Genomic DNA, 57,671 nt, shown 5'->3' on the forward strand with positions numbered 1-57,671 from the left:
TGAAGATGTGCCGGGTGATGATCCGAACGCTGGACGCGCCCAGTACCATGGCCGACTCCACGAACGGCTCGGCCTTGAGCCTGATGGTTTCGGCCCGGATCACGCGGAAATACTGCGGAACGAACACCACGGTGATCGAGAAGGCGCAGGCGAGGATGCCGCCCCAGAAGCTCGACTGGCCACGGCTGATGACGATCGACATGACGATCGCCAGGAGCAGGGAAGGAAAGGCATAAATAGCATCGGCGATGACTACCAGCACCCGGTCCAGCCACCCACCGAAGTAACCACTGAGCAGGCCCAGCGCCACGCCGAGGAAGATGGACATCACCACGGCGACGACGATCACGGTCACGGCGGTCTGTGAACCCCACAGGACGCGGGAGAGAACGTCATAGCCGCCGACTGTGGTGCCGAGCAGGTGCTTGCTGCTGGGAGCCTCCTGGGTCGGGAACGATCCGGAAGCGTCACTCAGTTGGGAATATCCGTACGGTGCGATGAACGGCGCGAGCACCGTCGAGAGAAGGAAGATCCCGGTCAGCACAAGCCCGGTGATGAGCATGCCCCGCTGGAGGCCAACGCTCTTGTTGACGTGGGAAATGACAGGAAGTCCGGACAGGAAGGATTTCTTCCGTCCTGAAATTGTTGCAGTGCTCATGTCAGTACCTCACTCGCGGGTCGATCAGCGCGGCGACGACGTCCACGACGAAGTTGGTAAATGCGACGATGACGGCCAGCAGCACCACGATGCCCTGGACCGCGACGAAGTCCCGGGCGTTCAGGTACTGGACCAGCTGGTAGCCAAGTCCCTTCCATTCGAAGGTGGTCTCGGTGAGCACGGCTCCGCCGAGCATCAGGGCGATTTGCAAGCCCATGACGGTGATGATGGGGATGAGCGCCGGCTTGTAGGCGTGCTTCGTCACGAGTCGGAACTCGCTGACGCCGCGGGAACGGCCGGCCTCGACGTAATCCTTGCCCAGCGTTCCGATGACATTGGTCCGGACGAGGCGCAGGAAGACTCCGGCGGTTAGGAGACCCAGGGCAATAGCCGGAAGCACCGCGTGCGACACGACGTCGCCCAGAGCGGTGAGATTGCCGCTGCGCAGCGCGTCGAGCCAATAAATGCCGGTGGGAGCGGCCAGTTGGCCCATGGTCAGCTCAGTGCGGGTGGACACCCGCCCGGCCACTGGGAGCCATCCGAGCCAAACCGAGAACGTCAGCTTGAGCAGGAGTCCGGAGAAGAAGACCGGAGTGGCGTAGCAGAGGATGGCAAAGCAGCGCAGGAAGGCGTCTGTCGCCTTGTCGCGCCGTTGTGCGGCGATCATGCCCAGCGGGATGCCGACCGCGAGAGCCACGATCAGTGCGTTGATCGACAGCTCGAGGGTGGCTGCGCCGAAGGTCGACAGCATTTCGACGACGGGGCGCCGGTCCGTGATGGTGGTGCCGAAGTTACCCGTGACCAACTGGCCCAGGTATTCGAAGTACTGGATGATGATCGGCCGGTCGTAACCGGCGTCGTGGATTCGCTGCGCCAGGACATCCGGGGGAAGCCGGCCGCCCTGCGCTGCGGTGATGGGGTCTCCGATGACCCGCATGAGGAAGAAAACCAGAGTCACGAGGATGAAGATCGTGGGAATGATCAGGAAGAACCTGACCACGATGTACCTGCCGAGACCCCCGCCCGCTGATTTACTCTTGGGAGCGACCGCGTCCGGTTCGACGTCGGGCACCTCTATAAGTGTTGTCATTGCTACCTAAAGTTCATTGCCCGCGGATCGCGCGGGGTTTTGCTCAAATGAGAGGCAATCAGCAATAAGGGGAGGCAAAGCACCTGTTGGCACCCGCCTCCCCCTACCGGCTGCTTACTTTGAAATAGTTCCCAATCGGAACTTGAAGGAAGCGTCAAGCGTCTTGTCGACGCCGTTCACGCCCTTCGCCGAAATGGCAACCTGGGCACCCTGGAGCAGCGGCAAAGTGGAAATGTCCTTTGCCAGAGCGTTCTGGGCGTCCTTGATGGTGGATTCGCGAGCCGACTTGTCCGTAGTGGTCAGCTGCTTGTTGATCAGGTCGGTCACGGCCTGGTCGTTGAAGTGGTTCTTCAAGAAGCCACCGTTCGGGAAGAACGGGGTCAGGTAGTTGTCGGGGTCGCTGAAGTCAGGGAACCAACCGAACTGGAACAGCGGGTACTCGTCCGCACGGCTGGCCTTGCTGTAGGTCACCCACTCGGTGGACTGCAGGTTCACCTTGAAGAGGCCCGACTTCTCAAGCTGGTCCTTGATCATGGCGTACTCGTCGCCAGAGGACTTGCCGTAGTGGTCCGGGTTGTACTGGAGGTTCAACGTCACGACGTCCTTGACGCCGGCATCGGAAAGAACCTTCTTGGCTTTGTCCAAGCTCGGCTTTCCGTTGTCGCCATAGGCCTCCTTGAACGACTCGTTGGCGCCCAGGAATCCGCTGGGGACGTTGGAGTACAGCGGCAGGTACGTGCCCTTGTAGACCTGGTCCGCGATTGCCTGGCGGTCAACGAGGTTGGCGATCGCCTGGCGCACGGCAAGTGCCTTGGCGGGGTCGGCACCGGCTGCCTTGGCGCCGAACGGCATGGTGTTGAAGTTGAACGTGATGTAGCGGATCTCGCCGCCGGGACCAACGTTGACCTTGACCTTCGAGTCCTTCTTGAGGTCGTCGACGTCGGTGGCGCTGAGGCTTCGGTTCGCAACGTCGATGTTGCCCTGCTGGATGTCCAGCTTCATGTTGGTCGGCTCGGCGTAGTACTTGATCGTGGCGGCGTCGTTGGCCGGCTTGCCCAGGACACCCTGGTAGTCAGGGTAGGCCTTGAGGCTGATGAGCTCGTTCTTCTTGTAGCTGTCGATCGTGTACTGGCCATAGAACGCCTTGGCCTTGATGATGTCGTCATCCGAAAGCAGTTTGTCGGCTGGGAAGACCTGGTGGTCCACAATCGGCGCGGCCGGGCTGCTGAGGATCTGCGGGAACGTCTGGTCGTTGGCGAGCTTCAGCTTGAAAACGGCAGTGTTGGCGTCCGGGGTGGTGACGCTGTCCAGGTTTTCGAGCAGGCTTGCAGGACCAGCCGGGTCGTTGATCTTGAGCTGCCGGTCGAACGAAAACTTGACGTCGGTGGAGTCGAGCGCGTGGCCATTGGCCCACTTGAGTCCGGGCTTCAGCTTGACGGTGTACTCGGTAGGCGACGTGAACGACGCCGACGCGGCCAGGTCCGGAACGGGGTCGGCGCTTCCTGGCTTCGAGTTGAGGAGGAAGGAATAGACCTGGTTCATCACCATGAAGGAACCGTTGTCGTACGAACCTGCGGGATCGAGCGCAGTCACCTTATCGGTGGTGCCGTAAGCGATCGGACCGCTGGCAGCTGAGGAAGCTGAACCGCCGCCGCCCGCCGGGCCCGTGCAGGCCGTCAAAGCGAATACGGAGATGCCCGCGAACGCGATAGCGCTTCGCAAGGCTTTTTTGTTCAATGCCATCAGTGAACTTTCTGTTCGATGGATACGGCGAACCGCCGTGGGTAATTTGATCGGAGCACATACTCCTGACTCCACGATTCAACCAGAAGCTTTTTTGGTGAAACGTTTGATTTTGTGAGTTGAGACACAAAATTTACTTTTCTTTTGGCACGAAGTCGGCTACGAGGTCCGCCGCACGCTGCTCAGAACGTTGCTGAGAGGATTCAGTGAGCGCTCACAATTTACGCGCGCCTTCGCCACTTCGGCGCGTAGCCGGGTCTAGAGTTCTGCGCGCTGAAGGGACCGGGCGGCGTCGATGGTTGCCTGGCCCAGGACACGGGTGCCTTGGTACAGCACGATGGTCTGCCCGGGGGCCACGCCGCGGAGCGGATCGACAAGGGTCACCACGAGGCATTCTCGCCCGATGCCGGCGTCGTCGACGTGCCGCTCGACAAATGCCTTGGCAGGAACGGGATCGCCATGGGCGCGGACCTGGGCATAGCAGTCGAATTCGGCGCCGGTAGCCACCTCGGCGATAGGCAGGCCGGCCCAGGACACCTTGATTCCGCGGATCTCGTCGATGGCCAGCAGGGCTTCGGGCCCGACGACCACCTTGTTTTCCTTGGGCCGGATTTCCAGCACGAAGCGCGGCTTGCCGTCGGCGGCAGGGGTGCCCAGCTTGAGGCCGCGGCGCTGGCCGACGGTGAAGGCGTTGGCTCCCGGGTGCTCCCCTACCTTGGTTCCGGCCTCGTCCACGATGTCGCCCGTGGTCATGTCGATCTTCTCGGCGAGCCAGCCGGCGGTATCGCCGTCCGGGATGAAGCAGATGTCGTGGCTGTCCGGCTTGTTCGCGACGGACAGGCCGCGGCGCTCCGCCTCCGCGCGGACTTCGGCCTTGGAGGGAGTCTCTGCCAGCGGGAACATGGAGTGCTTGAGCTGTTCGTGGGTGAGAACACCGAGCACGTAGCTTTGGTCCTTGGCCCAATCGGCCGCGCGGTGGAGTTCGGGATTGCCGTCCGCGTCCTGGATGACCTTGGCGTAGTGGCCGGTGCAGACCGCGTCGAAACCCAGGGCGATGGCCTTCTCCAACAAAGCGGCGAACTTGATCCGCTCGTTGCAGCGCATGCAGGGATTGGGAGTGCGGCCCGCGGCGTACTCGTCGATGAAGTCCTGGACAACGTCTTCCTTGAAGCGCTCCGAGAAGTCCCAGACATAGTAGGGAATCCCCAGCACGTCGCAGGCGCGCCAGGCATCGCGGGAGTCTTCGATGGTGCAGCAGCCGCGGCTGCCCGTGCGCAGTGTTCCGGGCATGCGGGACAGCGCCAAGTGGACGCCAACGACGTCGTGCCCTGCCTCGACGGCGCGGGCGGCGGCAACGGCGGAGTCGACTCCGCCGCTCATGGCTGCAAGAACTCGCATGCTGGCTTTCTGTTGGTGTTGGGGAGAAGAATTGCGGCTGAAGAGAGTAAGCGCGCCCAACTATTCTAGCGCCCGCGGGAATCCGCCCCAAAAATGCCTTGACCATCGTCCCGGACGATTCTAAAGTCAAAACTAACAGTTTTAGATTGGGCTGCGCGCGTTCACGCACACGCAGGCTGCCCACGCGAACCGCCCACACCCCGCGAATCGAGTCACCATGGACACTGAACACATCCTGATTGCGGGCGGCGGACTGGCCGGCGCCACGGCAGCGAAGACCCTGCGCTCCGAAGGCTTCCAGGGCCGCATCACCGTGGTCTGCGCGGAGAATGAACAGCCCTATTTGCGACCTCCCCTCTCCAAGGAGTTCCTCCTGGGCAAGGCCGGCGAGGATACCGTCCCGGTGCTGGCGGCCGGCTGGTACCGGGAGAACGACGTCGAACTCCTTCTTGGCGAGGCGGTTGCGGCTGCCGATCCTGCCGCCCACACGGTACAGCTGAGGTCAGGAACCGAGCTGCAGTTCAGCAAGCTCCTGATCGCCACGGGGGCGCAGCCGCGCCGGATTCCGGTCCCCGGTTCCGATCTTGCCGGTGTCATGACATTCCGGACATTCGATGATTCGCGCAGGCTCAAGGAAGAGCTGTCCGGCGGAGGCCGAAAGGTGGTGATGATCGGCTCGGGTTGGATCGGCATGGAGCTTGCCGCGGCTGCGAGCAGCTACGGCAACACCGTGACCGTGCTGGGACTTGAAGACGTGCCGCTCAGCATGGCCATCGGCCCCGAACTGGGCGGCTTCTTCCGCAGTCTGCACGAAAAGCACGGCGTGCAGTTCCGGCTCCCCGCGAGCGCCGCGGAAATCAGCGGCACCAGTGGAAAGGCGAGCGCCGTTGTCACCAACTCCGGCGAGGTCCTTCCTGCCGACCTCGTGGTGGTGGCCGTCGGCGTGGTTCCGGATACGGCCCTGGCCGAAGCCTCCGGGTTGGAAATCCGCAACGGAATCGTGGTGGATTCTTCGCTCCGGACCAGCAGTCCGGACGTGTTCGCAGCCGGAGACGTTGCCAATGCCCTCCACCCCTTCACCGGCGACCGCCACCGCAGCGAGCACTGGTCCAACGCCCTCAACGGAGGCAAGGTCGCCGCGAAAGCGATGCTGGGACAAGACGCCATCCTGGACGTGGTCCCGTATTTCTATACGGACCAGTTCGACGTCTCGATGGAGTACTGGGGATATCCCACGCTCGCGGCAGGTTCCGCACCCGTCATCCGCGGCACGTTGGAGGAAAACAGCTTCATGGCCTTCTGGCTACGGGACGGCGCCGTCGTGGCGGGCATGAGCGTCAACCAGCAACGGGTCCAGAAGCCGGTCAAGGCACTCATTTCCGGGCGGATCCCGGTAGACGTGGTCCGCCTGGCTGATCCTGCCGTTCCGCTGGATCAGTTGTTGCCCGGGACCTGATCGCCGGCAGAGCCCCTGCCGTAACCCCGGGCCACCGTGGCTGCAGTCTGGATGCTGGACTCGTGACCGGCCATGCCGGCAAGCTTCGCCCGGGCATACGCGTCCGGGAGAGCCTTGAGCAGGGCGTCGACGTCGGCGTCGTTTGAAGAGTGCCCTAGGCTGAACCGCTGTGCCCCGCGGGCGGTGGCCTCATCCAACCCCATGGCAAGCAAGACGTGCGAGGGCCTGGGGACTCCCGCCGTGCAGGCGGATCCGGTGGATGATTCGATGCCCGCGAGGTCCAGGAGGAACAGCAAGGAATCGCCTTCACAGCCCGGGAAGGTGAAATGCGCGTTGCCGGGAAGCCGGGCGTCGCCGGTCGCCCCGCGCAGCACCACCTCGGGAATGGCAAGCTTGACGCCGTCGATGATCCGGTTCCTTAGGGCACTGATCCGCTCGCGCTCTGCCGGCAGGTTTTGAGCGACCGACTCCGCTGCGGCGGCGAATGCCGCGATCGACGCCGTGTCCAGGGTTCCCGAGCGAACATCACGCTCCTGCCCTCCCCCGTGCTGGACCGGAGTGACCTTGGTGGAGCGCCCGAGGAAGAGGGCGCCCACGCCCACGGGTCCGCCGATTTTGTGGCTTGAGACCGACATCGCGGCGAGTCCGGAGTCGCGGAAGCTGAGGGGAACCGAGCCAAACGCCTGGACTGCATCCGAGTGCACGGGGATGCCGTGGGCGGCGGCGATTTCCACGATCTCCTTGACGGGCTGGATACTGCCGACCTCGTTGTTTGCCCACATGACGGTGACCAGGGCCACCGATCCCGGATCACGCTCGATCTCCGCCCTCACAGCGTCCAGCCGCACGACGCCCTGGGAATCGACGGGGAGCCACACCGCTTCGGCCCCTTCGTGCCGTTCCAGCCATTCGACGGTGTCCTGCACAGCGTGGTGCTCGACGGCGGAGCAAAGGATCCGCTTGCGCCGGCCGTCTTCGTCGTGGCGGGCCCAGTACATCCCCTTGACGGCAAGGTTGTCTGCTTCGGTGCCTCCGGACGTGAAGATGAGCTCGGAAGGATGCGCCCCGGCTGCTGCCGCAATCGCTTCCCGCGCCTCTTCCACGGATCGCCGGGCACGCCGTCCGGAAGCGTGCAACGATGACGGATTGCCGGTGCGTGCCAGCTCGCGGGTCATGGCGGCGAGGGCGACGGCGGCAAGGGGCGTGGTGGCGGCATGGTCCAGGTAAACAGGCACTACCCAAGTCTATCGAGGCAGGCGGATCACGATGTAGGACGGATCCTGGCGCAGCAATGGCCTTCGCGGTTGTCGTCGGCGATCCGGTCCTCGGCAATTCCGCCCGCGGCCGCCGCTCCGCTCAGGAAGGCGCCGTTCATGGCGCAGACGACGTCCGTGTGACTTTCGGCCAGCCGGTGGAAAGGGCAATTGACGAGGGAGTACCCGCCATCGTCGTCAGCTTCCGGCCTGTAACCATAGCTCGCCAGGACATCCTCGAAATGCTGCTCCACGCTGCCGGCCTCGCGGCCCCGGGCGTAGGCGGTTTCGAGGAGCGCTTCGCGGGGGGAACCACCCTTCGCCATCAAGTCCTGGATGGCAGAGGCCATCACTTCCCCGGCGAGGTCGTAGTGGCGCTCCGGAACCGAGGCGCCGATCTCTTCAATGACGGGCGCATACAGCTTCGCAGGGCGCCCGGACCCCGGACCGACCTTGCCGCCGAGCTTGCGGAACTCAACACTCAGGAGTCCGTCACGGACCAACCGGTCCAGGTGGAAGGATGCTGTGCTGCGGGGAAGCCCGAGGGTCATCGCGGCGTCGTCGCGGCTGACCGCATCGCTTGCGCTGCAGACGTGCTCGTACAGGCGGCGGCGGTTGCCGTCGTCGAGGGATGCCAAGGCGGAGAGCCGACGCAGCCAGGGAAGTCCGGTCATGGATCCAGCTTAACTCTAAAATCAACACTCATTGCTTAATCCTGCCAGACTTTCTAAAATCAAGTTATCCATTTTTAGAAAGAAGGCATCATGAACGCCGCATCATCCCCAGCCCAAGCGAAAACCGGATCGCTGATGTCCATCGATCCCCAGCGGCAGGCATTCCTGCTCCTTCGGACCGTGTTCACCATGGCGCCGATCATTTTCGGCCTGGACAAGTTCACCAACCTGCTCACCCACTGGACGATGTACTTGGCCCCCGTGGCCACCACCGTGATTCCGGTCCCGGCCCAGACCTTCATGTACATCGTGGGCGTCGTGGAGATTGTGGCCGGCATTGCGGTGGCGGTCCGCCCGCGTTTTGGCTCGCTCCTGGTGGCCGTGTGGCTTTTGGGCATCATCGTGAACTTGCTGGTGCTCGGCAACTTCTTCGACGTGGCCCTCCGCGACTTCGGACTGCTCGTCGGCGCACTCGCGCTCAATCGCCTGGCCGTCGCCTCGCGTCGCTGACCGGCCTGGTCAGGCCAATACCCGCAGGGCGCCCGGAACCACGTCGATGTCCAAGGGAAGGAGGCCGATCCGCTCACCGTCGGCGTAGGCCACCACGTTCTCAGCGGCAAGCCGTACCGAGCGCACCCGGCGGATTTCCACCGCCGGGTGCGAGGTATGCCGGCCGGAGAAGACCTTCGGGAAGACCGCAAGGAGGGCCAGCCGGGACAGGGGCTTGACGATAAACAGATCCAGCAACCCGTCGTCGGGCGCGGCATCCGGGACGATGCGCATCCCACCGCCGATCGACTGGCAGTTGGCCACGGAAATCAGCATGGCGCCTTCCTTCGATGTCGCGCCATCGACAGTCACGGTGTAGTGGATGGCCCGGAACGATCCGAGCTCCCGGAGCATCGCGAGGGTGTAGCGGAGCGTACCGCGGGGCCACCTCCAGGAGTTGGCCCGTTCATTGACAGCGGCGTCGAATCCCGCGGATACGGCTCCGACAAACCAAGTGGTCCGTCCGCCGGTGGTGATGCGGCCTGCGTCGAGTACCCGCCCGCCGCCGGCGAGCGCCGAGATCACGCGGGCGCATGACCCCGCGACATCCTGCAACGGCAGTCCAAGCATTCGGGCTACGTCGTTTCCCGTACCCACAGGAACAATCCCGAGCGGCAACCCGGTCCCGCCAAGTGAGTTGACGCCCAAATGGACCATGCCGTCGCCGCCCACCACCACCAGGGCTTCGGCGCCTGCCCGAAGGGCTTCGTCTACCGCCTCCCGCAGGGCGTCCATGCTGTCGCGCCGAAGTACGACGACGTCAAGACCTGCGGCGCGGAGGCAGCGGGCGGCTTCGCCCCCGGCAACGGCGTGCCGGCCAAACGCTGCGGCCGGATTGACCGCCAGCACGATCCTTCGGCGGAGAGACCCGTTCAGCCTCTCAGGGCCGGGGCTTGCTGGGTCAAGGGGATGATCGGGGCCGGGCGGGGAGTTCACAGCATGAATCATCCCACTGGCAGGGGCTGGACCCTGGGAGCTAAAGCCCGGGGGAACTAAAGCCCGGGGGAACTAAAGCCCGGGCCGCCGTCGTTCTCATGGTGGGCTGGCTAGACTTGCCAAGATCGCCGCTCCGCACCGGGACGGCGGGAATCTTCAGAATCCAGAGAAAGGCCCGTGGTTGGCTCAGGGCAGCAGTTCCCACTATCAGATCCTCCGGGTCCCCGTCACCGCGACGGACAAGGAGATCAAAGTGGCCTACCGGAAGGCCGCAAGGAACGCCCACCCGGACCATGGCGGGGATCCTGAGGTCTTTCGACAGGTCACGCTCGCGTACGAGACCCTGATTGATCCCAAACGACGCGCGGAGTACGACCGCCGCTATGCGGGCCGTGCTCCGGGCGGGGCGAACCCCTTCGCAACGCAAAGACCGGACTACGGCCGGTCCGGCTCTCCCGGAGAGGAAACCCGCACCACCGCCGGGGTCCATCGGCCGAATGCCCCGCGCAACACGGCCGGCGACGCTCCCGTCTATGTGCCGCCCTTCGATGATCCGCGCGAGGTCCCCCTGCTCTCCAAAGGCGAAGCCGCGCTGCAGATCCACGGGATTCCCCGGAAGCGTGGAATCTTCGGCGCCGAAGCCCGCATTCAGCGCGAAATGCGGACAGTCCAGCTCATCAGCCGCCAGATCCTGCCTGCCATCCCCTCGGCGCGGCTCGTCAACGGGCTCCGCTCCCCTTCGGACGACAGCCACATCGATCACGCCCTGCTTGCCGGCTACCGCCTGGCGCTCATCGGCTCCATGCTGCTACCCAAGGGCGCCTATGCCTGGGACGGGGTGGCGCTCAAACACGGCGGGCGTTCGGTGCCACCGCCGCAGCTCGAGCTGATCGTTCGCCACATGCAGGAGATCTTTCCGGAGCTGAATGTGACAGGCTGGGTAGTTGTCCACAGCCCGGACGGCAACCCGCACGAGCCGGTCATCGACCACTACCGGCGCACGGACGGCGACTTCGGTTCGGTGCAAATCGTTAACGCCTCCGGGCTGTCCCGCGGCCTCAAGCAGTTCCTGAGTTCGGGTCCCGTGCCCAACACCGTGGTTGTCCCGGTCCTGGCCCGGCTGCTTCGCGGCATGCACTGAGCCTGCGGGAACAACCCTGTATTTTCGCTGGCTAGGATTGATACGTGTTCCGCATCCTCTTCCACACCCCTGAAATCCCGGGCAACACGGGAAACGCCATCCGGCTCGCCGCCATCACCGGCGCTGAGCTCCACCTCGTGGAGCCGTTGGGCTTCGACTTCTCCGACGCGAAGCTGCGCCGGGCGGGACTCGACTACCACGATCTCGCGGTGGTCACGGTGCACAAGGACATCGAGGCTGCGTGGGCGGCTTTGCAGCCCGAGCGCGTCTTCGCCTTCACGTCCGACGGCGAATCCTCCTATACGGACATTGCCTACGAGGAAGGCGACGTATTGCTGTTCGGTCCCGAGTCCGTCGGGCTTCCGGACTGGCTGAAACAGGACCCTCATGTCACGGCGCGCGTCCGGCTCCCCATGCTGCCGTCCCTCCGCTCGCTGAACCTTGCCAATGCCGCCTCCATTGCGGTGTACGAGGCCTGGCGCCAACACGGTTTTGCCGGGGCAAAGCTCTAGCGGGCCCAGGGCCGCCAGATATCCGCAAGGTCACCTCTGCGGCTCACCCATCCAAAACGCCCCCTGCGCCGAATACCCTTTGCAGGCACCAACAGCCTGGGCAGGCAGTTGGCCTGCGAAGCAAGGGGCCGGTGAAGCGACGGGCCTGTCGAGCGACGGCCGCGGAAGGGGAGCAGGTGACTACTCTCAAGACCCGCAGTACTTCCGGTACTGCCGGGGTCACCGACAACCTATGCTGGACGGTGATGGATACACCGAATGTGCGAGGCCCCGAGGCCCCCGGCCTGATAGCCGGCTCCAATGCGCAGCTTGCGGAATTGCTGGGATTGATGGCCGACGGCGACCGGGCCGCCTTCAGCGAGTTCTACCGGCTCACCGCTCGTCGCGTCTTCGGCATGGCCAAGCGCGTCTTGGTGGATGCGGGCCTGAGCGAAGATACAACCCAGGAAGTCTTCATCCAGGTCTGGCAGAACGCAACCAAATTCAACCCCGAGGCAGGCAGCCCGCTCGCGTGGCTCATGACCATCACCCACCGGCGCGCGATCGACCGTGTCCGCTCGGCCCAGTCCGCAACGGACCGCGAAGCGAAGTATGGTGCGGCGAGCCAACTCCTTGACCACGATTCAGTGGAAGAAGAAGCCAACAGCCGGCTTGAGGCCGAGGCCGTCACCCGTTGCCTCGGCACCCTGACGGAAACGCAATTGGAATCCGTGCGGCTCGCCTACTATGGCGGGCTCACCTACCGGGAGGTCGCCGAACAACTCGGTGCAGCGATTCCGACCATCAAATCCCGCATCCGCGATGGACTTCTCCGACTCAAGACTTGCCTGGGGGTGAGCTGACATGACCGAACACGATGACAACAAGCAGAATGCCGGAAAGGAAGGCCACCGCGGGATGTTCGCCAGCGATATAGCCACTGATCTTGCTGAAGGCCGCGTCCTGGAGCTTGCCGAGATCTATGCGCTCGACGCCTTGAGCGACGCCGAGAGAGCGGAAATCGACAACTACATTGCCACCGCGCCCGAACGCTCAGCGTTCCTCGAGCGGGTCAGGCAGTCACGCGAGACTCTCGCCACCTCTTTCGCCGACGAGGCGGAGCCGCGGCCTGGACTGTTGGAGGACATTCTGCGGCAGCTCCCGCAACAACCACGCATTGCACAAACCGGCACAGCGTCCGCACCTTCTTCCGTTCCCGAAGTGCCGGCCGGCCCCGCACTGCACGCAACCCCCGACGTCGTTGACCTCGCCGCGGCCCGGAACCGACGGGATCGCCGACGCTTCGGCGGCGTCCGTGGCTGGGTGGCAGCCGCTGCGGCGGCAGCGGTAATTGCGCTTGGCGGTGTTGGCGTGGGCGTCTACGTGGCCGGGCAGAACGATCCCGTGAACCAAGTGCTGCAGGCCGCCGATGTCCGGCAAGCCACCGTCAACGTCAACGGCGGCGGCACTGCCACCGTGTCCATCTCCAGCTCGAAGAACGCTGTGGTGGTCCGTATGAACGGAGTTCCCGCTCCCCCGGCCGGCAAGGTCTATCAGATGTGGCTCATTCCCAAGGACGGGTCCGACCCTGTATCCCAGGGACTCATGGACGCCCAGGCCTTGAGCCACCCGGCGGTTGTCTCCGGTATCACCAGCGCGGCGGCCATCGGCATCACGGTTGAACCCGTGGGCGGCTCCAAGAAGCCGACACTCCCGACGGTCGCTGCAGCGCCCCTCACGTAAAGCGAGGAGCGCTGCCCGGACGTAGGCTCTTGGTGACGGGGCTTGACCTTGACGTAACGTCAACTTCTACGCTGGATGCATGAAGCAGGACAAGGCAGATACCTGGACCATTTCCGAACTGGCCAAGGCCAGCAAGGTTTCCTCGCGAACCTTGCGCCACTATGACCAACTCGGACTATTGGAGCCTGTCCGCACGGGACACAACGGCTACCGGTACTACGGCCAGCCTGAGCTGCTGCGCCTTCAGCGGATCCTTCTGCTTCGTGAACTTGGCCTTGGGCTCGAGACCATCGGCGAAGTTCTGGATGGCCAGGCCGATCCTGTGGAGGCACTTGCCGTGCACAGGAACTGGCTGCTGGCCGAGCGCGACCGGCTGGACCGGATGTCCCGGACGGTCGACGCCACGATCGCAGCACTACGTCAAGGAGAAACCATGACCGCGGAGAACATCTTCAAGGATTTCGACAACAACCCCTACGAAGCCGAGGCGCGCGAGCGCTGGGGCGATCGGGCCGTCGACGAGAGCAAAGCACGACACTCGGCGATGACAACGGCCCAAAAACAGGCCTTCATGGAGGAGTACGCGGCGCTGAACGAGGATCTCGCCCGCTGCTTCGACGCCGCCCTTCCTGCAGACCACCCGGACGTCCAGGCAGCCGTCGGCCGGCATTACAAGTGGATCTGCGCCAGTTGGACGCCCAACGCTGAATCCTATGTAGGCCTGGGCCAGATGTATGTGGACGACCCGCGGTTCACCGCCAATTACGACAAGGTCCGGGTCGGCCTGGCGTCCTACCTGTTCGAAGGCATCAAGGTCTACGCGGCAGAAAAGCTCAGTTAGTTAGGGCATACCTCAAGAAAAGCACGACGGCGGCCCGTTCCCACTGGAAACAAAGGGGACGGGCCGCCGTCGTACTGACTGCCAAGCAGCCCCGCTAGATGATCAGCGAGAGCACCATGATAAAGCCGAAGCCGACCACCGAGATGAGCGTCTCCATCACCGACCACGTCTTGAATGTCTGCCCCACTGTGAGGCCGAAGAGTTCCTTCACGAGCCAGAATCCGGCGTCGTTGACGTGGGACAGGAAGAGCGAGCCGGCACCGATGGCCAAAGCAAGGAGTGCGGCGTGTGTCGGGCTCAGGCTGCTCGCCAACGGAGCCACAATGCCCGCAGCCGTCACAGTGGCAACTGTCGCCGAGCCCGTGGCCAGGCGAAGCGCCACAGCCACAATGAAGCCCAGGACCAGCACCGACATATTGGCGCCCTCGGCCCATTTCTTGACCGCATCACCGACGCCGGCGCCGATAAGGGTCTGCTTGAAGCCGCCGCCTGCACCCACGATCAACAGGATCGCGGCAATCGGTCCGAGGCTGTCGCCGAGCTTGGCCGTGATCTTGCTACCCGTGAAGCCGACGGCGTAGCCGAAGGTCACCATGGCGGCGAGCACGGCCAGGGTCATCGCCACGAGGGGCTGGCCCACGAAGTCCAGGACGGTGCGGATCATGGGGGCATGGGCCGCGTCGGGCCAGACAATGTCGGCCACGGCCTTCAGGAGCATGAGCACCACCGGGAAAATGATGGTCAACAAGGTGACGAGGAAGCTGGGCTGACGCTTGACTTCGCTGAGGTCGACGGCGTGCTTGGTGTCGACGCCGCCGGCCACCGCAGGAGCGTCAACTGGAACCCAGCGCGCAGCCAAACGGGAAAACAGCGGGCCACAAATGATGACCGTGGGGACGGCCACCAGGAGCCCCAATGCCAGAGTGGTGCCCAGTTCAGCCTTCACGGCGCTGATGGCGATGAGTGGCCCGGGGTGCGGCGGGACCAGGCCGTGCAGCACGGACAAACCCGCGAGCGCAGGAATGGCAATGCGCATGAGTTTCATCTGCGAGCGCTGGGTGACCAGGACGATCACCGGAAGCAGCAGGACGAGGCCGATCTCAAAGAACATCGGGAGGCCGATGATGACCGCAACCAAGGTGATCATCCAGACCACCTTGTTGCCGCTGGCTTTCTCCAGCAAAGTGTCCACCACGCGGTTTGCGCCGCCGGAATCCGCCAAGAGCTTGCCCAGCATGGCGCCGAGCGCAATCAGGATGCCGACCTCTTTAAGGACGCCTCCCACGCCGTCCTCGAAGTTGCTGACGACCTTGGCCAGTTCCACTCCGGAGGCCAGGCCAACGAAGGCCGATCCGAGTACCAGGGAAAGGAAGGGGTGGACCTTGAATTTGGCGATCAGCAGGACGATCAGCGCAATGCCGATAGCCGCGACCACAAGAAGTTGGGTATCGTGCCCGGTCCAGTTCACGCTGCGCCACCGACCGCGTGGGCGGTCTGCGCCTCAAGGCCGAGACGTTCGATGACTTCCTCTGCTTCTTCAGCCGGAGAAGCGGAGACACACAGCGAGATGTGGTTCTCCTCCTCCGTGGGCGCCTCCAGTGCATCGAACTGGGATTCCAGCAGCGAGGCAGGCATGAAGTGCCCGTGACGCGAAGCCAGCCGGTCGGAAATCTTGTCCTTGCTCCCCTGGAGGAAGACGAATACGACGCCCTCGCCGCGCAGGACATCCCGGTAGCGCTTCTTCAAGGCCGAGCACGTGATGATGCCCGGCTTTCCTGCTGCGGTACGCTCCTTGATCCAATCGGCAATGATGTCCAGCCAGGGCCAACGGTCCTCATCGCTGAGTGCGTGCCCTGCCTGCATCTTTGCCACGTTCGCTTCGGGGTGCAGGTCGTCGCCTTCGGCGAGATCCCAACCCAGCCGGCCGGCCAATACGCCAGCCACTGTCGATTTACCGGAACCGGAGACACCCATGATCACCAATACCGGCTGTTGTGCAGTCTTCGCCATCAAAGTCTGCCTTCCTCAATTAAATATGATTTAAACGAGACTAAGCATATGACACAGGTTACACATCAGCAATTTCAGAAACCGGCGATGGTTTGGGAACCGTTGACTTCCACCACATGGAACGCCTCGGCGCTGCGTCCTTCCGGCATGCCGGCGCGCGAGGCATTGTGCCGGAGCATGCCTCGGACAGCCCGTTCCATGCCCGACAGATCGGGGTGCTGGCTCGCGTGGATCCGGATGGCAGCCAGTTTCGCGTCGATGTGGTCGGTGACATCCACGAAATAGTTCTCACGGGTTTCGGGACCGGCGAAGAGCCACAGCCAGGGGAGTTTGAAGGCCTCCAGGCCGGCTCCCGCAAGTTCCGGGTAGGCGAAGGGGTTCTCCACGGCCGGGTACACCGCCCGGGTCACGATCTCCCCCACTGCGAGGTGGTCGGGATGGCTCTTCTGGATCCTGTCCCAATTGCGTTCCGGGTGCATGGCAAGGACGACGTCGGGGCGGATTTCGCGGATGAGTCTCACCACTTGCTTGATGACCCCGTGCGTCGGTTCCAGGTAGCCATCGCGCTCATGGAGGTAGTGCACATCCGTGACGCCGACGAGGGCAGCGGCTTGTCTCTGCTCCTCTGCGCGCATGGAAATGATCTCTTCGCGGTGGGCAGGATCGAAACCTCCGGCGTCGCCGTCGGTCATGACGCAGTAGCTGACCGCGACGCCGGCAGCGGTCCAAGCGGCGATGGCGCCGGCTGCGCCGAAGTCGATGTCGTCCGGGTGGGCGGTAAAACAAAGCACCCGCTCAACGCGCTCCCTGGAGGCGTTGAACGGGCTCTTTGCTGACGTAGCGTCAGAAGACAAAGGGATCAGCCTTTCCGCTTTTTGATCTCTTCGGTGGCCTGCGGAACAACCTTGAAGAGGTCACCGATGATGCCGAAGTCCGCGATTTCGAAGATCGGCGATTCAGCATCCTTGTTGATCGCGACGATGACCTTGGAGGTCTGCATCCCGGCCTTCTGCTGGATCGCTCCGGAGATGCCGGCCGAAATGTAGAGCTGCGGGGACACGGTCTTGCCCGTCTGGCCGACCTGGTAGTCATGGCCGATCCAGCCTGCATCCGTGGCGGCACGGGAAGCCCCGAGTGCACCGCCCAGCGCGTCGGCCAGTTCTTCCAAAGGACCGAAGTCGCCGTCGACGCCGCGTCCGCCGGCAACCACGATCCGGGCTTCAGTGAGCTCAGGACGGCCGCTGGCCGGCTTTTCCGCACGGCCGGTGACCCGTGCTGCATTCGCGGTGGCATCGGCCGGGATATCGATAGTGACAGCTTCGGGCGTACTTGCCGCGGCCGGGGCCTCGACGTCGACACTGTTCGGCTTGACCGTGAGCACGGCGACGGCGGTGCGCGCCTTGGCCGTGGTGGTGTATGAGCCCGCCAGGACCGATTTGTGGGCCGTGCCGTCGGCGTCTACGCCTACGACATCGGTGATGACGCCTGCGTTGAGCTTCACGCCAAGACGGGCCGCGATTTCCTTGCCGTCGGCTGTGTTCTCCAGCAGGACGGTCCGGGCTCCGGAGGCTGCAACTGCCGCGGCAAGATATGCCGCTTTCGGCGCAACCAGGTAGTCGTCCAGGTCCGTAGCGGACGGGCGGTAAAGAGCCGAGGCTCCTTGCGCACCCAGGGCGGCCGCGACGTCGTCGTGCAGTTCGCCGTTGAAGGCGACCACCGCCTCCCCGAGGGAACGTGCGATCGTCAGGAGTTCCAGGCTGCTCTTCTTGAGCGTCGCGCCCGGGTTGTCAATGAATACAAGTGCTTTTGCCATGTGTCGGAATCCTCTTAGAGCAGCTTCTGGGCGGCCAGGAACTCAACCAGCTTGATGCCGGCGTCGCCTTCGTCGGTGATGATGGTGCCGGCAGTGCGCGGCGGCCGCGCTTCAGCGGTCTCGACGGCGGTCAGCGAACCCGCGGCGCCAACGTGAGCGGCATCGACGCCGATGTCGGCCAGCGTGAGTGCCGTGATTTTCTTCTTCTTGGCTGCAAGGATGCCCTTGAAGTTGGGGTATCGCGGCTCGTTGATCTGGTCCGTCACGGATACCAGCGCCGGCAAGGTTGCCTCCACAGTGTCCGCGTGGGCGTCACCGTCACGGCGCGCGACGACGCGTTCGCCATTGACCTCCAGGGAGGAAGCAAAAGTGACCTGCGGGAGTCCGAGCCGCTCTGCGAGCTGGGCCGGAACCAAGGACGTTTCGCCGTCGGTCGAGGCCATGCCCGTCAGGACGAGGTCCACGGGCGAGTCGGCGCCGAGATACCGGATCGCCGCGGCGAGGGCCAGCGAGGTGGCGGCGGCGTCGGAACCGGCCAAGGCGTCGTCGCTCAAATGCGCTCCCGAGGAGGCACCGATCTGCAAGGACTTCTTGACGGCGTTCACGGCACCGGCGGGACCCATGCTCAAGGCGATGACCTCGTTGCCGGCCTTAGCACCCCCGCGGGCTTCGCTGAGCTGCAGCGCGGCTTCGAGCGCGTACTCGTCCAGTTCGGACAGAATGCTCTCGTCGCGGTCCGTGGTGTTGCCTGGGCCGGTGAGGTGTCGGTCGAACTGCGCGTCCGGGACGTGCTTGACCAGAACAACAATCTTCAATGTATCTCCCACTGTGTTCGAGGCAGCCTTCCATACTCGGGGATGGCCAGCAACTAGGCGCGTGGCCAAGAGTGCCCGGCGTACGGGCTCGTCCTAGCTAAGCATATTGCGGGACAAGTCGGACAACGCCGCGTACCCGCATTAACTCCTGTTTCGTGGATCGCTCCCGCGTACGGCCGCAAGAGCACACGACAACGGCGGGCCGCACCGCTTGTGGTGCCGCCCGCCGTCGTCGACTGCTAGCTGCTTGTCCGGCTGGAATCCGCTGCTACTGCAGCTGCTGCAGCGCAGCTGTTACGGTGCGGCATCCAAGGTCACGTCGAGCTCCTGCGACTGGCCGCTGCGCTGGATGGTCACCTTGACCGTTGCGCCTGCCGGCTGCTCACGGACCGCCGCGGTGAGCTGCTCGGGATCGGTGATGTCCATGCCGGCGAACTTGGTCACGACGTCGCCGACCTTGACTCCGGCCTTCTCAGCGGCCGAGCCCGCGGTCACGGCCGCAACCTGCGCGCCCACCGAGAACCCTGAACTGCTTCCCGTGGCCGACTTAGGCTGAACGCTGACGCCGAACTGCCCGTGCGTGGCCTTGCCGTTCTTGATGATTTCCTGGGCAATACGCTTCGCGTTGTTGATGGGGATGCTGAAGCCCACACCAATGTTGCCGCTGGACGACGACGAGGAACTGCTGCTCCCGGCGGAAGCGATCGCCACGTTGACGCCGATGATCTCGCCCTTGGTGTTGACAAGCGCTCCACCGGAGTTGCCTGGGTTGATCGGCGCGTCGGTCTGGATCACGTTGAGCGAAACAGTACCCTGGCCAGCACTGCTCTGGCTCTGGCCACCGCCTGGAGGGGCGAATTGGAATCCGCCCTGGCCGCCGTTTTGCGAATTGTCGGAGCCGCCATTGGGAACGGCCGAGGACGCCACGCTGATAGTGCGGTTGAGCGTGGACACGATGCCGTCGGTGACGGTGCCGGGCAGGCCGAGCGGAGCGCCGATGGCGATCGCGTTGTCCCCGACATTGATCTTGCTGGAGTCACCCAGGGTAGCCGGCACGAGGCCGGAGGCGTTGTCCACCTTGATGATGGCGAGGTCCGACAGCGGATCCGTACCCACTACCGTCGCCTTCAGGACGCGCCCATCGCTCAACCGCACTTCGATCGCGGCGTTGGCGCTCGCACCGTCAAGGGTCACCACGTGGGTGTTGGTCAGGATGTGGCCCTGGTCGTCGAGGATGATGCCCGAACCGGTGCCGCCCTGGCTTCCGCTCGAAGCCATGATGGTCACGACGCTCGGCGACGCCTTGGCCGCTGCTGCGGTGATGGCGTTGACGTTGTCCGTGTTGTTGACGATCACGGTTCCTGTCTGGCCGCTAGTGGCCGCGGCCGGGGCCCGGCTGCTTAACAATTGATCGCTGGCGGCTACCACACCGCCGCCCACGAGACCGGCTGCCAGGATGCAGGCCACCAAGGTCCCGACGCCGAAGACCGGCTTGCGCTTCGGGCTAGCCGCCGGACCGCCCGGGTGGGCCGGGAACTGCTGCGTGGGATAGTGCTGCGCAGGGTTCGGTCCGCCGTAGAAAGGCTGGTGTTGCGGGTAGGGGTGTTGCGGTCCCCCGCTGTGCTGGGGAGCGCTGTGCTGTGGCGCGCCGTTCTGGGGAGCGCCGTGCTGGGCCTGGATCTGCTCGGTGGCGTTTTCGGCCGGGGCCTGGGCCCAGGGTGCCGGAGCTACAGGAGTCTGTGCTGTGTATTCAGGCTGCGCAGGGTGTTCGGGCTGCGCAGGGTGTTCGGGCTGCGCAGGGTGTTCGGGCTTCGCAGTGAAATCCTGACCCGGCTGGTATGCCGGCAGCGGGGTCGTAGGCTGGGAATTGGCTTGCTTGTCCGCCTCCGCCTGGCCGGTGCCCTCAGGACCATGGTTCTCGGGGCCATTGTTCTCAGGCGCGGCGCCCTGTGCTGGGTTCTCCGTCATGGGACTTCCTTTCTTCCTCGTCCCCTTAACTATCGTCGCTCTTGCTGGATCAAGAGTCGACGTTCGCTGGGAGCTTGCTGAACGCGTCATCGGAACGGTCCTGTGCCCTCGAATGGCACCGACTAGCCCCCTCAACGCTGGAGAAGGGCAGATTTCTCCCCGTTTCGCTGGCGGCATATTTACCGCTGTGGACGCCCCAAAAGGTGCACCATAGTATCAAGTGGAATTGCCACAGCGACCTGCCGCTTGACAACCATGCGTGGGGGCGCTGATGCATTCTGTTTCGATTGTTCCGGCCTGGACCAATCGCAGACGTGCTGAAGGGTTGCACATGCGGTCAATGTTGAAACGTGTACTCGCCGTCATCGGCCTGGCTGGAATGCTGGTCCTCCCGGCCACCGCAGCCTGGGCCGAGGGTCCAGTGACAATCCCCTCCGGCCAGAACATCGTGGACAACGCGAATGTCCTGGGCAACCGCAAGGGCGAGGTCCAGGACGCCATCCAGAAGCTCCTGAAGGACCACAAATACAACTTGTACGTGGTCACTGTGAATTCCTTCGACAACCCCTCATCGCCCGCAGACTGGGCCACGGCAGTGGCCACCAAGAAGGGTATGGGCAAGGCTGACGTCATTCTGGCCATCTCCACGGCCGGTCAGTACTATTTCGCACCCAACTCTGCAAGTGCGATCTATTCCAAGAGGTCAACCATTTCGTCCAATGCCATCGCAGCCAACCTGGGCGCAGGCAAGCGTGACTTTGCCCAGGCAGCCATCGACACCGCGGCCGCCGTCGGCGACGCCGCCGGCGGGGGCAGCGGCACCGTTCCGAGCGGCAACTCGGGTGCGGTCGTTTTGATCGGCGCCGGCGTGGTTGCGGCCGGTGGTGTGGGCACATACCTGTACTTCCGCAACCGACGCAAGAAGAGCCAGGCATCCAGCGCCAGCTACGGTCCGCAGGGAGAACAGCTTGATCCCCTCGCCTCCTTGAGCATCGCGGACTTGCGGCGCAAAGCCGGCTCCCTGCTCATCGAAGCGGACGACACGATCAAGTCCAGCGAGCAGGAGCTAGGCTTCGCCCAGGCGCAATACGGCGATGCCGCCGTCGGGAACTTCACCAAGGCTCTGCTGGAAGCCAAGAACCACATGACCGAATCCTTCAAACTGCAGCAACAGCTCGATGACCACATCCCGGACACCGAAGAGCAGCAGCGCAGTTGGCTTGGCGAAATCATCCGACGCTCGGAGGCCGCCCTTCAGTCGCTGCGCGAACAGAAGGCCGATTTCGATTCCCTCCGCGAGCTTGAGAAGAACGCGCCGCAGGCTCTGGCCACAGTTGCCGCCGGCGCCAACGAAGCCGAGGCAAAGATCAGCAGCGCGGAGCAATCGCTCAACGGCCTGCGCGAGAAGTACGCAGACAGCGCACTTGGCCACGTGAGCGACAACATCACCCAGGCCAAGGACCGGCTCGCCTTCGTTCAAAACGCAACCACGACGGCACAGGAAAAACTCGCCGCAGGTGAGCGCAGCCTTGCCGCAGTGGCAGTCCGCGCCGCGGAAGAGGGCCTGCACCAGACCAACGTGCTGATCGATGCCATCTCCAAGGTAGCGGGCAGCCTCGACGAAGCCCGGAATTCGCTGGAGGGCGCCGTGGTGGAGACCAGCCAGGACCTGGCACAGGCCAAAGCGATGATCCAGTCCGGCGAACACCCGGAGCTGGCTGGCCCGGTGGCCGGAGTCGAAGCCGCACTGGCGCAAGTCAAGATTGAAATCCAGGGCGGGAAGATCGATCCCATTGCCACTTTGGACCGCGTGGAGAAGGCGCACCAAGCCTTGGACCAGTCCCTCTCGGGAATCCGTGACCAGCAGGAACAGGCAAGACGTGCACAGGCCGCGCTCCAGCAGACCATCATGGCTGCCCAGTCCCAGATCAGCGCCACCTCTGACTACATCGCGGCCCGACGCGGCGGCGTGGGCACCGAGGCGCGTACCCGCTTGGCCGAAGCCCAACGGAATCTCGACTACGCCCTGTCCATTTCCCGCAACGACCCGGTCACCGCACTGACGTACGCCCAGCAGGCCCAGGCGCTCGCTGCACAAGCCGCGCAACTGGCACAGTCCGACGTCGATCAGTTCGGCGGCTTCGCCAACCAAGGCTACGGCCGCGGCGGCATGTTCGGTGGTGGAGGGAACGGCGGCGGCCTCGGCGGAGCGATCCTCGGAGGCATCCTCATCAACTCCATCCTGCACGGCGGAGGCGGCGGCTGGGGCGGAGGAAACAACGACGGCGGAGGCGGAGGCTTCTTCGGTGGCGACGGCGGCGGGGGCGGAGGCTTCTTCGGTGGCGACGGCGGCGGCGGTGACTTCGGTGGCGGCGACTCCGGCAGCTTCTAGCACCAAAGACTAGGTGGGGGGCCGGTCCCCCACGTAGAGCGGTACAAAAACTGATCACTGGATTCAGTGGGCACCACTGAGCAGGACGAAAGGCAACACCATGGTTAAGCAGTCCATTTTCGGGCGGATCGCACAGCTCGCCAAGGCGAATATCAATGCCTTGCTCGACCAGGCTGAGGACCCGCAGAAGATGCTGGACCAGATGGTCCGCGACTACTCGAACAACATCGCCGAGGCCGAGTCCGCCGTGGCGCAGACCATCGGAAACCTCCGAATGCTGCAGGCCGACTACAACGAGGACATCAAGAACGCCCAGGACTGGGGCAACAAGGCCCTCGCAGCCTCCCGCAAGGCCGACGAGTACCGCGCGGCCGGCAACGCCTCAGACGCAGTGAAGTTCGACAACCTTGCCAAGGTGGCCATCCAGCGCCAGATGTCCGCCGAGAACGAGGCCAAGGCCGCCGAGCCCAACATCGCGTCCCAGTCGGAGGTCGTGGACAAGCTCAAGAGCGGTCTCGACCAGATGAAGGGCAAGCTCAACGAACTCACGAGCAAGCGCAATGAGCTGGTTGCCCGTTCCAAGACGGTTGCTGCCCAGACCCAGGTGCACGACGCCCTCAAGAGCATCGACATCATGGACCCCACCAGCGAGGTGGGCCGCTTCGAAGAGAAGATCCGCCGTGAAGAGGCCAAAGTCCTCGGCCAGCAGGAACTTGCAGCGTCCAGCCTGGACGCACAGTTCAACCAGCTTGAGGACCTCGGAGAGCAAACGGAAATCGAGGCCCGCCTGGCGGCGTTGAAGTCGGGCGGCTCGAAGGCTGCGATCGGCGCCGGCGCCACCGCACCGGCAGATGACACTGTGGACGAAGCCGACTTCGACAAGCTCTAGTCCCAGCAACGAAGGGCCGGCCCTCACCGTGGGGTCCGGCCCTTCGTGCTTCCTGCGTGCTTTATGCCCCTACTGCGAGCCGTCCAACAATGAGTCTCATGATTTCGTTGCTGCCTTCCAGGATCTGATGGACGCGCAGGTCCCTGGCAATCTTCTCGAGGCCGTATTCCGACAGGTATCCGTAGCCGCCATGCAGTTGGATGGCCTTGTTTGCCACGTTGAACCCGGCGTCTGTGGCGACGCGTTTCGCCATTGCGCACAACCTCACGGTGTCCGGGGCCCCACGATCCAAAGCGTCAGCGGCCCGGAGGATCAAAGTCCTGGCGGTTTCGAGTTCCGTATCCATGTCGGCAATATCAAACAGCAGGGACTGCTGGTTGATGAGCGGACCACCAAAAGCCGAGCGTGACTTGAGGTAGGCGATGGACTTCTCCAGGGCCGCCTGGCCGCCTCCCAGGGAACAAGCGCCCATATTGACCCGGCCCCCGTTGAGGCCCTTCATGGCGATACCGAATCCGCTGCCTTCCTCGCCAAGCCGGTTCGCCACAGGGACCCGTACGTCCTCGAAGATGACCTGACGGGTGGGCTGGGCATTCCATCCCATCTTCTTCTCATTCGGGCCGAAGGACAGGCCCGGCGCGTCCGCGGGCACAACGATTGCGGTGATGCCTTGGCTGCCCGTGTCCGCAGTCCGCGCCATGACCACATAGACGCTGGAAACTCCTGCACCCGAAATGAACTGTTTGGTGCCGTTAAGAACGTAACTGTCGCCGTCGAGCACGGCTTTGGTGCTCAGTGCGGCGGCGTCCGAGCCGGCTCCCGGCTCCGTGAGGCAATAGCTGCCCAGCGCCTCCATGGATGCAAGCTGCGGCACCCATTGGGCCCGCTGCTCGTCGTTGCCGAAAGCGTCGATCATCCACACAACCATGTTGTGGATCGAGATGTAGGCCGCGATGGTGGGGTCTGCCTTGGACAGCTCTTCAAAGATCAGCGCCGCATCCGTGCGGGAAAGCCCCGAGCCGCCGAACTCTTCCCGGACATAGATGCCTCCCATGCCGAGGGTGCCCGCTTCACGCAGGACATCCACAGGGAAATGCTTGGTCTCGTCCCATTCCGCGGCGTGCGGCGCAATGGCCGTAGTGGCGAAGTCGCGCACCATCTCCACCACCGCTTGCTGGTCCTCTGTGAGCTCAAACATTGGCACTCCTTTGCAGTTCGTCCCAGTTCTCCGGGTTGTCCGGTGTTTCTGGCCTTTTCCAGCTATCCGCTGGGGTTTACTTGCTGACTTTGCCCATCAGCGAAGCGACAGGGCGAAGGAACAGCGGCCTCGCAAGGAACCAGGCGCCCACAATCACCAGGAGGGATACGGCGAAAATGCCGAAACCAACCCAATTGATATCGTCGCTGCCGCCATACATATGGTTGAGGTTGCGCAGCGCCCCGGTAGCGAGGACCAAGGTGACGTGCACGATGGTGAAGAGCACGAAGTACACCATCACCGGGAAATGCACTGCCCGGGCCAGTTCGATGGGATAGATCTTGTTCACCGTGCCGGCTTTCTTCGGCCATGCAGAGGACGTACGCAGGCCAGTGATGATGGCAAGCGGGGCGGCGATGAAGACCGTGACGAAGTAGGTCAGCAGTTGCAGGGCGTTGTAGTTCACCCAGCCGTCCTCAGTGGGCCAGTTCAACGAGACGTACTGGAGGGCGGCGGAAATGGCGTTCGGGAAGACATCCCAGCTGGTGGGGATGATCCGCATCCATTGCCCGGTGGCAAAGATCACGATGATGAAGACGATGCCGTTCAACACCCACAGGGCATCCAGGGTCAGATGGAACCACAGGTCCAGGCTGATCTTGGTCGGCGCATTCTTGGTCCGGATGAATCCTTTGTTGTTGCGGGTCCATTGGGCCGGCGGCCTCTTGGCCGTGCGGACCTGCCAACCGGATCGGACGATCAGCACCATGAAGAAGACGTTCAGGAAGTGCTGCCATCCGAGCCATGCCGGGAAACCTACAGGAGCGTTCTCCGGGAGGCTGGATGCGCCTGGGAAGTCGTGCAAGAACGACTGCACACCCGACAGGCCCGTCAACCATTTGGCGAACAAGACGATGAGCAAAAGTACGAGCAGCACGCCTGGAACCACCCAGAGGGGTTGGGACCATTTGCTCTTGGCTGCTGTCGACTTTTTGGCGGGGGTGGACATCTTCTCAGACACCTCTCGGAAGAACTTTGCAATCAGGGACGCATCAAGCTAACAGGCTTTGGACCGAAGCGGCCAAAGCCTGTTACGCCGTCAGTTTGAACGGGCTTTGACGGCCTCGATGAGTTTCGGAACCACAGTGAAGATATCGCCAACAATTCCGAAGTCGGCCACCTCAAAAATGGGCGCGTCCTCGTCTTTGTTGATGGCCACAATGGTCTTGGCAGTCTGCATGCCTGCGCGGTGCTGGATGGCTCCGGATATTCCCAATGCGATGTACAGCTGCGGGGAGACGCTCACACCGGTCTGGCCTACCTGGGCCGTCTGGGCGATGTATCCGGCGTCGACGGCGGCGCGTGACGCACCGATCGCCGCGCCCAAGGTGTCGGCGAGCTGTTCGACCAGCACAAAGTTCCCGGACGAGCCCAAACCCCGTCCGCCGGACACCACTGTCGCGGCAGTCCGAAGCTCTGGCCGGACGGAGACGGCGGCATCGTCGTTGAACTGGTCAATGACTGCTGCACCTTCTGTTCTGGCTTCCAGGGACACCGTCTGCAGGTTTGCCGTGGCTGCCGGAGCCTGGCCTTCGATCGCTCCCTGCCGGATGGTCAGGATGGGCAGCCCGCCTTTCACCACGGACTCGACAGTGTAGGCCCCGCCAAACACCGAATGCTGGGCAACAACGGTTCCGTTGTCGCTGCGCACCTGCACGACGTCGGCGAGCACGCTCCCGCCGACCCGCACAGCAAGCCGGGCGGCGGCTTCGCGGCCGTCCACCGAGTTCGCGGCGAGGACGGCAGCCGGCCCATATGCGTCGACGGCCCCGCTCAGGGCATCCACGGCGGGTGACACCAAAACAGTGCCGGCGGCAGCTGTCACAGCCAAGTAGATCCTTGCTGCGCCCAGCTCACCCAGGCGCGCGACGTCGTCGTCCGACAGGGGCGCAGGCGACACGACGACGGCGACCGGCGAGCCCAGAGTGGCTGCGGCAGCCAGCAGCCCGCGGGCGGAAGCGGCAATCTCGCCGCGGTGGGAAACTTCAATGAGCGCCAAGACGTTCGACATTTCTTTTCCTTCCTCAGACCAGGCGATTCGCAACGAGGAACTCGGCTAGCTCTTCGGCCGCGGTCCCATCATCGATGAGTTTCCGGCCAGCCGCGCGCGGCGGACGTTCAACGGTGGAGACCACCACGGTGCGGCTCGCGCCTGTCGGGATTCCGAGCTCGGCGACGGACAACGTGGTGACGGGTTTGCGCTTGGCCGTCAGGATGCCCTTGAAGTTGGGAAACCGGGCCTCCGGGAAACGTTCGGTCACGGTGATGATGGCGGGAAGTCCGGCACGGACATTGAGGGTTCCACCCTCGCCCTGGCGAACGCCCCGTACGCCTTCGTCGGCGATTTCCGCGGAGATCAATGAACCCAACAGTGGCAGCTGGAGATGTTCGGCAACCATTGCGGGCACGACGCCGGCGCGGCCATCCGTCGATTCGTTGCCGGCCATCACCACGTCAAACCCGGTTGACCTCAACGCCGCCGCCAGCGTTGCGGCAGTTCGGCCGGTGTCGGCGCCGTCCAGGGAATCATCCACAATATGAACCCCTGAATCGGCACCCATGGAAAGCGCCTTGCGCAAGGACTGGGTGGCGTCATCAGGACCCATGGTCATTGCCACTACTTCGGTGCCTTTGTTGGCATCCTTGATGCGCAACGCGGCTTCGAGGGCGCGCTCGTTGATTTCATCGACCACGGAGTCGGCGGCCTCACGGTCGAGCTGGCCCGTTGCCAGGTCGAGCTTCCGTTCCTCGGCCGTATCCGGCACTTGTTTGACGAGCACGACGATCTTCATTCAACAGCTCCCTCGATGCAAATGGCTGACGCTTGGAATCGAGAATACTAGGAACTCCTAGTATTTACCATGGAGCGAAGGAAGGAATGCTTGGAACTCCTAGTGATTCCTCCGGGAGGCGGGACTTTCTGCGCCGGGCATGGCGATCCGGCCCAGCGGCAGTCAGGCTTTCGAACCGATCGATCTAGCCCTGGCGGATGCCGAGGGTGTTCCCATCGGGATCACGGAACCAAGCGCCGCGGGCGGGGCCGAGCTGGGCAATGTGCCCTGTCGTGGCGAGGGGACCCTCCGTGTAGTCGAGGAACTCCACGCCCTTGGCGGCCAAGTCGCCGACCACAGCCTCGATGTCGCCCACTTCGAAGTGGGCAAGGGTGTGCTCAGTAGCAGTAGGCGGACGCTTGAAGACTGAGACCTCACTGACCGATCCGCACCGGTACCGGACGCCTACCGGAGTTTCCCAGAGGAAGGTCAGCCCCAAGATGCCGCCGTAGAATTCCTTCGCCCGCTCCAAATCCGTGACCGGAATTGTGGCCACGACCATCGTTGCATTAATCAAAGGGACCTCCTCAGGCCGGCCCATTACGTCAGGATGAACGGGCCATTCGGCCCAAGTGTCGTCCTCCAAGAGCCGGACTGTCAACGCTCGAAGCGTTCGAATCGGTGCGGGTCACACCGCCGGACTTTGCCTCAGAGCCGCGCGGAGCGCACCCCCATCGCCGTCATCGCGCTGCAGCGCCCACTAGTTGTGTCCTGAGGGTCCCGGGGATGGGCTGCTGCTTCGCACGGCCATCACCACGCTGACAAGCACCGACAACGCTATGACCACGACGATTCCGGCGAAGTTCGGCTGGAATTCCAAGGCCAGTGCCCCGTTTTCGGTTCCGGCAGTCGCCGTGAAAAGACCCGGCAGGGTCGCCAGGGAAGCCGTCGAAATGGCAATCACGCTTGTGGCCGCGCACAGAATGAACGCCAGGGCCAATCCAACGGCCACGCCGCCTAGGGCCGCACCAGTAATTTTCGAGGCCTTCTTCATCGAAGCTCCTCCCCAAGTCGGTCGGCGCCGAGCACAGCAGTGCTCGTCAAGGACAAAGGCAACAGCAAGTCAGCAGGCGAGAACCCGATCCGTGGCCGGCCAGGCGCATGCTGCCTGACAGTCCCAGAACCAGCATCGATTGACTCCTACTTTCTTGAACTGGCTTAGGGGAAATCCAGTGATGAAACTTTGTTCCCCCACCCAAGAAAATAGCGCGATATTTCGCCTCTCAGTGGTCGAGGTGGCCAAACTCCGTGCAGATTTGCCAAAAATCAGTGTGTTTTTGGGCAATCTCAGTGTGGATCTCGACAGTTCTACGTGTGGAAGGGCGTTTTACACTGACCCCGGAACAGCCAAGTAAGACCGTGTCCAAGACTCCCTAGGCAAGAAGGAGCCGATGTCTCCACTGCGCCTACTTCAGGGTGGAGAAACTTGGGTTATATGACAAAACGTGTGTATGGGATGGGGTTGCTTCCCAGTGTTGGCGGGCGAATTCCGGGATAGCTAAGCTTTGGGAGCTTAGGGTGGCTGGGGTGCTTGCATATCTCTGGAATGTTTGGTCTGCGGTCAGGCGCTGGTACGGAACGGGAAAACGGCGGCCGGCAGGCAGCGCTACCGGTGCTTGGGATGCGGTGCGAGCCGTTCGCGTGAACGCCCTGATGTAAGCCGGCTCTCCGAGCTGGAGGCGTTCCTTGGCTGGTTGATGGGCACCTCGAGCCAGGCACGGACTGCTCCGTTCGGCACGGCCAGGTCATTCCGTCGGCGCACGTCGTGGTGCTGGAACGTCGTCCCGCGGATCCCGGTCACCGGAGAGATCCATGACCAGATCCAGGTCGATGGGATCTACGTCGGCTCGTGGTGCTGCCTGATCGCTGTCTCCGGTGACTACGTGCTGGGCTGGCAGTGGTGTGACACCGAGAAAAAGGCTGCGTGGGCTGCGTTGCTGGAACGCTTCCCGGCCCCGCGGGTCGTGATCACTGACGGTGGCTCCGGGATCGCCGCGGCCTTATCCGAGTGCTGGTCCGGAACCGCTGTGCAGCGCTGCCTGGTCCACGTCCAGCGCAACGTGCGCACCTACCTGACCTGCCGGCCCAGAACCGACGCGGGCAAGGCATTGCTGCGGCTGGGGCGGGCCCTGACGAGGATCAAGGCCCCGGCGGAGGCCGCAGCCTGGCTTGCGGGACTCAATGACTGGCATCAACAGCACGGGCATCTGGTCAAAGCCCGCACCTACCGCTCAACGACCGCCATGGTCCCGGGATGGGTCCGGGCAAACCAGGCCTGGTGGTACACGCACGACAGGCTCCGCAAGGCCTACCGGCTCTTGGAACGCCTCGGACAGGCTGGCACGCTCTTCACGTATCTGGGAGGGGAATACGCCGGGCTGGACATCGCCTCGACAACCAACCGGATCGAAGGCGGAACGAACGCCCAGCTCCGGCTCCTGCTACGCGCCCACCGGGGCATGAGCGAGGAACATCAGAAGCGTGCGATCGAGTGGTACCTCTACCTGCACAGCGAACGGCCCCTGCCGCCAGCCAAGCTCATCAAAGCCCGCCACCACAATCCGCCCAAGCCCAAAGCCACCCCGGCGGAGCAGCAACCCGGCCCCGAGCTCTACAGCACCGGCCTCAGCGCCGACGAAGGACTCTGGCACCGCACAGGCTGGGCAGGACGATCATGACGCGCCCGGGATTTACACACGTTTTGTCCTATAACCCAGAAACTTCGAAAATAGTGTTAAACGAAAGAGTCCGCCCAGCTGGGCGGACTCTTTCGTTTATGTCGTTGCGGGGACAGGATTTGAACCTGTGACCTCTGGGTTATGAGCCCAGCGAGCTACCGAACTGCTCCACCCCGCGTCGCAAAATCAACTCTACCGCACATTAAGGGACGCCTCTGACCACTTGGGTGTGCGCTGCGGCACGTTGCGATCTGAAGGAGCCTTCGGCAGGAGTAACAGCCCTTGGGAGGGGCTATTCTCGCGGGGACTTGGCGCCGTCCCGACCTTGTTTGCTTTGGGAAAGCGCTTGCGACACGGCGAGTCGCGTCATTTTGGCGCCGAGGCGGCTCAAAGAAGGTCAGGACGGAGCTAACGCGTCCGTACCGAGCACACGCTCTACCCATCACCCGCTCCCCCACCAGCGGCATCGGTGGAAAACAAAAAGATCCGGCACAGTGTTTCCACTGTGCCGGATCTTTTCTCCAGTTGCGGGGACAGGATTTGAACCTGTGACCTCTGGGTTATGAGCCCAGCGAGCTACCGAACTGCTCCACCCCGCGTCGCAAGAACTACTTTACCTGCAGGTGAATGTCAGGCCAAATCGAAACGACGTGACCTCCGTCTCCCCGGCCTCATCGGCGGGCGACCTGCTCAGACCGCCCGGCCCAGGCGCCCCTCAGGGCACCCAGCACAGGCCGCCAGATCAAAAGGAAGACCGGGCCAGCCCTGGTCTGGGTTGGCCCGGTCTTGCAAAACCACCAGCTAAGCCGAATTCAGCCAGCTGGAGTTACCTACTTGCTCGGCGAAGGTGACGACGAGGGCGTCGGCAACGGGCTCGCTGACGGGCTGGGACTTGCCGACGGGGCCGGGGTGACACCAAGCCGGGACTCGGCGTCGAGCGCCTTCTGTATTGCCGCGGACAGGATGCTCTGCTGGGCACCGTATCCGGCGAAGTCGCCCTTGGCCAGTGCAGCCTGGCCATCCTGGATGGCCTTGTTGGCCTGATCCAGCGCAGCCTTCAGCTGGGCCTGCGCATCCGCTGCGGCGGGTGGCGTAGTAGTCCCCGGCGGAGTGGGGGTCTGCCCGTTGTTGGCCGAGTCTCCGGCCGAGGCCCCTGAGTCGCCCCCGAAGAGGATCTTCAGCGCACCGTCAAGCGTGGGGGCAAAGCCAACCTTGTCGCCAAAGGCCACGAGTACGCGCTGAAGCGTCGGATAAGACGTCTCACCCGTGGACTTCAGATAGACCGGTTGGACATAAAGCAGGCCCCCGCCCACCGGCAATGTCAAAAGGTTGCCGTTGAGCACATCGGATGCTCCCTGCCTGAGCAGGTTGAGTTCCCGCGACACTTCAGGATCGGAGTTGAACTTGTTCTGGGCTTGGCCGGGACCCGGAACCTGGGTATCCGTTGGCAATTGGAGTAATCGCAACTGGCCATACGTGTCAGCCTTCACCCCCTTCTGGCTACCGGCGTCGGAATCGGCGGCGAGGAAGCCGTACAGGATGTTCCGGGCGGCGCCGTTGACAACCTGTGGAATGAAGGACGACGTCAGCTGGAAGGCCGGCTTGGTCTGGTCGGGCATCTGCAGGGACATGTAGAACGGAGGCTGCCGGACGGGATCCGTGACCGTGGGGTCGTTCGGAACGCTCCACGCGTCGTTGTTCTGGTAGAAGCTGTCCGCATTGGTCACGTGGTAACGCCCAAGCAACTCACGCTGGACCTTGAACAGGTCCTCCGGGTAGCGGACGTGGCTCATCAGCTGTCCGGACATCTCCGAGTACGGCTTGACGGTAGTCGGGAAAATCTTCTCCCACGATTTCAGGATCGGGTCCTGGTCATCCCAGGCGTACAGCGTGACCGAGCCGTCGTAGGCGTCAACAGTGGCCTTGACCGAGTTCCTGATGTAGTTGACGGTGCTGTTCGGCAGGGCCGCCGTGCGCCCGGAGGTCGTCTGCGAATCGGCCGTAGCGTTTCCCAGTTGCTGCTGCTGGGAGTAGGGGAAGTACTGGCTGGTGGTGTAGCCGTCCACGATCCACTTCACACGGCCGTCGACCACTGCGGGATAGGCGCTTCCGTCCACCGTCAGGTAGGGAGCAACCTTTTCCACGCGCTCACGCGGAGTGCGGTCATAGAGGATCTGGGACTTCTCGTTGACGCCGTCAGACAGCAGCAGGTCCGAGGACTGGAACTTGATGGAGTACAGGAGGCGGTTGAACCAGTTGCCCACGTTGGGGCCACCGTTGCCGGTAAAGGTGTACTGCGTTTCAGTAGAAGTGTCCTTGCCGGCCGGTCGGTCCTGTTCCCGGTGCGGAGCGCCATCCGGAGCGCCGACCACCGAGTAGTCCGGCGAATCTTCACCGAAGTAAATGCGGGGTTGGTAGCTCGCATCGCTGCCAAGGGTACCCATTGATGGAATTCCGGACAGCAGGAAATCCGGCTTGCCATCAACGGTGAAGGTATTGCCCTTGGCGGCCACGACGCCGTAACCGTGGGTGTAGACGATATGCCGGTTGACCCAGGTCTGCTGGCTGGCGTTCAGCCCGTCCTGATTCAATTCGCGGACAGCGATCACGGTGTCCTGGGTCTTGCCGTCCACCGTGTAGCGGTCGACGTTAAGGGCTTTGGGGAACTGGTAGTACGGACGGTACTGCTCCAGCTGGGAGAACGCCGAGGAAACCAGGTTCGGGTCCAACAGCCGGATGTTGGCCGCCGTCTGGGCATCCTTGGCAAGGGCCCCGGTCTTGGCGTCCGTGGTGGCGTTGTAGGGAGAAACCTTGATCTTGTCCAAACCGTAGGCGGACCGGGTCATGGCAATGTTGCGGTCAATGTACTTGTTTTCCAGCGTCTGCTCCGAGGGCCGGACTTGGAACTGCTGGATGACCCAGGGATAGACCCCGCCCGCGAGGATGGACGTGATGATCAGCATGGCGGTGCCGATCACGGGCAAGCGCCAACGGCCAATCACGGCGGCCACAATGAAGAGGATAGCCACCAGACCCGCCGCTACGGCCAGGATGGTCTTCGTCGGGATCACGGCGTTGACGTCCGTATAGAGGGCGCCTGCCCAGTGTCCGCCGTTGTTCTGGACGGTGCTGTAGACGTCAAGCCAGAAGTTGACTCCGAGCAGGAGCAGGAAAACGGCCCCGGTCACGGCCAGATGGATTTGGGCGGCACGGCTGGTGAAGATGCCGCGTTCCATGAGCCGGATACTGCCATAGAGGTAGTGGGTAAGGATTCCCGCGATTCCGGCGATCACCACAACGCTCATAAGGAAACCCGTGATAAAGCCAAGGAACGGCAAGGTCATGAGATAGAAGCTGATGTCCAGGCCAAACTGGGGATCGGTCTGGCCGAACGGCACCTGGTTGAAGAACAAAAGCACCGCTTGCCACTGGCTCGCGGCCGCGCTGCCGGCGAAGAGGCCGAACAACACGGGGATGCCGATCATGACCACGCGTCTTACGGGTTCAAGTTGGGCCTGGTAACGGTTCAGGTTGTCCCTGGCCTCGGAGTCCGGAGCGTAGACGGGCCGTGCATGGTAGGCAACGCGGATTGCGTAGAAGACCGGCGCGAACATCAGGACGAAGCCCGCGAGGAAGATCAGTATCCGGGCAAGGTTCTCCTTGAAATAGACTTCAAAGAAGCCCAGTTGCTGATACCAGAGGACGTCTGTCCACACATTGGCGAAGAAAATAAATCCCACCACGGCGACGGCGACGATGATCAAAGTTGGAGTGAGTGCACCCCGTCTCCGCTGCGGTCTTCCGGGCGGGCTGGTGCTGGCTGGACGGGACAAACTCGATACCTCATCGCTGGTCGTCAGTTAACGGTCATCAGTGCGTGTGTTCGTCGGCCCCGGTGCCGGGTGCTAATGGCGGAGGCCGTCATTAGTGCCACGAGTGGCACTGGAGCTAAGTTCCATCATCAGTCTAGTTGTTGGAGCATGTCGGGAGGCGGGACATGTCCTGGCCCGAGGCGAGTCGCTCGACGGCTGATTTTGCGTCCGCCAGAGTGTCCACTTTGACTACCCGCAGCCCGTCCGGAACGTGCCCTACGACCTCGTCGCAATTGGCGGCAGGCGCGAGGAAAAGCGTGGCGCCGCCGCTGCGGGCTCCGCGCATTTTCTGGGCGATTCCACCAATGGGTCCCACGGTGCCGTCCGGCGAAATGGTGCCGGTACCGGCCACATGCTTGCCCCCCGTGAGGTCACCGGGGGTGATGCTATCGATGATGCCCAGTGCGAACATCATGCCGGCGCTCGGTCCGCCCACGTGGTCCAGGGAGATCTTGACGTCGAACGGGAACGTGAACTTGTACTGCAGCAGTACGCCCAGGATGTACTTGCCGTTTGAGCCCTTGCCGGGGGTAATGCTCACTGTCACGGGCTTGCCGTTCCGATCGACGACGACGGCGGCAGGCGCGCCCGCGCCGTCGGCCAGTGCGGTTTGGACGACGTTAAGGGACGTGACCGCCTTGCCGTTGATCGACGTAAAGACATCCCCTGTCTGGAGTTTGCCTGCGGAGGCCGAGCCGTCGGACAACCCTGCGACTGCAAGCTTCTGACCGTACGGAATGTTCTCTTCCTGGAGGGCCGAGGCAACAGCGTTCTCCTGGGAGGTAGTCATGGCAAGCGCGCTTTCCTGTTCGGATTGCTGCTTGGTGACGCCCTTGGGATAGAGAAGTTCTTCGGGGTATACGGCCTTGGAACCGTCCAGCCAGGCTTGGAAGGCCTCGAAAATGTTGACTGGTCCGTTCGGGCCGCCGTTGATGTAGACGGTGGTCAGATCCAGATTTCCTTTGGCGGGATACGTCGCGTGCCCAGTGATGCTAATGACCGGTTTGTTGTGGTCCGTGCCCAGGGTGTTGAACGTCGGTCCGGGGGATTCCACGACGTAGGGAACAGGGAGCACAGCCGCGGTGATACCCAACACAATGGTCAGAGCGCCGGAGACCAGCATCGCGACGTACCGTCCGTCGCGGCGCTGTGCCGGTTGGGGCGCGTCGGCCGGTTCCTGCCCTGGTTCCTGCGTTTGTGCGGAGTCCAGCACCGGGGAATGGCCTTGCGACGTCGGGATGTCCTGGGAGTTGGAGGGGCCGAGAGGCTGTCCGGGTTCCCCGGCAGCTCCGGGGCTCGGCAAACTAGTCAATGAAAGACCTCTCCGCGCCGGGAACCGTGTGCCCTACGCTACCGTTTCGGCCCCTCAGGGTGGAGGCCAGTAAACATACCAACGATCCACCCTACTTTGCTGTGCCCGCCGGAGGTGCTTTGCCTAGAGCGAACGACGCGTTCTTGAGGCAGACAGCCCCCGGGCATCGCGGTACCTTGAAAGTGATCACCAGTCACACCGACGATCGGCGGCACCATGACCTCCAACCCCAATACCCCCTCCAATGGAGACGACTCACCCGTGGATCCCTTGGCAGAAATGCTGAAGAACCTGATGGGCGGGCAAGGCATGGGCAACATCGACCCCGCCGAACTGGCAAAGGCCGCAGGGCTGCCAAACGACCCCAACATGCTGCAGCAGATGTTCGCCCAAGTGCAGGCCATGATGAGCTCCACTTCCGAAGGCCCTGTCAATTGGCAGCTCGCCCACGAGAATGCCCGTCGTGTTGCCGCTGCCGGCACGGATCCGTCGGTGAATGCCGTGCAGGCCCGGGAAGTCGACGAGGCGCTTCGGCTCGCGGAACTCTGGTTGGATCCGGTCACCGATCTCCAGGCAACGGGCCTCATCGGCCGCGCCTGGTCCCGCGCCGAATGGGTGGAAGCCACCCTCGCTACGTGGAAACGACTCACGGAGCCGGTGGCCAACAGCATCGCCAATGCCCTATCGGACGCTCTAACCCAGCAGATGCCGGAAGAAATGAAGGCCATGATGGGTGGCACCTCGTCCATGTTGCAGAACATGGGTGGGGCAATCTTCGGCATGCAACTGGGTCAGGCCATCGGGGCCCTGTCCGCCGAGGTGGTCAGCTCTACCGACATCGGCGTTCCACTCGCTGATCTCGAGATGGCATTGCTGCCGGCCAATGTGGCGAAGTTCGGCGAAGGCCTGAGCGTCCCCGAGAATGACGTCCGGTTGTTCCTCGCAGTCCGCGAAGCCGCGCATGCCCGGCTCTTTGTGCAGGTTCCATGGCTGCGGGGCCATCTCCTCGCGGCGATCGAAGCCTATGCCCGCGGCATCCACATCGACCTGTCCCGCGTCGAGGACCTCGCCCGGGACCTGGATCCCGGCAACCCCGAGGGAATTCAAGAAGCCCTCTCCCAAGGGGTGTTCACGCCCGAGCGCACTCCCGAACAATCGGCTGCCCTGGAGAAACTCGAAACAGCCCTGGCGCTGGTTGAGGGCTGGGTGGACGAACTCACGGCTGCTGCCACCGAGAATGTGCTGCCATCCGCCGTCGCACTCCGCGAGACGGTGCGGAGGCGCCGCGCCACGGGAGGACCCGCTGAACACGCGTTCTCCTCGCTGGTGGGACTCGAGCTGCGCCCGCGGCGCCTGCGCGAAGCCGCCACGCTGTGGGCGGCGCTGAAGGACGAACGTGGAATCGCCGGCCGCGATGCGATCTGGCAGCACCCCGATTTGCTCCCCACGGCGCATGACCTCGACGACCCGGCGGGCTTCACCGAACGGCGCCGCCTGGCTGAAGCCAGCGACACCGAAGTGGATGATGCACTGCAAAAGCTCCTTGAAGGTGGCTACGACGCTCCGAAGGATGAGGGGAACACAGAGGGCACCCCGGAGGCTCCGAAACCTGAAGACGGAGACTCCCCTGACAACACTGAACCCGGGGAGCCCAAGGCCTAGCGCTCCTGAAAGGCCTAGCCGGCGTCGGCGTCCCAGCCTCCGGCTGGTGCGTCGGCGCCTTCTTCATCCGGTCCAAACCCTCGCGACGTCGCAAAAGCGACGCCCTCCAGGAACGCCTTGGCCCGCTGCGTTTCGGGGTACGCCTCGAGCAAACGCCAGAACGCGGCGTTGTGCCCGGCCACCAGCAGATGCGCGAGTTCGTGGAGCAATACGTAGTCGATCACCCATTGCGGCATCGTTTGGAGCTTGTCCGAAAGCCGGATAGTCCCGTCCGCCGGGGTTGCCGACCCCCACCGTGACTTCTGGTTGCTGACCCAGCGGACCGACGTCGGGGTGGCACGCCCGCCTAGATACCTTGAGGAAAGTTCCGCGGCATGTCCGGCAAGGGCTGCATCACTCGCGGGTCTCCGCCTGCCGGCGCCCTGGGCACCCCTCTCCCCTTGGCGCTTGAGCTTGTCCAGCATCCGCCGGACCCATTCGCCCTCCTGCGCCTTCGTGAAGTGGGCAGGGATCGCCACAACGGCGTTCCCGTCCTCCCAGAAGGCCGCCACAGTACGACGGCGGCGGGCCGAGCGACGGACGACGACGGGCGCGCCGTCGTCGGTGGTCAGCGGCAAAGCGGGCTGTCCCGCGATCCGCGGCACTAGGCAGTCCCGTTCTCGACCAGAACTGCCAGCACGGCTTCGCCGTACTTTTCCAGTTTGGAAGGCCCGACACCAGCGAGTTGCGCCAGTTCCTCAAGGGACGCCGGCCGGGCCTCTGCGATGGCCGTCAACGTCGCGTCCGTGAAGACCACATAGGCGGGAACATCGTTGCTCAGGGCCTCTTCCTTGCGCCATTGCCGCAAAGCCTCAAAGGTCTGTTCCTCGTACGTTGGCGGGCATTGGCTGCAGCGACCCACTTTGCGCTCGGCGCCAGTGGCGAGCATCGTGCCGCAGACCCTGCACGACGCCGGTGCTGCCGCCTTGCGCCGTGGCGTGGCGCGGCTGCGCGCGCTGGCTCCGAGCACGGAATCGGGGCGGAGCCCGTCGAGGAAGCGCGAAGGCTTGCGGTTGGCGCGGCCACCAGGCGTGCGGGCCGTGGACCAGGACAGGTTCAGGTGCTCGCGTGCCCGCGTGATCCCGACGTAGAGCAGACGGCGTTCCTCGTCCACGCTCTCGGGGGTGTCGGCGAAGGAAATGGGCATAAGGCCCTCGCTCAAGCCCACCAGGAACACGGCATCCCATTCCAGGCCCTTCGCGGCGTGGAGCGATGCGAGTGTAACGCCTTGGACTGTCGGGGCGTGCTGGGCCACCGAACGCTCCTGGAGTTCGTTGACGAATTCCATCAACGTGAATTCCGGCCCGCGGCTAATTGCGAGTTCGTCCGCGAGGGCCACGAGCGCGGCCAGGGACTCCCAGCGTTCGCGGAGGGCACCGCCGCTATGCGGGGCGGCATCCGTGTAGCCGAGCGAAGCCACGATGTCCCGGACCAGTTGGCCCAGTGGCTCCTTGGCCGAATCCTCGGCTACCGCACGCGTGGCGGCGCGCAGCTGCAGGATGGCGTCCCGGACTTCCTTGCGCGCGAAGAACCGCTCACCACCCCGGAGCTGGTAGCCGATGCCCGCCGAGGCAAGAGCTTGCTCGTACGCTTCCGATTGGCCGTTGGTGCGGAAGAGCACAGCGATCTCGCTCGCCTTGGTTCCGGCGTCGATCAATTCCCGGATCCGGCCCGCGACAACCGCCGCCTCTGCCTCATCGTCCGGGCATTCCATGAACCGCGGTTCCGGTCCGGCCGGGCGCTGGGCCACCAACTGCAGGGGTTTGGCCCAAGCGGCGTCGGCAACCGTTCCACCACTGCGGCGGGACCCGAGGAGATCGTTGGCGAGCTTCACGACTTGGGGCGTGGAACGGTAGTCGCGAACCAGCTTGACGACCGTCGCCGACGGGTAATGGCCCTTGAATCCAAGGAGATGCTTGGGAGAGGCTCCCGTGAACGAATAGATGGTCTGGCTGGAGTCGCCCACCACGCAGAGTTCGTCGCGGCCGCCAAGCCAAAGTTCAAGAAGCCGCTGTTGCAACGGAGAAACGTCCTGGTACTCGTCCACCACAAAGTGCCGGTACTGCTCGCGGACCGTAGCTGCCACTTTCGGGTCTTCCTGAAGGATGCCCACCGTGATCAACAGGACGTCCTCGAAGTCGATCACGTTGCGGTCCGTCTTCACGTCCTCGTAAGACTGGAAAACCCGCGCGACGGCGGTGAGGTCGAAGCCACCCGGAGTGCCGCGGTCTTGGGCGTTCTCAAGGTAGTTGGCCGGCGTCAGCATGGAAACCTTGGCCCACTCGATCTCCGCCGCAAGGTCACGGATGGAGGCGCGATCGGTACTCAGCCGGAGCCGCCGCGCGGCTTCAGCGATCATGTTCGCCTTGTGGTCCAGCAAGTTCGGCAGGACGCCGCCGACCGCCTGTGGCCAGAAGAACTGCAGTTGCCTGAGCGCAGCGGCGTGAAAGGTGCGTGCCTGGACGTTTCCGACGCCGAGATCCCGCAGCCGGCTGCGCATCTCGGCGGCGGCCCGGGACGTGAAGGTGACGGCCAGGAGGCGCTGCGGGCTGTAGACACCGGAGTGCACACCATAGGCAATGCGGTGCGTAATGGCCCGGGTTTTTCCCGTACCCGCTCCGGCGAGGACGCACATGGGACCGCTAAGGTTGCTGGCGACTTCCCGCTGCTCGGCGTCAAGGCCGCCGAGAATCCGGTCCTCGAGCGAAACGGTGTCGCTGAAAATACCGTCTGTCACTGCTGGAGGTCCTCGATGACGCCGCCGTACCAGTGCTCGATCAGGGAACGCGCAATCGAGAGCCTCGTGGAGATCGTGATCTCGCCGCTGAGCACTGCTGCCTGGAGTTCCGCACGGCTGAACCAGCGGGCGCGGGTGACTTCGACGCCGTCGGGCCGGGCCTCGACGTCGTCCGTTGTTGCAGTGAACCCGAGCATCAGCGAGGCCGGAAACGGCCACGACTGCGAGCCAAGGTACTGGCAAGCGGTGACCCGCACACCCACTTCTTCCCCGATTTCGCGAACCACGGCCTGTTCAAGCGATTCCCCGGGCTCAACGAAGCCGGCCAGCGTGGAGTAGTTCTTGGCGTCCAGCGGCCCTCCTCCACCCAGGAGCAGCCTGCCGTCGGAACCGACAACGGTGACGATGATGGCCGGATCGGTCCTCGGATAGTGCTCCGATTTATCCCGCGGGCACCGCCGAACCCAGCCGCCGGCTTCGATTTCCGTGGGAGTTCCACACTGCGGGCAGTGGGTATGGGTGGCATGCCAATTGGAAATGGCGCTGGCCTCGACAAACAAGGCCGTGTCCATGGCACCGAGGCGGGCGGCGACCTCCCGGAATCCCGCCCAGGAGCCGTCGGCCGGAAGGCCTGCGGCTCCAGGCGAAACCGGCTCGGCGGGCACAAAGAGGACGATTGGTGTTTGCTCCGGGACAGAGGAAGCAGCAAGGGTCCGGCCGAGATAAATGGCAGTGAGCGGTCCACCGGCGGCCTGAAGGGTTTCGAAGAGCGGCGCGGCGTCGCCCAGCCACAGCGTGTCCCCCACGACGAGGGCTTGGCGCTGCGACAACACCATGGCCTTGGCCGAACCTGAGGAGATCACTTCGCCAAGCATGCCCGGCGTCAGGCGTTCGGCAGATCCGCGGTCAACCATGGCAGGGCGCACCGGAAGAACGGTATCGATAAGGTGGTTTGCCGGCGCCTGGAACTCGGTGAAACTCATGTACCTACCGTACTGACTCGCACCGACAATTGACATTTGGATCTTTCAGCAATGCACGCCCCTGGATGCTGTTTTCCAGCGGATCTCAAGACTCGCCGCACTACATCGCTGCCAGAGGCGCTTGTCAATCTACCGTGGAATACGTGAGAAGAACACCGTTCGAACTGGCCGCTGTAGCTACTGCGGCGGTGCCCGGCCTGACGCCGATGGCCGCCGCCTCCGCCCCGGACGATGCCGCCGATTTCGATTCGGCGCTTCTGCTGGATTCGGAGGGCAAGCGATGGCGCGTCCGTTCGCCGCGCCATCCGGAAGCCAGCGCCCGGCTGGAGACAGAGTTCATGATCCTGCGGGCTTTCGCGCCGGCGATCCGGGCCGAGCTGCCTTTTCTCATGCCCACTGTGGCCGGAACGGTGCGCCAAGGCGCGCTGAGCACATTTGTCTACACCCACTTGGCCGGGGCCACACGGAGCATCGAAGAGTTGTCGAGCTGCAGTGATGCCTTGGCCAAGGAGATCGGTGCGGCTCTGGCTGCCGTCCATGACCTCCCCCAATCCCTCGTCAATAACGCCGATCTTCCCAGCTACACGGCCAACGAATTCCGCCAGCGCAAGTTGAACGAGCTGGATCAAGCCGCCACCACGGGCAAGATTCCGCCGGCCCTGCTGCGTCGCTGGGAGCATGCACTGGAGGACGTGGCGCTTTGGCGCTTCAACCCGTGCGTAGTCCATGGCGACCTCCACGAAGACAATATGCTGATCGACGGCGACAGCGTGACGGCAGTGACGGGGTGGACCGATCTGCGCATCGGCGATCCCGCCGATGACTTCGCCTGGCTCGTGGCGTCCAACGAACAGCGCTTCGTGGAGTCCGTACTGCGGCACTACACGGAAGCCCGGCGGGATACGCCTGACGGCCACCTGCTGCGACGCTCGGCACTTCTTGCCGAATTCGCCCTGGCCCAGTATCTCGTCAAGGCATTGGCCGCCGGTCACAGTGACATGACGGCAGAAGCCGAGGCGATGCTCAAATCCCTCGCCGACGACATCGAGGAGCAAAATGCGTTGGCAGCCGAGGAGGCCGAGGCCGCCGCGGCGGATATTGCCGCCGCGGCGGATATTGCCGCTGCAGAGCTTTCCGCCGCGGACGGGCCGGCAGCACCGGCAGTTGTCATGGCTTCGGAAGCCAAGGCCTCAGAGGGCGACTCAGCAAAGCCCGCGGTGAGTGTTACGGCCATCCCGGAGCCCGCGGGAGATTCGGCGAACGGCCCCGCCTCCACGCCGGAGGCGCCGTCCGAAGCGGACAACACCTCGACGACGGCCCTCCAGATAGTGGAGTCGGCACCGCTCCAGGACGCCAAGGACCATTAGTCCGTCCCGGCCTAGCTATCGTGGTTTCGGCTACCTACCGGTTTCGCCTGCCTAGCGCGGATGCGATGATCTTCTCCAGTTCATCGGCCGCGCCGAGGTCGTGGGGCCTCACGACGGCGTCATCGGCAACGTAATAGAACGCCGCACTGACCTGCTCCAACGGCACACCCTTGAGGCGCGCCCATGCCAGCCGGTAAACGGCCAGTTGCACGGCCCGGGTCTTGAGTTGCCTCCCGGCCGGGCGCTTGCCCGTCTTCCAGTCCACCAGTTCCCAGGTGCCGTCGGCGCCGCGGAAGACTGCGTCAATCCGTCCGCGCACCACGACGTCCCCGATCCGTGTTTCCACGGGAACTTCGACGAAGGCCGGGGACCGGTGCGCCCATTCTGAATTGCTAAACGTCGCCACCATGTCGTCAAGTCCGTAGGCCTCGTCGATGTGGGAGTCAGAGCCGGGGGATTCGTCGAAATCCAGCATGCCGCTGGTTCCGTAGTATTCCTCCACCCAGGAATGGAAGGCGGTACCTTTGCGTGCAGAGATCCCGGGTTGGCGGGGCACCGGGCGCCGGAGCTGGGCCAGGACCGCTGTGGGTTCGTCTCCCAGGTCGACGAACATCGAGGCAGAGATATGTCCGGGCAAATGGACGTCCTGGACGGGTCTCCGCCGCAACTGCCGTTCCAACAACAGCTCCGCTTCGGCGGCCCAGCCGGCTGCCGCCCCGCGGAGGGGGGTCAGCGAAGCATCGATGACGAGCGGCGAATCCGTCCGCAGTGCCTCGACGGCGTCCCTGACCCGGGTTGCTGCCGCCTCCATGCCGGCCCGCCGCCCCGGTACCAAGCGGAGCCGTTCCCCCGTACGAGGGTCGCTCGGACCTTCGAGCGGATCATAGGGGAAGGTCGCCACCTCCGTGCCGACGGTCAGGGGGCTCTCAGTGGGCAGCGCGTCTTCGCTGAGGGACCGTGGATGAATGGCAGCGGCCGACGCTCCGCCGGCATCGTTGCCTGCCTCGCCAGCAAGTCCTGCCAGCTCAGCAAGAAAAGGTGACGTCTCGGCAATGCCTGCCCGGGAACCATTCCACGCGGCGCTCGATGCCCACAGGACGAACTTTGCCCGGGTATAGGCAACATAGGCGAGTCGCCGCTCTTCGGCCTCGCCGTGGTGCTGGACTTCCGATTTGAAGTCCTTTTCGGCGTCCAGCCAGCCCTTTTGGTCCGGCTGGTCCAGATCCCATTGAGGGAGATCCGCCCGGTCGCCACGGAGGGGCCATGGCAGGGCCGCGGTACCGCTGCTCCACCGGGAGTCCCGGTTGCTCGGGAAGGCCCCGGCGTTGAGACCGGGAACAAAGACAACGTCCCATTCCAAGCCTTTGGAGGCGTGGACTGTCAGTAATTGCACGGCCTCGTGGTTCACCTCGGCGTCGGCCATGTCCAGTCCGCCTTCCTCCGATGCGGCCGCTTCAAGCCATCCCAGGAAAGCCAATAGATCCACTCGCTGCGAAGTCTGCAGGAAACCCGCCGCGGCATCATGGAATGCGTCCAGGTTCCGGCGGGCTTGGTGGATGCTTGTCCCGGGCTTGGCAGCGACCTCAATGTCCAGCAGCATGGCACGTTCCACTTCGCCGATCAGCGTGGTCAGATCGTCTCCGATGAACCCCCGCAGGTTGCGAAGCTCCGCAGACAGCCGGCCAAGACGGTCCAAAGCCGCCGCGCTGAGGGAGCGTCCATGGCCGGAAGTCCACCCGGGGCGTGGCAGGAAGTCCAGCGCTTCCACAAGGCTGGCCGCATCAGTAATGTCGCTCTCGACGACCGTCTCCATCGGGCTTTCGTCCGCGATTGACGCATCGTCTGCTGTGCCGTTGCCTCCGGCGCCGTTGTCTCCAGCGCCGCCGTGGGATCGCCGCCGGGCAAGGAACTGGGACCAGTCACGGAACGCCATCAGATCTGCAGTTCCGATCCTCCACCGGGCACCTGCCAGCAAACGCATCAGGGCATCGGAACGGCCGGGATCGGCGAGGACCCGGAGCGCAGCCACGAGATCCACTACTTCAGGGGTGTCGAGGAGCCCGCCGAGGCCGACTATTTCGTACGGGATCCCTTGGACCTCGAATTCACGCCGCAAGCACTCCATCTGTGCCCGACGGCGGCAAAGCACGGCCATGGTGGGGGAAACCGGCGTACCGTCGGCCGCGGTTTCGAAGACCGTGCGCCGGTAGCGGCGGACGTCCCGCCCGATCGCGGCGGCTTCGTCTTCGTCGGTGGCAAATCGTCCGAGGACAACGTTGCCGTCCACGGCTGCGGGGCTCGGCTGCAGCGCAGGCACTGCCACGGAACTCTCTTCGGCCCTGGAGCCCGGGGCTCCCTCACTAGCAGCGGCCTTGTTGAGCGGCGCGGAAATGACGTTGGCGGCGGCCAGGATGTTGCGCCCGTTCCGCCAGGCAGTGGTCAAGTACGAGGTGGGTGCGGTGGCTAGGGATGCCGTTCCGAAACTGTCTTCGACCCGGACGGGAAACTCCTGCACAAAGTGGAATAGTTGGCCGGCCGAAGCACCCCTGAACCCGTAGATGGATTGGTTGGGATCCCCCACCGCCGTCACTGCGTGTCCGCCCCCGAACAGGCGGGAGAACAGGACGAGTTGCGCGTGCGAGGTGTCCTGGAATTCATCCAACAGCACGACCTTGTAGCGGGCCCGCTCGGTGGCAGCCGCCAAGGGTATGTCCTGGGCAATCTTCGCGGCGAGCGCAACGAGGTCGCCGAAGTCTAGGACGCCGCGATTCCTCTTGGCCTCTTGGTAGCGCCCCACCATGTCCGCAACGCTGGCCCTGGTCCGCAACATGGCGCCGAGATCGCCGGCAGCTTGGCTTGGGTTCTTTTTCGCCGCGGACATATAGGGCAATTGCGCGAATTCGGACACTCGGTCCATCAGCCAGCGCTGAACCTCGCCGGGTTCGCGCAAGTGTTCGGCGCATTCGCCGGCCAACTGCATCACGGCGTTGACCAACGTGGACTTTGCAGCGGTGAAGTGTTCGTAGTCGCCGTCGTACGCTTCGACCACCTCGCTCGCAAGTTGCCAGGCCTGGGCGCCGCCGAGAAGCACCACATCGCGCTCGATACCCAGCCGCAGGCCGTAGTCGGATACGATCCCGCTGGCATAAGAGTGGTAGGTGGACACTTTGGGTTCAAGCTCATCTGAGCCTGCAACCCCGTCCGGGAAGCCGTACCGCCCGTCGTCCGAGGACGCGATACGCTGCAGGGTGGCCAATTTGGCGCGGATACGGCTGGCCAGCTCCCCTGCCGCTTTACGGGTGAAGGTGACGCCAAGGACTTCTTCGGGTCGAACCCATCCATTCGCGACGAGCCACACCACACGGTCCGCCATGGTTGCGGTTTTCCCGGATCCGGCGCCCGCGATGACCAGCCGGGGGGTCAACGGTGACGCAATAATGGCGGATTGCTCGTCGGTGGGACGGTTCCGTTCGCCGAGGATATCGGCCAATTCGCCGGGCGCGAATCGAGGTGCCGGCAATACCGCGGCATCTTCAGCGGCTTCTCCGGCCTCGATTCCCGGGAGTGTCTGGACGGTCATTCTGTGACCTGCTTTCCCCTGGCGCACAATGGGCAGATATCGGGCAGTCGGCAGCCGTGGCCCCCATGGCTGCCTTTTGAGGGATCGTGGCGTGCTTCGAAGCTTGCTCCGGCCATGAGCACGGCGGCTTCGCCGACAAGGTCCTGTGCCCAGTTATCTCCCGGGTCCAGGGGCTCCTGCACTTGCACCGCCGGCGTCTTTGTCTTGGTCCCCAGCTGTGCCAGCACGGCACCGCCGGGAACAAGCCCCGGAACAGACAGATCCTGGAATGCCCCGTGCAGTACCGCCGCCTGATACGCACCAAGCTGGGGGTGCCTGGCGAGTTCGGCCTTGCCTGGCTGGCGTTTGCCCGTCTTGAGGTCGACAATCACCAGCCTCCCCTCTGCGTCTATTTCCAGACGGTCCACTTGTCCCCGAAGCACGGCATTCCGGACAGCATCGGAATCCTCGGCAACGTGGCCCAGGCGCACCTCGGGAAGCGGAACCTCGAAGTCCGCTTCGACCCCGGCCAGGCTTCGGCCCTCGCTCCGCATGACAAGCACGTATTGGGCGAGTTTCCGGACCATCTGCTCTGCTCGTTGGAAGTCCAGCCGGCCCTCCCAGTTGTCCTTCATGCCCAGTGTCGGCCAGCGACGCACGAGTTCGGCGACATACTCAGCGCCTGACGCATCGGGCAACTCCTGGGCAATCGCATGGACCAAGGTGCCCAGGCTGCGGGCAAAGTCGGTAGCGGCTTCGCCCCCGGCCGCCTGGACAAACCAATCCAACGGCGATTTGTGCACAGTTTCCACCTTCGAAGGAGAAACGAACACGGTGCCTTGCGCCGGGACCACCGGTTCCTCGCTGCTGAGTCGTGCCAGTCCCCACCAGGAATCCGGATGTGCGCCCGGCACTGCGGGCTCTGCGGTGGCGAGATGTGCCAGCACGCGCGCCGCTTCGGCGGCATCCTCGGCCACGCCCGGGCGGGCAAGCGCGGCGTCGTCCGGCTGAACACGCTGCCGCAGCTCAGCCACCAAGGCACGCAGGGTCATGGGCCTGCCTACCGGTGTGTACTCACGTTGGTACTGTCCCGGTTCCAAAGGCGCCACGTAATCGAGAAAGGCCGACTGCTGCTCGTCTTCGGAAGAAACCGCCGTGCAGATGAGGACTTCCCGGGCACGCGAAACGGCCGTGGAGAAGCTCCGCAGTTCGTCGTAGCGGATATCCCGCAGCCTGCTGAGGGGCCCGCGCTGCAAGGCGTGTTGAACTCCGTGCTCCACGGCATCGGCAAACAAAGTACTGCCGAGGAGTTCACCCCGGAGCCTGGTGTTGGGCCAGACGCCTTCCTGCAGGCCCGCGACGATGACCACGGCCCATTCCCGCCCGGCAGCGCTGGCCGGCGTCATGAGCTCCACCGCTTCCTCCAATTGGGCCCTGGCGGCAAGGGTGTCCATGGGGAGTTCCTGGCTGAGCAGATACTCCAGGAACTGTTCGGGACCGGAGCCTGGGAGCTGGTCGACATAGCGCTCGGCAGTGTGGAACAGGGCCATCATGGCGTCAAGGTCCCGGTCCGCGCGGGCGCCGGCCGCGCCGCCGTCGAGCGCCATTTCCGTCCAGCGCGAAGCCAGACCGGTGGCTTGCCACAACGCCCACAACACTGTCTCCGCGTTGGCTCCGGGTTCGGCAGCCGCCGAACGTCCCGCCGCGATCATGCGGGCCAAACGCCGTGCCGAGCTACCCTCGATACCCAAAGACCCCAGCGCCCCCGGCTCCAGCAACGCTTCAACCAGCAACGCATCGCTGGAGCGCCCGCCACCGCCCAACAGCTCCTCCCGGCGCAGGGACTGCCGCAAGCGGCGCAACTCGATGGCTGTAGCCCCGCCGATCCTCGACGTGAGGAGAGAGACGGCGGACTCAGGCGTCAGCTTGGCTGGATCGAGCACCACTCCGTACACCTCAAGCAGGGGACGAACTGCCACTTCGTCGCGGACCGCCGAATCCGCGACGGGAACGCGGACCGGGATTCCCTGACCGCTCAGGTAGCGCTGCAGTTGCGCCAATTGCCCACCGTTGCGCACAATCACTGCAATGTCGCCGAACTCGTGGTTCTCCCGCAGCTGTGCTTCGAGGATGCGTTGTGCCACGTAGCGCAATTCGTGGACGGAGGAGGGAAGGACATGTGCTTCCACCCGGCCCGCCGCCTGACTACCTCCGGAACCAGCCTCCTCCGCCGATGCAGGAAGTGGGTCAAGACGCCGGGCCAATTGGCCTCCCGCACGCTGCGAGATTCGCGCAGCAACGCCCGTCCACGCTTTTGCGACGTCGGGGAGGTGCCGGTGTGTGTGCCTTAGCGGAAGCTCCCGCACGGTGCCCGCAAGGCCTCCGAGAAGCCGCGGCAGTTCGGCGACGAGGTCTGGCCGGGCACCGCGGAACCCTTGGACCACGGTGTCCGGGGAGGACGCCACCAAAACGTCCTTTCCTTCTCCGATGTCTGCGAGCAGTTCAAACACGGCAGGGTTTGCCTCTTGGACGTCGTCCACCAGGATCAACTGCAGCCGCTCGCGCTCTGCCGCCAGGAATCCGGGCGAGTCCTGGAAGATCTGGCGTGCCGCGGTAATGATTCCGGCCGGGTCAAAGGCTTCCGGCATGCGCAGGTCCAAGACGTCGCGGTACTCCGAATAGAGGTCCGCGGCAGCAATCCAGTCCGGTCTGCCGCATTCATAGGCAAGCGCCGTGAGGTCTTCGGCAGTGCGGCCGGATTCGATGATCCGGTCGAAGAGCTGCCGGATCTCCTGCCGGAAACCGCGAGTGGGCAATGCCGCGGACAAATCCTGCGGCCACGGGAGTTCAAAACCCGGCCGGGCGTGCCCCTCCAGCAGTTCCTTGATGATGAGGTCCTGTTCCGGCCCCGAGAGCAACTTGGGTGACCGCTGCAGCGGCAGCACGCCCTCGGCTTTGGCTCGCCGGATCAGATCGAAAGCGTATGACGCCCAGGTGCGCGCCGGCGTCGTGCTCAAGCTACGGTCCAACCGCCCCGTAAAGGTGTCCCGCAACGCCGACGCTGCATGCCGGCCGGGTGCGAGAATCAGGATCCGTTCCGGATCAACGCCGTCACGCTGGACCCGCCGGACGGCGGTTTCCACCAGCACGGTGGATTTTCCGGTGCCCGGCGCCCCAGGTACCAGGACCGGCCCGGATCCGTGCGGGAGGCCGACGACGGCGGCCTGGTCCGCGGACAACTCCGGGGCTGCGTAGTGGACCTCGCGCGGGGGAAGCAGGCGCAAGCGGACGGGCGCCTGCCGCGATGGTGCTTGCGGCTGCTGTTCCTGTCGCGGTGCCGGTGTTGCTTCCTGCGGTGTGGCTTGAGGTGTCGGTGTTGGACTCACACGGTCATTTCATCATCGGGTACCGACAATTTATGGAGCTGACGCTCGAGTTGCTCAGAGATCGCGTCGATGCTGTCGAAGTCGCGGTCCGTCGGAGCCCACCGGGCCAGGGCCAGGTCAACCCGCCAGCGGCCTTCGCCAGTCCGCAGATACTCTTCGTAGGCGCCGTGCAGCGGCGTGCCCTCATCCACGTAGTGACGCAGCGCTTCCGACTCAAGTCCTGGGGGCGCCTCGCCGCTGGCACGCAGTACGCGCCACCAAGCCACGGTGCTCCCGTGGTGGCTCATGACCGATCCGATCTGGCGGGGACCGCCCGAGCCCAGAAGCTCGGCAACGTCCCCATAGGACACGGCAACGCCGGGCGGCATGAGATCCACGACGGCCAGCACCGCCGTCACAAACTCCATCCGCATGCCATCAGCCTATCGGCATGGGCCGCCGGATCGGCGCAGAAGGAGTGTCGCTCCGGTTCTTGTCGGAGGGCGCCGGTAGCGTTGAAGCATGAGTTCCTGGAACACCCTCCCCCGCGCCGCGTTCGACCTTGAGACCACAGGACGGAACTCCCGCTCCGCGAGGATCGTCACCGCTTCCGTCACGGTAGTGGACGATGACGGCGGCATCATCAAGGAACTCGAATGGCTGGCGGATCCTGGTGTGGAAATTCCCCTGGAGGCCAGCGAGATCCACGGCATCACCACGGAAAAGGCGAGGGCCGAGGGCCGTCCTGCAGCAGAAGTGACGCGCGAAGTTGCGGCAGCGCTCCAGGAACTGTTCGACGACGGCGTGCCGGTCATTGCGTTCAACGCCAGCTATGACTTCACGGTGCTGGCCGCCGAATCCGCCCGTTACGGCGTGCCGCAACTGAGCCGTTTTCCCGTGCTTGACCCCTACGTCATGAACAAGCAGGTCGACCGGTACCGCAAGGGCAAGCGAACCCTGACCGCGCTGTGCGAGGAGTACGGCGTGAACCTCGATAACGCCCACACCTCCGCTGCGGACGCCCTCGCCACCCTGCGCGTCCTGGATGCCATGGCCGGCAAATTTCCGAAGTTGCAGATGCCCGCCTCCAAGCTGCACCACCTCCAGGTTGATTGGGCGGCTGCGCAGGCCGCCGATTTCCAGAGCTACCTGCGCAAGACCAAACCAACAGCCGTCATCGAAGGCGATTGGCCGGTCCTTCCCCCCGAAGATGCCAGCCGCGGAGACTTCTAAGGCACCCGGGTCCACGTACCGGACGCTTTTCCAGCGTCCGCATGATGGGACGCACGTCACATCGCAGTTGCTGCCTGAAAGCCAGCTGGACGTCAGTCACGAATTCCCCTCGATACCCGAGTGACGCGGCACTTCAAGGACACTTCCCATACTTCGCTGAATTTAATTCGGAGCTTCCGGGAATTGCACGCCTTTTCGTCGTCAATTTATGGCTGAATGAGCGGATGACATAATTAAGTTTGGCGGGTCGAGTTCTGATATTGCGGCCCAAACCTGCTTTGGCTACGTTCCCCGCCCATCTCGATACGAACGCGTGTTCCCCGATGAAAGTGATTTGCTTGATGAAAATCAAAGCCCTGAAGTGGTTCTCTGCTGTCCCTGTGGCTGCAGTTCTCGCCGTCTCCCTGGCCGCCTGCGGTGGCGGAGCGGGCAGCACCAGCAGCGCCTCGCCGACCGACGCCCTCCAAGGCAGCGACCAGAAGACGCTGGACAAGTACACCACCAAGGACGTCACTCCGGTGGACAAGATCGACAAGTCCAAGCTGGGCCTGAGCACCGACGGCACTCTGCGCGTCGGCACGCTCTCGGACGCCCCGCCGAACATCTTCATCGATCCCTCGGGCAAGTTCACCGGCTATGACAACGAGCTCCTGCGCGCCGTCGGCGCCAAGCTGGGCCTCAAGGTCGAGTTCGCCTCCACTGACTTCTCGGCGCTGCTCTCCCAGGTCAAGAACAAGCAGTTCGACGTCGGATCCTCCTCGATCTCCACCACGGACAAGCGCCGCGAGACGGTCGGCTTCACCAATGGCTACGACTTCGGCTACATGGCCGTCGTGACCAAGACCGACTCCAAGGTCAAGGGCTTCGCGGACCTCAAGTCCGACGTGCGCATCGGCGTCGTCCAGGGCACCGTCCAGGACGACTACGTAACCAACACGCTCAAGCTTGAGCCCGTCCGTTTCCCGGACTACAACACGGTTTACGCCAACGTGAAGAGCGGCCAGGTTGACGCTTGGGTCGCCCCTTCGCAGCAGGCAACCGGCCAGGTCAAGGACGGCGACAACACGAAGATCGCCGAAAAGGTCGTCAACACCCAGAACTTCACTGCCTGGGCCGTGAACAAGGACAACCAGCCCCTGATCGACGCCCTCAACTCCGGCCTTGACGCCGTGATCGCAGACGGTACCTGGACCAAGCTGACGGCCGAGTGGTACAAGGACCGCCCGACCACTGCGGAGCAGACCCCGCAGGGCTGGAAGCCGGGCAGCAAGGCCGTCCAGATCCCGGCCAAGTAACCCAGGCGTTCCATGGATCTCCAGGAAATCCTCAAGCAACTCGGTGAGACCTTCCTCGATTGGAAGGCGATAGGCGAAGTCATCCCCAAGATGTTCGCGGTCGGCTTGCCGAATACCATTGTCTTGGCCGTCACCTCGGGCGTGATCGGAACTGTGCTCGGCATGGTGCTCGCCTTGATGGGGATCTCCCGGAACCCCGTGGCCCGGTGGATAGCCCGCATATACACCGACGTCCTTCGTGGGCTGCCGCCCGTCCTCACCATCCTCGTGATCGGCCTCGGCTTCGGCCCCATCATCCGTCAGCTGAGCGGCTCCACGAGCCCGTATCCGTTGGCCGTCGCGGCGCTGTCCCTGATGTCGGCGGCATACATCGGCGAGATCTTCCGTTCCGGTATCCAGAGTGTTGACAAGGGTCAGCTAGAGGCAACACGTGCCCTGGGGTTCGGCTACGGCCCTGCCATGCGGCTTGTGGTGGTTCCCCAAGGCGTCCGGCGGGTCCTGCCGGCGCTGGTCAACCAATTCATTGCGTTGATCAAGGAGTCGTCGTTGGTCTTCCTCCTTGGCTTGCTGGCCTCGGAGCGCGAGATCTTCCAGATCGGCAAGGATGCGGCCTCCACGAGCGGAAATCTGTCGCCCTATGTAGCGGCAGCAATCTTCTACCTGGCGCTGACCATTCCGTTGACGCATTTCGTGAACTGGATTGACCGTCGCCTGAGGACAGGCCGACCGGAAAAGAAGGAACCCGACGAGGCAGCCGCCGTCGTCGGGAAGGGAGCCCAAGCATGAGCGAGTTCGCTTCAGGAACACTGACGGCTAAAAACATCCATTTGTCCTTCGGATCGAACCATGTCCTGCGCGGCATCGACCTGCACGTCGAGAAGGGCACCACGGCTTCCGTGATCGGCCCTTCCGGCTCAGGGAAATCCACGCTCCTGCGGGTCATGAACCGGCTGATCGAACCCGAGCAGGGTGACATTTTGCTCGATGGCCGTTCTGTGCTGAAGGACAACCCGGATGAACTGCGCCGGCGAATCGGCATGGTCTTCCAGCAGTTCAACCTGTTCCCGCACAAGACCGTTGTGGAAAACGTCTCCCTCGCCCTGCGGAAGCTCCGTGGCATGTCCAAGGAGCAAGCACGGGAAGATGCCTTGGCCCAACTGGACCTCGTAGGACTCAAGCACAAGGCCGACGCCCGGCCAGCCAACCTTTCCGGCGGCCAACAGCAGCGTGTGGCCATTGCCCGCGCGCTTGCCATGAAGCCCGAGGTCATGTTCTTCGACGAGGCAACATCGGCCCTGGACCCTGAACTGGTCAAGGGCGTGCTCGCCCTCATGACCGATCTGGCCAAGGGCGGCATGACTATGGTGGTGGTAACCCACGAAATGGGCTTCTCGAGGAACGTGTCGGACACCGTGACCTTCATGGACGCAGGCGTCGTCGTGGAGACCGGATCGCCGGAACAACTCTTCACCGAGCCGCGGACCGATCGCCTGAAGGGCTTCCTGTCGGACGTGCTCTAGGCCTTGGCAACGAGAATCCCCGGCTTCCGGACGAAACACCCACAGTGGTGAATCGTCCGGAAGCCGGGGATTCTTCGCGTCCGCTTTACTTCCCTGCCTTCACTTCAAGAACAGTCAAGGCCGCGCTATCGACTGATTTGCGGAATTCAGGATCGGTCTGCGCACGCTGCAGGACCTGTGCGTACATCGCCGGAACTGAAGTAGTGTCTGCGCACAGAACCATGGTGCCGCCCGCTCCAATGAAATTCGCTGCCCTATCCCCCATGCTCCAAGGCGACAGTTGCACGGCGTTGCACAGGTCATCGGACACGATGATGCCGGTGAACCCTGCGTCCGTCCGCAACATGGTGCGCATGATCACCGATGAAAACGGCGCCACATGGTCGGGATCGATCTTGTCGTAGTAGGCGTTCGAAATCATGACCCAGCGGAGTCCGACGTCGATCGCGGCTTTGAACGGCATCAGGTACGGATCCGTCCGGGTGGTTTCGGCGTCGTGGACGTTTGCGCTGACGTCAGTGTTCAGGCTTACGCGCCCCATCCCCGGAAAGTGCTTGACCACCGGCGCCACCCCTGCGTCCCGCAGTCCGGCCGCCATCGCGTTCCCGTACTCGGACACCGCAGCCGGGGTGAAGCCGTATTCACGCTTGAACGCCCCGATGGGCTTGTTCGAGGGCGCAAATTCGGGGCTGGGAACCGTATCCAGTACCGGCGCCAGGTCAACATTCACTCCGGCCTGCAAGAGTTCGGACCCCCAGTTCCGGGCATCAGCACGTAGTTGTTCGGGGCTCGAATTGCCCTGGTCCAAGGCTGCGGGAATAGGCAGGAATCCAGGTCCCCTGAGGACTTGAACGGAGCCGCCTTCCTGGTCCGTCGCGACGGACAGGGGCAACCCTCCGCTTGAGGCCGGCGAAATCGCCGCCCTCAGCTTTTCCACAACCGATGCCGTTGCCGCAACGCCTGCCTGGCTGCGTCCAGCCAGGTAGATGTTGCCCACGTGATTGTTCAGGAGATCAGCCACTGCACTCGAATCGCTTCCGTCGGCCTTGGCTGCCACCATGAACAACTGCCCTACCCTTTGTTCCAGCGTCAGGGCCGCGAGTCGCTGTTCCGGCGTCGGGTGCGGAGGCGGCGGCGGATCAGCAGGCCGGGTTGGCGTTGCAGAAGCACTCGGCGATGCCCCGGACGCAGAGTTGGAAAACCCAGGGGCCGTGGCGGCCTGTGGAGTGCCTGGCGCCGGAGGCGGGTCTCCGACGGCCGTGACCCCGCGGTCAGGGGCGTCGGCGTGCGCAATACCGGCAAATGCCCCGGCCATCAGGGCGAAAAGCACGAGCAGTGAAATTCTGGACGGCTTGAGCAGTTAAATCATCGCCTTGTCGATTCGATCGTTGCGCACAGCCTGCTCCCGGCCCGGCGGTGCAGGCAAGGAGCAGGCTGCAAAACATCGGAAAAGACCCTCTACAACGCGGTGGCCTCCGCTGCCGCCTTGGCCGCCGCAGGGAGCGCGTCGAAGATCCGGTTCATCGCCGCGTCGTCGTGGGCAGCCGACAGGAACCATGCCTCAAAGACCGACGGCGGCAGGTAGACACCGGAGTCCAGCATGGAATGGAAGAACGGCGCGTAGCGGAAGACCTCTTGGGCCTGGGCGTCCGCGTAGTTGTGGACTCCGTTGGCCGAAGTACCGAAGGCCACGGAGAAGAGGTTCCCTGCGCGCTGGATCGAGTGGTCCACGCCGGCGGTGTCCAGCGCCGACGAGAGCGCCGCCGAGAGTTCCAGCGACCGGGCATCCACGAAGCTATAGACCTCCGGGGTGGCGAGCGTCAGGGTGGCGACACCGGCGGCCATCGCCACCGGGTTCCCGGACAAGGTTCCTGCCTGGTACACCGGGCCAAGGGGCGCAAGGTAATCCATAACGTCGGCACGCCCGCCGAGCGCCGCCGTCGGCATGCCGCCGCCGATGACTTTGCCGAAGGTCAGCAGGTCCGGCGTCCAGCCTTCCTGGCGGCCCGTGAGGCCCCAGTAGCCTGCGTAACCGGTGCGGAAGCCGGTGAGCACCTCGTCCAGGATCAACAGCGCGCCGTGTTCGCGGGTGATGCGGGACAGTCCCGCGTTGAAGCCTTCGTTCGGCGTGACCACGCCCATGTTGGCGGGAGCGGCTTCGGTGATGACGGCCGCGATGTTGTTGCCGTGCGCAGCGAAGGCGGCTTCCACCGCGCCGAGGTCGTTGTACGGCAGGACGAGGGTCTCAGCGGCGGCAGCTTCAGTGACACCTGCGGAACCGGGCAGAGCCATCGTGGCAAGGCCCGAGCCGGCCGCGGCGAGCAGTCCATCGAGGTGGCCATGGTAGCAGCCGGCGAACTTCACAATGAGGTTACGGCCGGTGAACCCGCGGGCCAAGCGTACGGCGGTCATGGTGGCCTCGGTGCCCGTGGACACCATGCGGATGCGTTCGACGGCGGACACGCGTTCTTTGACGATCGCGGCGAGGTTTGCCTCGTCGGGCGTGGAGGCGCCGAAGGACAAACCGCGGTCGACGGCGGCATGGACGGCGTCGAGGACGGCCGGGTGCGCGTGACCCAGCAGCGCCGGGCCCCATGAGCAGACAAGGTCGACGTATTCGCGGCCATCCGCATCAGTCAGGTACGGACCCTTTGCGGAAACCATGAACTTCGGGGTGCCGCCGACGGAACCGAAGGCGCGCACCGGAGAGTTGACGCCGCCGGGCATCAAGGATCGGGCGCGGTCGAACAGCTGGTCGGAGACAGGGGTGTGTGAAGTCATGGTGTCCATTCTTTCAGGGATTCGGGGCGCGTTCAGGCGCCGGCAAGCTGCTCGGCCACGAGTGGTGCCACCACGGTGCCGAAGAGTTCGATGCAGCGCATCATGGATTCGTGGGGCAGGGTTCCGTTGCTGTATTTGAGGTCGAAACGGTCAACGCCGAGGTTCTGCTTCAGCAGGACGATCTTGCGGGCAACCGTTTCCGGGGAGCCGACGTAGAGGGCTCCTTCAGGTCCGCACATGGCGTCGAACTCGCCCCTGCTCGCCGGTCCCCAGCCACGTTCTGCGCCGATGCGGTTGCGCTGGACCAGCCAATGCGGGAACAGTTCCTCCCGGGCCTGCTCGTCGGTAGGAGCGACATAGCCGGGCGAGTGGGTGGCGATCTGCTGCATGGGGTGCGCGTATTTCGCCATTGCCTCGCGGTAGAGCTCCACGAGGGGTGCAAAGCGGCGCGGTTCCCCGCCGATGATGGCGAAAATGACCGGGTAGCCGTATTGAGCGCAGCGCAGCACCGACTCAGGGGTACCGCCCACACCGATCCACGTTGGCAGCAAGTGGTGTTCCAGCGGCGGAAAGACGCTCATTCCGTTCACGTTGGGCCTGGTGCGGCCTTCCCAATGCACGGGCTTCTGGGCCCGGACCTTGTCGAAGAGTTCCAGCTTCTCCTCGAACAGGACTTCGTAGTCTGCCAGGTCCAGGCCGAACAGCGGGAACGATTCCACGAACGAGCCGCGGCCCAGCATCACTTCCGCCCGACCGTTGGAGAGTGCGTCGACGGTGGAGAACCGTTGGAAGACCCGGATGGGGTCGTCGGAGCTGAGCACCGTCACTGCCGAGCCGAGCCTGATCCTTGATGTCCGGGCGGCCGCGGCAGCGAGGAACACTTCGGGCGCCGAGACAGCAAAGTCGCGGCGGTGGTGCTCCCCCACGCCAAAGGCATGAAGCCCGACGGCGTCCGCCAGTTCCGCTTCCGCCAGCAGCTCCCGCAATACCCGGGCATGGGGTTTCGGGTTGCCGTCGGCGTCCACCCCGGCGTCACCGAAAGTATTCAGTCCGAGGAGGATTTCCGTAGCTCCGACAGGGGCCGTGGGTGTGGAAGCGGTTTCTGTCATCAGGACTCCTTAAGCCAGCCGGCAAGCTCGGAGGCCCAGTATGTCAGCACCATGTCGGCGCCGGCCCGCTTGATGCCGAGCACGGATTCTGTGATGGCGCCGCGGCGATCGATCCAGCCGTTCGCGGCAGCCGCTTCGATCATGGCGTATTCACCGGAGATTTGGTAGGCCGCCACGGGGACCGGGCTCATGGCGGCGACGTCGGCGAGG

Annotated in this window: 47 protein-coding genes and 2 tRNA genes (2 of these 49 cut by a window edge); 16 read left to right on the forward strand and 33 right to left on the reverse strand. The window is 64.0% G+C overall.

Annotated elements, in window-relative coordinates; translation table 11 throughout:
• The 4 genes from QRN59_RS17490 to mnmA all read right to left on the reverse strand — a co-directional run.
• Positions 1 to 658, reverse strand: the 5' portion of a protein-coding gene (locus QRN59_RS17490) for an ABC transporter permease (RefSeq protein ID WP_284983743.1). 392 nt of this gene lie to the left of the window's left edge; only the first 658 of its 1,050 coding nucleotides appear in the window; it begins with the start codon at positions 656 to 658; its stop codon lies beyond the left edge, outside the window.
• A 1-nt stretch (position 659) separates the two neighbouring features.
• A complete protein-coding gene (locus tag QRN59_RS17495) occupies positions 660 to 1,748 on the reverse strand; it encodes an ABC transporter permease (RefSeq protein WP_284983744.1) in 1,089 nt (362 codons plus the stop codon).
• A gap of 114 nt (positions 1,749 to 1,862) precedes the next feature.
• Complete coding sequence (locus QRN59_RS17500; RefSeq protein WP_284983745.1) at positions 1,863 to 3,491, reverse strand: ABC transporter substrate-binding protein; 1,629 nt, start codon at positions 3,489 to 3,491, stop codon at positions 1,863 to 1,865.
• A gap of 258 nt (positions 3,492 to 3,749) precedes the next feature.
• Entirely contained in the window at positions 3,750 to 4,871 is a 1,122-nt protein-coding gene (gene mnmA / locus QRN59_RS17505) for a tRNA 2-thiouridine(34) synthase MnmA (RefSeq protein WP_502871074.1), read from the reverse strand.
• A gap of 235 nt (positions 4,872 to 5,106) precedes the next feature.
• On the opposite strand from mnmA, the gene QRN59_RS17510 reads away from it, so the two are divergent.
• Positions 5,107 to 6,345 (forward strand): NAD(P)/FAD-dependent oxidoreductase, encoded by a 1,239-nt coding sequence (locus QRN59_RS17510; protein WP_284983747.1) that lies wholly within the window; start codon positions 5,107 to 5,109, stop codon positions 6,343 to 6,345.
• On the opposite strand, the gene QRN59_RS17515 is transcribed toward QRN59_RS17510, so the two are convergent.
• Positions 6,324 to 7,580, reverse strand: coding sequence for a cysteine desulfurase family protein (locus QRN59_RS17515; protein ID WP_284983748.1), 1,257 nt, complete (start codon positions 7,578 to 7,580; stop codon positions 6,324 to 6,326). The genes QRN59_RS17510 and QRN59_RS17515 overlap by 22 nt on opposite strands.
• Positions 7,581 to 7,606: 26 nt before the next feature.
• Positions 7,607 to 8,272 carry a helix-turn-helix transcriptional regulator gene (locus QRN59_RS17520; protein WP_284983749.1) on the reverse strand — a complete coding sequence of 222 codons (666 nt, stop codon included), beginning with the start codon at positions 8,270 to 8,272 and terminating at the stop codon, positions 7,607 to 7,609.
• A 135-nt stretch (positions 8,273 to 8,407) separates the two neighbouring features.
• On the opposite strand from QRN59_RS17520, the gene QRN59_RS17525 reads away from it, so the two are divergent.
• Positions 8,408 to 8,782, forward strand: a complete 375-nt coding sequence (locus QRN59_RS17525) for a hypothetical protein (protein WP_502871075.1) — start codon at positions 8,408 to 8,410, stop codon at positions 8,780 to 8,782.
• 9 nt (positions 8,783 to 8,791) lie between these two features.
• On the opposite strand, the gene QRN59_RS17530 is transcribed toward QRN59_RS17525, so the two are convergent.
• Positions 8,792 to 9,670: a diacylglycerol/lipid kinase family protein gene (locus tag QRN59_RS17530; RefSeq protein ID WP_284983751.1), complete on the reverse strand. Its 879-nt coding sequence runs from the start codon at positions 9,668 to 9,670 to the stop codon at positions 8,792 to 8,794.
• A gap of 268 nt (positions 9,671 to 9,938) precedes the next feature.
• Here QRN59_RS17530 and QRN59_RS17535 point away from each other — a divergent pair, with 268 nt between their 5' ends.
• The 5 genes from QRN59_RS17535 to QRN59_RS17555 all read left to right on the forward strand — a co-directional run bounded on the left by QRN59_RS17535 (position 9,939) and on the right by QRN59_RS17555 (position 13,973).
• Positions 9,939 to 10,898, forward strand: a complete 960-nt coding sequence (locus QRN59_RS17535) for a J domain-containing protein (protein ID WP_284983752.1) — start codon at positions 9,939 to 9,941, stop codon at positions 10,896 to 10,898.
• A gap of 44 nt (positions 10,899 to 10,942) precedes the next feature.
• Complete coding sequence (locus tag QRN59_RS17540) at positions 10,943 to 11,410, forward strand: tRNA (cytidine(34)-2'-O)-methyltransferase (protein ID WP_236811934.1); 468 nt, start codon at positions 10,943 to 10,945, stop codon at positions 11,408 to 11,410.
• 245 nt (positions 11,411 to 11,655) lie between these two features.
• Positions 11,656 to 12,252, forward strand: coding sequence for an ECF RNA polymerase sigma factor SigK (sigK, locus tag QRN59_RS17545; protein ID WP_284983795.1), 597 nt, complete (start codon positions 11,656 to 11,658; stop codon positions 12,250 to 12,252).
• 1 nt (position 12,253) lies between these two features.
• The gene (locus QRN59_RS17550) at positions 12,254 to 13,132 is read left to right on the forward strand and encodes an anti-sigma factor (protein ID WP_284983753.1); all 879 of its coding nucleotides are present in this window, start codon (positions 12,254 to 12,256) and stop codon (positions 13,130 to 13,132) included.
• A gap of 79 nt (positions 13,133 to 13,211) precedes the next feature.
• The gene (locus QRN59_RS17555) at positions 13,212 to 13,973 is read left to right on the forward strand and encodes a MerR family transcriptional regulator (protein ID WP_284983754.1); all 762 of its coding nucleotides are present in this window, start codon (positions 13,212 to 13,214) and stop codon (positions 13,971 to 13,973) included.
• Between the two features lie 94 nt (positions 13,974 to 14,067).
• Here QRN59_RS17555 and QRN59_RS17560 read toward each other — a convergent pair whose 3' ends face one another.
• The 6 genes from QRN59_RS17560 to QRN59_RS17585 all read right to left on the reverse strand — a co-directional run bounded on the left by QRN59_RS17560 (position 14,068) and on the right by QRN59_RS17585 (position 20,579).
• Positions 14,068 to 15,441, reverse strand: a complete 1,374-nt coding sequence (locus QRN59_RS17560; RefSeq protein ID WP_234748189.1) for a GntT/GntP/DsdX family permease — start codon at positions 15,439 to 15,441, stop codon at positions 14,068 to 14,070.
• Complete coding sequence (locus tag QRN59_RS17565) at positions 15,438 to 15,983, reverse strand: gluconokinase (protein WP_284983755.1); 546 nt, start codon at positions 15,981 to 15,983, stop codon at positions 15,438 to 15,440. The genes QRN59_RS17560 and QRN59_RS17565 overlap by 4 nt, the downstream gene beginning before the upstream one ends.
• A 74-nt stretch (positions 15,984 to 16,057) precedes the next feature.
• Positions 16,058 to 16,837: a PIG-L deacetylase family protein gene (locus QRN59_RS17570; RefSeq protein WP_284983756.1), complete on the reverse strand. Its 780-nt coding sequence runs from the start codon at positions 16,835 to 16,837 to the stop codon at positions 16,058 to 16,060.
• 5 nt (positions 16,838 to 16,842) lie between these two features.
• Positions 16,843 to 17,796 (reverse strand): electron transfer flavoprotein subunit alpha/FixB family protein, encoded by a 954-nt coding sequence (locus tag QRN59_RS17575; RefSeq protein WP_284983757.1) that lies wholly within the window; start codon positions 17,794 to 17,796, stop codon positions 16,843 to 16,845.
• Positions 17,797 to 17,810: 14 nt separating this feature from the next.
• Positions 17,811 to 18,611, reverse strand: a complete 801-nt coding sequence (locus QRN59_RS17580) for an electron transfer flavoprotein subunit beta/FixA family protein (protein ID WP_284983758.1) — start codon at positions 18,609 to 18,611, stop codon at positions 17,811 to 17,813.
• A gap of 294 nt (positions 18,612 to 18,905) precedes the next feature.
• Positions 18,906 to 20,579, reverse strand: a complete 1,674-nt coding sequence (locus QRN59_RS17585) for a S1C family serine protease (RefSeq protein WP_284983759.1) — start codon at positions 20,577 to 20,579, stop codon at positions 18,906 to 18,908.
• 331 nt (positions 20,580 to 20,910) lie between these two features.
• Here QRN59_RS17585 and QRN59_RS17590 point away from each other — a divergent pair, with 331 nt between their 5' ends.
• Entirely contained in the window at positions 20,911 to 22,971 is a 2,061-nt protein-coding gene (locus QRN59_RS17590) for a TPM domain-containing protein (RefSeq protein WP_284983760.1), read from the forward strand.
• Positions 22,972 to 23,071: 100 nt separating this feature from the next.
• Positions 23,072 to 23,860, forward strand: a complete 789-nt coding sequence (locus QRN59_RS17595; RefSeq protein WP_284983761.1) for a PspA/IM30 family protein — start codon at positions 23,072 to 23,074, stop codon at positions 23,858 to 23,860.
• Positions 23,861 to 23,921: 61 nt separating this feature from the next.
• Here the strand turns inward: QRN59_RS17595 and QRN59_RS17600 are convergent, their stop codons facing one another.
• The 6 genes from QRN59_RS17600 to QRN59_RS17625 all read right to left on the reverse strand — a co-directional run bounded on the left by QRN59_RS17600 (position 23,922) and on the right by QRN59_RS17625 (position 28,943).
• Positions 23,922 to 25,058, reverse strand: a complete 1,137-nt coding sequence (locus QRN59_RS17600) for an acyl-CoA dehydrogenase family protein (RefSeq protein WP_284983762.1) — start codon at positions 25,056 to 25,058, stop codon at positions 23,922 to 23,924.
• A 76-nt stretch (positions 25,059 to 25,134) separates the two neighbouring features.
• Entirely contained in the window at positions 25,135 to 26,067 is a 933-nt protein-coding gene (locus QRN59_RS17605; RefSeq protein ID WP_284983763.1) for a cytochrome b/b6 domain-containing protein, read from the reverse strand.
• A 90-nt stretch (positions 26,068 to 26,157) separates the two neighbouring features.
• Positions 26,158 to 27,129, reverse strand: coding sequence for an electron transfer flavoprotein subunit alpha/FixB family protein (locus tag QRN59_RS17610; RefSeq protein WP_284983764.1), 972 nt, complete (start codon positions 27,127 to 27,129; stop codon positions 26,158 to 26,160).
• 13 nt (positions 27,130 to 27,142) lie between these two features.
• Positions 27,143 to 27,910 (reverse strand): electron transfer flavoprotein subunit beta/FixA family protein, encoded by a 768-nt coding sequence (locus QRN59_RS17615; protein ID WP_284983765.1) that lies wholly within the window; start codon positions 27,908 to 27,910, stop codon positions 27,143 to 27,145.
• 184 nt (positions 27,911 to 28,094) lie between these two features.
• Positions 28,095 to 28,466 (reverse strand): VOC family protein, encoded by a 372-nt coding sequence (locus tag QRN59_RS17620; RefSeq protein ID WP_284983766.1) that lies wholly within the window; start codon positions 28,464 to 28,466, stop codon positions 28,095 to 28,097.
• A 183-nt stretch (positions 28,467 to 28,649) separates the two neighbouring features.
• Positions 28,650 to 28,943, reverse strand: coding sequence for a hypothetical protein (locus QRN59_RS17625; protein ID WP_284983767.1), 294 nt, complete (start codon positions 28,941 to 28,943; stop codon positions 28,650 to 28,652).
• A gap of 556 nt (positions 28,944 to 29,499) precedes the next feature.
• On the opposite strand from QRN59_RS17625, the gene QRN59_RS17630 reads away from it, so the two are divergent.
• Entirely contained in the window at positions 29,500 to 30,627 is a 1,128-nt protein-coding gene (locus QRN59_RS17630; protein ID WP_284983768.1) for an IS1249 family transposase, read from the forward strand.
• Between the two features lie 104 nt (positions 30,628 to 30,731).
• Here the strand turns inward: QRN59_RS17630 and QRN59_RS17635 are convergent.
• From QRN59_RS17635 to QRN59_RS17650, 4 genes are all read right to left on the reverse strand, one after another.
• A tRNA-Met gene (locus QRN59_RS17635) sits at positions 30,732 to 30,805 on the reverse strand.
• A 347-nt stretch (positions 30,806 to 31,152) separates the two neighbouring features.
• Positions 31,153 to 31,226: transfer RNA gene (locus QRN59_RS17640), tRNA-Met, on the reverse strand.
• Positions 31,227 to 31,457: 231 nt separating this feature from the next.
• Positions 31,458 to 34,460 carry a UPF0182 family membrane protein gene (locus QRN59_RS17645; protein ID WP_284983769.1) on the reverse strand — a complete coding sequence of 1,001 codons (3,003 nt, stop codon included), beginning with the start codon at positions 34,458 to 34,460 and terminating at the stop codon, positions 31,458 to 31,460.
• 133 nt (positions 34,461 to 34,593) lie between these two features.
• Positions 34,594 to 35,802 carry a YlbL family protein gene (locus tag QRN59_RS17650; RefSeq protein WP_502871076.1) on the reverse strand — a complete coding sequence of 403 codons (1,209 nt, stop codon included), beginning with the start codon at positions 35,800 to 35,802 and terminating at the stop codon, positions 34,594 to 34,596.
• Between the two features lie 225 nt (positions 35,803 to 36,027).
• Here QRN59_RS17650 and QRN59_RS17655 point away from each other — a divergent pair, with 225 nt between their 5' ends.
• A complete protein-coding gene (locus QRN59_RS17655) occupies positions 36,028 to 37,473 on the forward strand; it encodes a zinc-dependent metalloprotease (protein WP_284983770.1) in 1,446 nt (481 codons plus the stop codon).
• Between the two features lie 14 nt (positions 37,474 to 37,487).
• On the opposite strand, the gene QRN59_RS24570 is transcribed toward QRN59_RS17655, so the two are convergent.
• From QRN59_RS24570 to nudC, 3 genes are read right to left on the reverse strand one after another with little or no spacing between them, the layout of a single operon-like run.
• Positions 37,488 to 38,108, reverse strand: coding sequence for a M48 metallopeptidase family protein (locus QRN59_RS24570; RefSeq protein WP_350225244.1), 621 nt, complete (start codon positions 38,106 to 38,108; stop codon positions 37,488 to 37,490).
• An 8-nt stretch (positions 38,109 to 38,116) separates the two neighbouring features.
• Positions 38,117 to 40,249: an ATP-dependent DNA helicase UvrD2 gene (locus QRN59_RS17670; protein ID WP_284983771.1), complete on the reverse strand. Its 2,133-nt coding sequence runs from the start codon at positions 40,247 to 40,249 to the stop codon at positions 38,117 to 38,119.
• On the reverse strand, positions 40,246 to 41,232 hold the full coding sequence (gene nudC / locus QRN59_RS17675; protein ID WP_284983772.1) for an NAD(+) diphosphatase: 987 nt from the start codon (positions 41,230 to 41,232) through the stop codon (positions 40,246 to 40,248). Before nudC ends, QRN59_RS17670 begins: the two co-directional genes overlap by 4 nt.
• A 143-nt stretch (positions 41,233 to 41,375) precedes the next feature.
• Here nudC and QRN59_RS17680 point away from each other — a divergent pair, with 143 nt between their 5' ends.
• Entirely contained in the window at positions 41,376 to 42,599 is a 1,224-nt protein-coding gene (locus tag QRN59_RS17680; RefSeq protein WP_284983773.1) for a macrolide 2'-phosphotransferase, read from the forward strand.
• A gap of 34 nt (positions 42,600 to 42,633) precedes the next feature.
• Here QRN59_RS17680 and QRN59_RS17685 read toward each other — a convergent pair whose 3' ends face one another.
• The 3 genes from QRN59_RS17685 to QRN59_RS17695 form a co-directional block, all read right to left on the reverse strand.
• Entirely contained in the window at positions 42,634 to 46,179 is a 3,546-nt protein-coding gene (locus tag QRN59_RS17685) for an ATP-dependent helicase (RefSeq protein WP_284983774.1), read from the reverse strand.
• Positions 46,176 to 49,442: an ATP-dependent helicase gene (locus QRN59_RS17690; protein ID WP_284983798.1), complete on the reverse strand. Its 3,267-nt coding sequence runs from the start codon at positions 49,440 to 49,442 to the stop codon at positions 46,176 to 46,178. Before QRN59_RS17690 ends, QRN59_RS17685 begins: the two co-directional genes overlap by 4 nt.
• Positions 49,443 to 49,540: 98 nt before the next feature.
• Positions 49,541 to 49,957 carry an MGMT family protein gene (locus QRN59_RS17695; protein ID WP_284983775.1) on the reverse strand — a complete coding sequence of 139 codons (417 nt, stop codon included), beginning with the start codon at positions 49,955 to 49,957 and terminating at the stop codon, positions 49,541 to 49,543.
• Positions 49,958 to 50,045: 88 nt separating this feature from the next.
• On the opposite strand from QRN59_RS17695, the gene QRN59_RS17700 reads away from it, so the two are divergent.
• The 4 genes from QRN59_RS17700 to QRN59_RS17715 all read left to right on the forward strand — a co-directional run bounded on the left by QRN59_RS17700 (position 50,046) and on the right by QRN59_RS17715 (position 53,571).
• On the forward strand, positions 50,046 to 50,756 hold the full coding sequence (locus QRN59_RS17700; protein WP_284983776.1) for a 3'-5' exonuclease: 711 nt from the start codon (positions 50,046 to 50,048) through the stop codon (positions 50,754 to 50,756).
• A 341-nt stretch (positions 50,757 to 51,097) separates the two neighbouring features.
• On the forward strand, positions 51,098 to 52,051 hold the full coding sequence (locus QRN59_RS17705) for an ABC transporter substrate-binding protein (protein ID WP_284983777.1): 954 nt from the start codon (positions 51,098 to 51,100) through the stop codon (positions 52,049 to 52,051).
• 12 nt (positions 52,052 to 52,063) lie between these two features.
• On the forward strand, positions 52,064 to 52,837 hold the full coding sequence (locus QRN59_RS17710) for an amino acid ABC transporter permease (RefSeq protein WP_284983778.1): 774 nt from the start codon (positions 52,064 to 52,066) through the stop codon (positions 52,835 to 52,837).
• The gene (locus tag QRN59_RS17715; RefSeq protein WP_284983779.1) at positions 52,834 to 53,571 is read left to right on the forward strand and encodes an amino acid ABC transporter ATP-binding protein; all 738 of its coding nucleotides are present in this window, start codon (positions 52,834 to 52,836) and stop codon (positions 53,569 to 53,571) included. Before QRN59_RS17710 ends, QRN59_RS17715 begins: the two co-directional genes overlap by 4 nt.
• Positions 53,572 to 53,656: 85 nt before the next feature.
• Here the strand turns inward: QRN59_RS17715 and QRN59_RS17720 are convergent, their stop codons facing one another.
• The 4 genes from QRN59_RS17720 to hemB all read right to left on the reverse strand — a co-directional run.
• Complete coding sequence (locus QRN59_RS17720) at positions 53,657 to 54,901, reverse strand: glycoside hydrolase family 3 N-terminal domain-containing protein (protein WP_284983780.1); 1,245 nt, start codon at positions 54,899 to 54,901, stop codon at positions 53,657 to 53,659.
• Positions 54,902 to 55,029: 128 nt separating this feature from the next.
• Entirely contained in the window at positions 55,030 to 56,352 is a 1,323-nt protein-coding gene (hemL, locus tag QRN59_RS17725; protein ID WP_284983781.1) for a glutamate-1-semialdehyde 2,1-aminomutase, read from the reverse strand.
• A 32-nt stretch (positions 56,353 to 56,384) separates the two neighbouring features.
• The gene (locus QRN59_RS17730; RefSeq protein WP_284983782.1) at positions 56,385 to 57,461 is read right to left on the reverse strand and encodes an LLM class flavin-dependent oxidoreductase; all 1,077 of its coding nucleotides are present in this window, start codon (positions 57,459 to 57,461) and stop codon (positions 56,385 to 56,387) included.
• Positions 57,461 to 57,671: the 3' portion of a porphobilinogen synthase gene (gene hemB, locus QRN59_RS17735; protein ID WP_284983783.1), read on the reverse strand. 770 nt of this gene lie beyond the right edge of the window; the window shows 211 of its 981 coding nt (coding positions 771–981); its start codon lies off the right edge, out of view — the gene reads right to left on this strand; the stop codon is at positions 57,461 to 57,463. The genes QRN59_RS17730 and hemB overlap by 1 nt, the downstream gene beginning before the upstream one ends.

Source organism: Arthrobacter sp. efr-133-TYG-118 (assembly GCF_030209755.1).
Lineage (GTDB): Bacteria > Actinomycetota > Actinomycetes > Actinomycetales > Micrococcaceae > Arthrobacter.

Coding starts and splice junctions, on each gene's coding strand:
- QRN59_RS17495 (WP_284983744.1), bottom strand. CDS start 1,748: ATGACAACACTTATAGAGGTGCCCGACGTCGAACCGGACGCGGTCGCT.
- QRN59_RS17500 (WP_284983745.1), bottom strand. CDS start 3,491: ATGGCATTGAACAAAAAAGCCTTGCGAAGCGCTATCGCGTTCGCGGGC.
- mnmA (WP_502871074.1), bottom strand. CDS start 4,871: ATGAGCGGCGGAGTCGACTCCGCCGTTGCCGCCGCCCGCGCCGTCGAG.
- QRN59_RS17510 (WP_284983747.1), top strand. CDS start 5,107: ATGGACACTGAACACATCCTGATTGCGGGCGGCGGACTGGCCGGCGCC.
- QRN59_RS17520 (WP_284983749.1), bottom strand. CDS start 8,272: ATGACCGGACTTCCCTGGCTGCGTCGGCTCTCCGCCTTGGCATCCCTC.
- QRN59_RS17525 (WP_502871075.1), top strand. CDS start 8,408: ATGTCCATCGATCCCCAGCGGCAGGCATTCCTGCTCCTTCGGACCGTG.
- sigK (WP_284983795.1), top strand. CDS start 11,656: ATGGATACACCGAATGTGCGAGGCCCCGAGGCCCCCGGCCTGATAGCC.
- QRN59_RS17550 (WP_284983753.1), top strand. CDS start 12,254: ATGACCGAACACGATGACAACAAGCAGAATGCCGGAAAGGAAGGCCAC.
- QRN59_RS17555 (WP_284983754.1), top strand. CDS start 13,212: ATGAAGCAGGACAAGGCAGATACCTGGACCATTTCCGAACTGGCCAAG.
- QRN59_RS17565 (WP_284983755.1), bottom strand. CDS start 15,983: ATGGCGAAGACTGCACAACAGCCGGTATTGGTGATCATGGGTGTCTCC.
- QRN59_RS17575 (WP_284983757.1), bottom strand. CDS start 17,796: ATGGCAAAAGCACTTGTATTCATTGACAACCCGGGCGCGACGCTCAAG.
- QRN59_RS17585 (WP_284983759.1), bottom strand. CDS start 20,579: ATGACGGAGAACCCAGCACAGGGCGCCGCGCCTGAGAACAATGGCCCC.
- QRN59_RS17590 (WP_284983760.1), top strand. CDS start 20,911: ATGCGGTCAATGTTGAAACGTGTACTCGCCGTCATCGGCCTGGCTGGA.
- QRN59_RS17595 (WP_284983761.1), top strand. CDS start 23,072: ATGGTTAAGCAGTCCATTTTCGGGCGGATCGCACAGCTCGCCAAGGCG.
- QRN59_RS17600 (WP_284983762.1), bottom strand. CDS start 25,058: ATGTTTGAGCTCACAGAGGACCAGCAAGCGGTGGTGGAGATGGTGCGC.
- QRN59_RS17605 (WP_284983763.1), bottom strand. CDS start 26,067: ATGTCCACCCCCGCCAAAAAGTCGACAGCAGCCAAGAGCAAATGGTCC.
- QRN59_RS17610 (WP_284983764.1), bottom strand. CDS start 27,129: ATGTCGAACGTCTTGGCGCTCATTGAAGTTTCCCACCGCGGCGAGATT.
- QRN59_RS17615 (WP_284983765.1), bottom strand. CDS start 27,910: ATGAAGATCGTCGTGCTCGTCAAACAAGTGCCGGATACGGCCGAGGAA.
- QRN59_RS17625 (WP_284983767.1), bottom strand. CDS start 28,943: ATGAAGAAGGCCTCGAAAATTACTGGTGCGGCCCTAGGCGGCGTGGCC.
- QRN59_RS17655 (WP_284983770.1), top strand. CDS start 36,028: ATGACCTCCAACCCCAATACCCCCTCCAATGGAGACGACTCACCCGTG.
- nudC (WP_284983772.1), bottom strand. CDS start 41,232: ATGAGTTTCACCGAGTTCCAGGCGCCGGCAAACCACCTTATCGATACC.
- QRN59_RS17685 (WP_284983774.1), bottom strand. CDS start 46,179: ATGACCGTCCAGACACTCCCGGGAATCGAGGCCGGAGAAGCCGCTGAA.
- QRN59_RS17695 (WP_284983775.1), bottom strand. CDS start 49,957: ATGCGGATGGAGTTTGTGACGGCGGTGCTGGCCGTCGTGGATCTCATG.
- QRN59_RS17700 (WP_284983776.1), top strand. CDS start 50,046: ATGAGTTCCTGGAACACCCTCCCCCGCGCCGCGTTCGACCTTGAGACC.
- QRN59_RS17705 (WP_284983777.1), top strand. CDS start 51,098: ATGAAAATCAAAGCCCTGAAGTGGTTCTCTGCTGTCCCTGTGGCTGCA.
- QRN59_RS17710 (WP_284983778.1), top strand. CDS start 52,064: ATGGATCTCCAGGAAATCCTCAAGCAACTCGGTGAGACCTTCCTCGAT.
- QRN59_RS17715 (WP_284983779.1), top strand. CDS start 52,834: ATGAGCGAGTTCGCTTCAGGAACACTGACGGCTAAAAACATCCATTTG.
- hemL (WP_284983781.1), bottom strand. CDS start 56,352: ATGACTTCACACACCCCTGTCTCCGACCAGCTGTTCGACCGCGCCCGA.
- QRN59_RS17730 (WP_284983782.1), bottom strand. CDS start 57,461: ATGACAGAAACCGCTTCCACACCCACGGCCCCTGTCGGAGCTACGGAA.